The sequence below is a fragment of the Paenibacillus sp. J31R30 genome (genome assembly GCF_059692115.1).
In genome coordinates this window covers 1-57,671 of sequence record NZ_JCAUAV010000019.1, presented here as the reverse complement: position 1 = coordinate 57,671, position 57,671 = coordinate 1, and the positions used below count along the sequence as shown (strand labels likewise).

The 57,671-nt window shown below is 40.8% G+C and carries 39 protein-coding genes and 2 pseudogenes (1 of these 41 running past the window's edge); 37 read left to right on the top strand and 4 right to left on the bottom strand.

Annotated elements, in window-relative coordinates:
- Positions 1 to 409, top strand: partial view of a hypothetical protein gene (locus AC58QO_RS31500; protein WP_497272592.1) — the 3' portion only. The gene continues 251 nt to the left of window position 1, outside the view; 409 of the gene's 660 nt are visible here — the last part of the coding sequence; its start codon lies beyond the left edge, outside the window; it ends in the stop codon at positions 407 to 409.
- 512 nt (positions 410 to 921) lie between these two features.
- The gene (locus tag AC58QO_RS31495; protein ID WP_497272590.1) at positions 922 to 1,080 is read left to right on the top strand and encodes a hypothetical protein; all 159 of its coding nucleotides are present in this window, start codon (positions 922 to 924) and stop codon (positions 1,078 to 1,080) included.
- 31 nt (positions 1,081 to 1,111) lie between these two features.
- Here AC58QO_RS31495 and AC58QO_RS31490 read toward each other — a convergent pair whose 3' ends face one another.
- Positions 1,112 to 1,345, bottom strand: coding sequence for a cold-shock protein (locus AC58QO_RS31490; RefSeq protein WP_497272588.1), 234 nt, complete (start codon positions 1,343 to 1,345; stop codon positions 1,112 to 1,114).
- A gap of 581 nt (positions 1,346 to 1,926) precedes the next feature.
- Between AC58QO_RS31490 and cas6 the strand changes: the two genes are divergently transcribed.
- The 19 genes and pseudogenes from cas6 to AC58QO_RS31395 all read left to right on the top strand — a co-directional run.
- Positions 1,927 to 2,901, top strand: a complete 975-nt coding sequence (cas6, locus tag AC58QO_RS31485; RefSeq protein WP_497272586.1) for a CRISPR system precrRNA processing endoribonuclease RAMP protein Cas6 — start codon at positions 1,927 to 1,929, stop codon at positions 2,899 to 2,901.
- A 438-nt stretch (positions 2,902 to 3,339) separates the two neighbouring features.
- Positions 3,340 to 3,501, top strand: coding sequence for a hypothetical protein (locus AC58QO_RS31480; RefSeq protein WP_497272584.1), 162 nt, complete (start codon positions 3,340 to 3,342; stop codon positions 3,499 to 3,501).
- 264 nt (positions 3,502 to 3,765) lie between these two features.
- Positions 3,766 to 5,103 (top strand): helix-turn-helix transcriptional regulator, encoded by a 1,338-nt coding sequence (locus AC58QO_RS31475; protein ID WP_497272582.1) that lies wholly within the window; start codon positions 3,766 to 3,768, stop codon positions 5,101 to 5,103.
- Positions 5,078 to 5,905, top strand: coding sequence for a hypothetical protein (locus tag AC58QO_RS31470; protein WP_497272580.1), 828 nt, complete (start codon positions 5,078 to 5,080; stop codon positions 5,903 to 5,905). Before AC58QO_RS31475 ends, AC58QO_RS31470 begins: the two co-directional genes overlap by 26 nt.
- Positions 5,906 to 5,973: 68 nt before the next feature.
- Complete coding sequence (locus AC58QO_RS31465) at positions 5,974 to 7,191, top strand: putative CRISPR-associated protein (RefSeq protein WP_497272579.1); 1,218 nt, start codon at positions 5,974 to 5,976, stop codon at positions 7,189 to 7,191.
- A gap of 173 nt (positions 7,192 to 7,364) precedes the next feature.
- Positions 7,365 to 7,982 (top strand): hypothetical protein, encoded by a 618-nt coding sequence (locus AC58QO_RS31460; RefSeq protein WP_497272577.1) that lies wholly within the window; start codon positions 7,365 to 7,367, stop codon positions 7,980 to 7,982.
- 37 nt (positions 7,983 to 8,019) lie between these two features.
- Entirely contained in the window at positions 8,020 to 9,753 is a 1,734-nt protein-coding gene (locus AC58QO_RS31455) for a histidine phosphatase family protein (protein ID WP_497272575.1), read from the top strand.
- Positions 9,750 to 10,811: a GTP pyrophosphokinase gene (locus tag AC58QO_RS31450; protein ID WP_497272573.1), complete on the top strand. Its 1,062-nt coding sequence runs from the start codon at positions 9,750 to 9,752 to the stop codon at positions 10,809 to 10,811. The genes AC58QO_RS31455 and AC58QO_RS31450 overlap by 4 nt, the downstream gene beginning before the upstream one ends.
- A gap of 53 nt (positions 10,812 to 10,864) precedes the next feature.
- Positions 10,865 to 11,641, top strand: coding sequence for a class I SAM-dependent methyltransferase (locus tag AC58QO_RS31445; RefSeq protein WP_497272571.1), 777 nt, complete (start codon positions 10,865 to 10,867; stop codon positions 11,639 to 11,641).
- A gap of 245 nt (positions 11,642 to 11,886) precedes the next feature.
- Positions 11,887 to 13,668, top strand: a complete 1,782-nt coding sequence (locus AC58QO_RS31440) for a Cas10/Cmr2 second palm domain-containing protein (protein ID WP_497272569.1) — start codon at positions 11,887 to 11,889, stop codon at positions 13,666 to 13,668.
- Positions 13,665 to 14,315: an RAMP superfamily CRISPR-associated protein gene (locus tag AC58QO_RS31435; protein WP_497272567.1), complete on the top strand. Its 651-nt coding sequence runs from the start codon at positions 13,665 to 13,667 to the stop codon at positions 14,313 to 14,315. The genes AC58QO_RS31440 and AC58QO_RS31435 overlap by 4 nt, the downstream gene beginning before the upstream one ends.
- A complete protein-coding gene (locus AC58QO_RS31430) occupies positions 14,312 to 15,979 on the top strand; it encodes a hypothetical protein (protein WP_497272565.1) in 1,668 nt (555 codons plus the stop codon). Before AC58QO_RS31435 ends, AC58QO_RS31430 begins: the two co-directional genes overlap by 4 nt.
- On the top strand, positions 15,976 to 17,346 hold the full coding sequence (locus AC58QO_RS31425) for an RAMP superfamily CRISPR-associated protein (RefSeq protein ID WP_497272563.1): 1,371 nt from the start codon (positions 15,976 to 15,978) through the stop codon (positions 17,344 to 17,346). The genes AC58QO_RS31430 and AC58QO_RS31425 overlap by 4 nt, the downstream gene beginning before the upstream one ends.
- On the top strand, positions 17,343 to 17,768 hold the full coding sequence (locus AC58QO_RS31420; RefSeq protein ID WP_497272561.1) for a hypothetical protein: 426 nt from the start codon (positions 17,343 to 17,345) through the stop codon (positions 17,766 to 17,768). Before AC58QO_RS31425 ends, AC58QO_RS31420 begins: the two co-directional genes overlap by 4 nt.
- Positions 17,765 to 19,945 (top strand): TIGR03986 family type III CRISPR-associated RAMP protein, encoded by a 2,181-nt coding sequence (locus AC58QO_RS31415; protein WP_497272559.1) that lies wholly within the window; start codon positions 17,765 to 17,767, stop codon positions 19,943 to 19,945. Before AC58QO_RS31420 ends, AC58QO_RS31415 begins: the two co-directional genes overlap by 4 nt.
- Entirely contained in the window at positions 19,935 to 21,197 is a 1,263-nt protein-coding gene (locus AC58QO_RS31410; protein WP_497272557.1) for a Card1-like endonuclease domain-containing protein, read from the top strand. The genes AC58QO_RS31415 and AC58QO_RS31410 overlap by 11 nt, the downstream gene beginning before the upstream one ends.
- Positions 21,198 to 21,218: 21 nt before the next feature.
- Positions 21,219 to 22,637: a TIGR02221 family CRISPR-associated protein gene (gene csx2, locus AC58QO_RS31405; protein ID WP_497272555.1), complete on the top strand. Its 1,419-nt coding sequence runs from the start codon at positions 21,219 to 21,221 to the stop codon at positions 22,635 to 22,637.
- A gap of 646 nt (positions 22,638 to 23,283) precedes the next feature.
- Positions 23,284 to 24,069 (top strand): CRISPR-associated endonuclease Cas1, encoded by a 786-nt coding sequence (gene cas1, locus AC58QO_RS31400; RefSeq protein ID WP_497272632.1) that lies wholly within the window; start codon positions 23,284 to 23,286, stop codon positions 24,067 to 24,069.
- A gap of 19 nt (positions 24,070 to 24,088) precedes the next feature.
- A pseudogene (locus AC58QO_RS31395) lies at positions 24,089 to 24,172 on the top strand (hypothetical protein); the annotation flags it as partial.
- Between the two features lie 784 nt (positions 24,173 to 24,956).
- Here AC58QO_RS31395 and AC58QO_RS31390 read toward each other — a convergent pair.
- Together AC58QO_RS31390 and AC58QO_RS31385 are read right to left on the bottom strand one after the other, a co-directional pair.
- Complete coding sequence (locus AC58QO_RS31390; RefSeq protein ID WP_497272553.1) at positions 24,957 to 25,295, bottom strand: hypothetical protein; 339 nt, start codon at positions 25,293 to 25,295, stop codon at positions 24,957 to 24,959.
- A gap of 3 nt (positions 25,296 to 25,298) precedes the next feature.
- Positions 25,299 to 25,484 (bottom strand): annotated as a pseudogene (locus tag AC58QO_RS31385) (IS4 family transposase); the annotation flags it as partial.
- Here AC58QO_RS31385 and cas2 point away from each other — a divergent pair.
- The 11 genes from cas2 to AC58QO_RS31330 all read left to right on the top strand — a co-directional run bounded on the left by cas2 (position 25,483) and on the right by AC58QO_RS31330 (position 49,000).
- Positions 25,483 to 25,731, top strand: coding sequence for a CRISPR-associated endonuclease Cas2 (gene cas2 / locus AC58QO_RS31380; RefSeq protein WP_497272551.1), 249 nt, complete (start codon positions 25,483 to 25,485; stop codon positions 25,729 to 25,731). The pseudogene AC58QO_RS31385 and the gene cas2 overlap by 2 nt on opposite strands.
- 590 nt (positions 25,732 to 26,321) lie before the next feature.
- Complete coding sequence (locus tag AC58QO_RS31375) at positions 26,322 to 27,704, top strand: competence protein CoiA family protein (RefSeq protein WP_497272549.1); 1,383 nt, start codon at positions 26,322 to 26,324, stop codon at positions 27,702 to 27,704.
- A 578-nt stretch (positions 27,705 to 28,282) separates the two neighbouring features.
- Complete coding sequence (locus tag AC58QO_RS31370) at positions 28,283 to 28,912, top strand: hypothetical protein (protein WP_497272547.1); 630 nt, start codon at positions 28,283 to 28,285, stop codon at positions 28,910 to 28,912.
- Between the two features lie 923 nt (positions 28,913 to 29,835).
- A complete protein-coding gene (locus AC58QO_RS31365) occupies positions 29,836 to 37,329 on the top strand; it encodes a SpvB/TcaC N-terminal domain-containing protein (RefSeq protein ID WP_497272545.1) in 7,494 nt (2,497 codons plus the stop codon).
- 68 nt (positions 37,330 to 37,397) lie between these two features.
- Positions 37,398 to 37,895, top strand: coding sequence for an SUKH-4 family immunity protein (locus tag AC58QO_RS31360; protein ID WP_497272543.1), 498 nt, complete (start codon positions 37,398 to 37,400; stop codon positions 37,893 to 37,895).
- A gap of 28 nt (positions 37,896 to 37,923) precedes the next feature.
- On the top strand, positions 37,924 to 46,707 hold the full coding sequence (locus AC58QO_RS31355; RefSeq protein WP_497272541.1) for a Tc toxin subunit A-related protein: 8,784 nt from the start codon (positions 37,924 to 37,926) through the stop codon (positions 46,705 to 46,707).
- 36 nt (positions 46,708 to 46,743) lie between these two features.
- Positions 46,744 to 47,067, top strand: a complete 324-nt coding sequence (locus tag AC58QO_RS31350; RefSeq protein WP_497272539.1) for a nucleotidyltransferase domain-containing protein — start codon at positions 46,744 to 46,746, stop codon at positions 47,065 to 47,067.
- 418 nt (positions 47,068 to 47,485) lie between these two features.
- Positions 47,486 to 47,662, top strand: a complete 177-nt coding sequence (locus AC58QO_RS31345; RefSeq protein WP_497272537.1) for a hypothetical protein — start codon at positions 47,486 to 47,488, stop codon at positions 47,660 to 47,662.
- A 143-nt stretch (positions 47,663 to 47,805) separates the two neighbouring features.
- Positions 47,806 to 48,021 (top strand): hypothetical protein, encoded by a 216-nt coding sequence (locus tag AC58QO_RS31340; protein WP_497272638.1) that lies wholly within the window; start codon positions 47,806 to 47,808, stop codon positions 48,019 to 48,021.
- Positions 47,979 to 48,149, top strand: a complete 171-nt coding sequence (locus tag AC58QO_RS31335; protein ID WP_497272535.1) for a GNAT family N-acetyltransferase — start codon at positions 47,979 to 47,981, stop codon at positions 48,147 to 48,149. Before AC58QO_RS31340 ends, AC58QO_RS31335 begins: the two co-directional genes overlap by 43 nt.
- A 284-nt stretch (positions 48,150 to 48,433) precedes the next feature.
- The gene (locus tag AC58QO_RS31330) at positions 48,434 to 49,000 is read left to right on the top strand and encodes a ribonuclease FAU-1 family protein (protein WP_497272533.1); all 567 of its coding nucleotides are present in this window, start codon (positions 48,434 to 48,436) and stop codon (positions 48,998 to 49,000) included.
- Positions 49,001 to 49,814: 814 nt separating this feature from the next.
- Here the strand turns inward: AC58QO_RS31330 and AC58QO_RS31325 are convergent.
- On the bottom strand, positions 49,815 to 50,567 hold the full coding sequence (locus AC58QO_RS31325; RefSeq protein WP_497272531.1) for a hypothetical protein: 753 nt from the start codon (positions 50,565 to 50,567) through the stop codon (positions 49,815 to 49,817).
- 203 nt (positions 50,568 to 50,770) lie between these two features.
- Between AC58QO_RS31325 and AC58QO_RS31320 the strand changes: the two genes are divergently transcribed.
- The 5 genes from AC58QO_RS31320 to AC58QO_RS31300 all read left to right on the top strand — a co-directional run bounded on the left by AC58QO_RS31320 (position 50,771) and on the right by AC58QO_RS31300 (position 57,176).
- Positions 50,771 to 53,923 (top strand): Helicase associated domain protein, encoded by a 3,153-nt coding sequence (locus tag AC58QO_RS31320; protein WP_497272530.1) that lies wholly within the window; start codon positions 50,771 to 50,773, stop codon positions 53,921 to 53,923.
- 298 nt (positions 53,924 to 54,221) lie between these two features.
- Complete coding sequence (locus AC58QO_RS31315; protein WP_497272528.1) at positions 54,222 to 54,689, top strand: DUF2691 family protein; 468 nt, start codon at positions 54,222 to 54,224, stop codon at positions 54,687 to 54,689.
- Positions 54,690 to 54,853: 164 nt separating this feature from the next.
- Complete coding sequence (locus AC58QO_RS31310) at positions 54,854 to 55,177, top strand: hypothetical protein (RefSeq protein ID WP_497272526.1); 324 nt, start codon at positions 54,854 to 54,856, stop codon at positions 55,175 to 55,177.
- Between the two features lie 79 nt (positions 55,178 to 55,256).
- Positions 55,257 to 55,781, top strand: coding sequence for a GNAT family N-acetyltransferase (locus AC58QO_RS31305; protein WP_497272524.1), 525 nt, complete (start codon positions 55,257 to 55,259; stop codon positions 55,779 to 55,781).
- Between the two features lie 108 nt (positions 55,782 to 55,889).
- Entirely contained in the window at positions 55,890 to 57,176 is a 1,287-nt protein-coding gene (locus AC58QO_RS31300; RefSeq protein ID WP_497272522.1) for an IS110 family RNA-guided transposase, read from the top strand.
- Positions 57,177 to 57,671: the final 495 nt, after the last annotated feature.

Below are 57,671 nucleotides of genomic sequence, written 5' to 3'. Positions count from 1 at the left end.
TGCGAACGAAGCAGTCGAGGTCATGTTGGACGAAAATATGAACAAATATCTCTCATGGCTGTATGAAATCAGTGATAAAAATTATTACATAAATAACTTATACGATAGTTCATTTTACTTGTGGCGGCGGGACTTTTCGTGCTATTGCGTTGTCGGATTCGTTAGACCGGGTAAAGTGCATTTCGACCACATCGGAACCAAAAAAGTCGTAGAATTAAAGACTATTCAATCAGCAAAGAAGGGCGAGGGGCGGAAAATAATGAAGGCACTTACAGCGTTTTCAGAAAAATCCGGCATTGCTTTGATACTTTACACTGAAAGTGAAATGAACGTCGGATACTTCGAGAAGTACGGATTTAAAAATTGCGGAAAAATCGGCGACAACCAAGAGTGGTTCATGATTTACTAGGCAAAACAAGAGATGTAGACCCCTGGAAATGATGCTGTATCTATACCTTTCATATACTAAGCCAGCCACCACAGTATGGACTGACGATGCAACTAATGGGACACGATAGTCCAACTGACCACCTCTTAACGGGGTGTTTTTGTTTTGCTCGAAAATCAGAGGATCCGATCACATAGGCGCAGGGGGATTCCGAAACAAGAAATCAAATACGGCGGCTACTACGACTTTTTTTTAGAACCAACAACACAAGATTACGTCCGCGCGTTTCCTGCCCCTAGACGCTCCCGCTTGGGCTTCACTCCCTAACCATCATTGAAGGGGATCAGCTGCATCATTCACTCGATCTCTTGGATCTTATCGTAGTACCTCTAACTGCTACGGTAGTCTTTTGAATTAAGTTCTTGACGTTCAAGGATTTACGGTTTATCAAGAATAAACAAGTTTTCAATGTTGGTGAGATAAGAAGTTACACCCATCCGGAGTTGCCCGCGGAAGAACAAGATGATTCGGGAATGCCGGTGGATGACTTCTTCGAGCGTTTCGGCTCGGATCGTACGAACAAATATCAATTGCGCAAGATCATTGCAACAATCCAGAAGGAGCAGAATGAGGCGATCCGGCTTGGAATACAGGAGCCTGTTCTTATTCAAGGGGTCGCAGGTAGCGTATAGTAAGTGTAGATGGAACAAAAAAGAGTGCTACTCACTGATGAGCACCCTCTGGCAAAAATTCAATATTAACCGCATACGAATTATTGCTCTTGCTCTTCTCCTCGAACGATATCCGATCTCCGACAGCTAATGATTCGATATGACCTAGAGCCTTCTCGTGGACGAAAATCTCAGCGCCTTCATCTTTAAAAATGAATCCGAATCCGCGGTCATTTAACCAATGTTTAACTGTGCCAGTTTTCCTCAGTGTTACTGGCTGGATCAATTCGAAACCTGCCACCTCAGAAAATCAAAAAAGATCCGAGACCATAAGTGGCTGCTCGGATCTTTTTTGTAATTAACAAAATATTAAATGAAGGTAGCGGTTAATGTCTCAATCCGAACCATCCATGCACGTATGCATAAACTCCGAAAATAGCTCCCAGAACAAAGCACATTCGATTCACCTCCATATAAACATTTTGAAATTTTTTTTAGTCTTCGTCCCGTTCGTACCGCGGTTTACCATATTCGCGCTGCTCTCGTTCCAGATCGCGCTGCCATTCAGGTTTTCCGAAATCCTTTATTTCGTTATCTAGATCTCCATAGCAATTCCTGCCTTTCATTTGTTTTTAACTACTGAGTATGTTGGATATTTGGATAGCTGTTTCTTATATTGAGTATACAAAAGTAATATTTGGTGAAACAGGGTAAAAGGTATACAAAGAAAAATTTAGGATTAACAATCACTTGTGTACCAAGAAAAATGAATACATGAAGGGGAAAGTTTGGTTAAATCTATGTTATATTTATTAGAAAATTAAGTGACTCTATAAATCAACCCATGCTTCAATGGGGCGCAGCAAAATGGGGGTATTATCAAAAAGTATGCTAAATAACATTCAATTGACGAGATTAAGTATAAGTCTGATCGCCTTATCCGACATGCCATTGCCTGCTTTTACAGCTTCCTTGTTTAGAGGAGGACTCGGTTTTATGCTTAAGCAGTTGATGTGCCCTAACATCGGAGTTTGCGGGGAATGCGAGAGATCGGCTAATTGTAGCTATCCGCAGTTATATGAAGAAATGCCTTCATTGACAGTTCAAGGTGAATATATGCCTTATGTACGGCCCTTCATTTTGCGTAGTGGCATCACGGAACGAACGGAACGAAAGCAAGGAGAATGTTTTGAACTGGAATTGATCTTGTTCGGAGATGCGATTCAACAATATCAGAAATTTATTTACGCTGTGGAGCAACTGGGGAAATTAGGCCTGGGCAAAAATAAGTATACGTACCGAGTTGAAAGAATCTCATCTACAGCCTTAAATGGTTTGGTAAGCATTGTCTATGATGGTAGAGCTGGACGAATATCTAATCCGCCTTTGGTAATAACTGGAGAGATGATTATAAAAGCCTGCCAAGAAGCGGATTTGAATGCTACCGAAGCTGAACTGAGATTCATCACGCCAACGCGCATACAAGTTAATCATCAATATCAATTAGAAGTCAGTTTCCATGAGGTCATATTGAACTTATATCGACGTGTTCGGTCTTTGTTATTCTATCACCACGGTCGATTCACAAGTGCAACTGAAGGAGCCGATTGGCTGCAAGCAGCTGAACAGACCGAAATGGTTTATTCGACACTCCAGTGGTCAGAAATGCATCGTTATTCGATGAGGCAGAAACAATCGATTACAATGAAAGGCATGTTGGGAATGGTACGTTACCAAGGGGAGTTAGCGCCGTTCATATCACTTTTATATTTAGGTCAATGGATTCATGTAGGGAAACAATCCGTATTCGGATTCGGGCACTATGATTTGGCGATCATTTAAAACGCTAATGGATGCCCCTTGCATACGATAAAATCGCATAGAAACTAAATCCGCATGTTAGAGAATTATGTGGATTACCTAATTTGCCCTTCACTCCCGTAAGAAAAGTCGGAAGGGCCATTTATTTTGCATCCAAACGTAACTTGAGTTATATTATATACCTTTTGCCCTGTATGCTAGATTTCTCAATATTTACAATGAGTTTTAATTAATTTGTTAAATTGTAAAATAAAAGCGACATAATAGATTAATGCAAGCAGGAATATACCTGCATTGAAAGAAGTTTTTACATGGAAATAATGAGGTTGCAATGGAGGTAGGTTGTTTTTCTACTAAAGCACTGGTTATGTATGAAACCTCTCAAAAGCAACAGATGACGATATTCAAGTTCGGGGATTGAAGCAGTATTGGATTCAATCATTACCGAAATCGGGAAACATGTCGATCAAATTTGCCACCAATCTGCGTTTATTGAGAACGGGAATATCCTTTCGAGGAGTTATTCGCTTTGATCAGCTGCCAGAGGATGAACTAGGTCTATTGCTTTGGACACTGACAAGACAAGCACATCACCAGATCGGTATGGCGATGGCGTTTTGATATTATTCAAAAAGCTATTGTCGTCGTACAAGGGAAGGCCGCAGCAACCTTTCAAATTGTCAATTGGCTGTAAAAGCAAAATGGTCGCTTCTTATTACTCTACTTCGGAACGCAAAGTTCAGGAGCATGAGGAAATGACGGTATAGTCAAAACAGAACGGGTCTTCCAGTATGTGCAATTTCATCAATACCCTTTTTAGAAGAATGAACGGATTCACTCTTTTATTTTTGAAAGCTACCGATTTTCTTGCATGAGGGAGGAACCATGAAGCATCATATGAAGAAGAGGCAGGAATTGCTTCGCATGATGTATATTGACAGCGGCGTACATACACGAGAACAAATTACTAAACGTCTAGGCGTTTCAAAGGAAACATATGATAAAGCTCGCTCTAAACTATTAGAAGTAATCGAATTCGAACTGGAACATCTTAAGGAAAGCGAATATGATCAGAAGCTCATTCGTAAGCAACTTTCTCAATTCAATCCCTTTCAGATTGCGGCTCGATTATTAGTTTTGCTTTATCGTATGAGCCCCATGAAGTCTAGTGAAATTGATCGCTATGTCTTCATCCTGCGGAGCTTGCAAAGACAGAAGCGAGTATTGGATAAGCCTTATCTAACCCGGAATGAATTCAAGGAATTGTATTCTATCCACAAGGATCAAACTTCGGGAGAGGAAGGCTATCTGGATGATAAGCGGTTGAAGGAATACTTGCAATATTTAAATAAAATGGGTTGGATTTCGGAGTACAAACAGGAAAGGGAATACCACTATGAGTTAAATACGGCATTATTTGATGATTTTACTTTTGAAGAATTGCGGGATCTGCATGATTTTGTCGATGTTTGTGCCCATACTAGTGATTTCTCTGCATTCGGCTTTATTTTGAGAGATACTCTCCTTATGCATTTGCAATCCCATGTACCGAATGAAACAATTGGCGATAGTATTGAATTTAGGTATCATTGGTATGGGAAAATCTTGGATGAATATGTAGCTCTTGAGTTATTACAATATATTGAACAAGGGAAGAAGACGTTAATCTATTATTTTCCTGTAAAAAGTGGACAGAAATATTCCGGCCAATCGGAGCCGGATTCTGAGGCAAAGCCGTTATTGGTTATACCGGTAAAAATCGTCCTTGACCAACGCTTTGGCAGATGGTACTTGTTAGCAAAGCCGGAGATGCACCCGACATTGCAGCGTTTTCGGATCGATTATATTATGAGAGTCGAGACTGGTCCTGTCTTTGATCCAAAAGAATGGGAAGAGCTGGAGTCAAAATCCATGTATGAGCTTCGACACAGCTGGACGATTGACAGAGGCGATGATCATTTAGTGATTATCCGGTTTTATCGTGGTGAGCTTAAGCAAGCGTGTTATGTACATCAACGTGTGCAATTGCAAGGACAATGGGGAGAAATTATACGAGAAAATGAGGATACTTTCGACTTTTGCATCAATGTAAGCAACTTTCTGGAAATCAAGGCATGGATTCGAAGCTTTGGCTCCAACGCAGTGGTTATGGCACCTGAGAGACTTCGCGTTGATTTGATGAAAGAATGGAGGCAAATTGCAGATTATTATGAATCTATTTGAGAAAATCTTTAATCATGAGATTCAGAATCGTCTTCGAGTAGCCGATTCAACAGATATACATAATGGTCCACATCTCCCGAGCAGAAACGAGCTGAACTGGCTTGTTTCACAGCTTCAGGTTCCGTGGATATCCGACTTTTTGAAACATTCGACTCTAGAGAAGCTCATGAAATACACTGTCTCACATTCATGGAACGAAAATCGTCATGTCGTTGTTAAAGGAAGATCAAAAGAGTTCGTTCAAAGCAATCGTTGGATGTATACGCTTAGGGGCTTGATCAGTAACCGTCGTTCGATGGTTATCAGCTATGAAACAAGAAAAGGGTTGAACTACAAGGCAGAGTACGGCATCCCGATCAAATTAATACTTCATGTCCATTCACATCGTTGGTACCTGAGATGGAGAAGAGGCCGTAAGGGAAATGATGTTCGGATTACTCCGCTACACTTGATTTCGCAAGTAGAACCAAGAGAGACGGTTGATCCATGGGAGCGTTCCAAAGCCATTCCATTGCAACGCTGTCTTGAGTTTGAAATTATTCCGGACTTTGACCATGAAATACAGCGGATTTTCTCCTTTTTTTCAAGCTATTATAAGGAAATAACCGAACTTTCCACCCCTCAAGGGGCGACATATGTAATCAAACTCTACTATGAACCAGATGAAGAAAAATATGTGATGACTCAAATTCGTGCGATGGGGAGACATGTTAAACTTATTGGACCGGATCGATTGAGGGAGAAAATGAAAACAACAGCGCAACTAGCCATTGCTCGATACAACATGGTGTTTGAAACCTAGTAAGAACTGTCAGAAAAATTAAAGCAGGTTTTAATGCGCAAAGAAAAACTCATCGAAAGGGGCTTCAAATGTATCATTCCATAGTCATGACTTGTGGCATATCCATATTTAATGAAAACAATCAGTTTGGAAGCTGGAGCCGTTCGTTAGACTTCTTCCGATTTAATCAACAGAGTCCACTTCCTCGAGAGGATGATGGCGACGAAGACGAACTTATTGAGACCTGGTTGTCCCAAGTACGATCCAACCTATCCCATCTCATCCTGAATCCGAAAACAATTAGTGCGGAGTTCTCGATGCTATATGCCTTGCAATCAATGGGGAAATTGGATCAGAGGCCCCAAATCACGCTCTTTCATACTCGCTCGTTCGGCGGTAAGGCAGCGACTCGTTTATTGGAATTTTTGTTTGAACGAACCTTTCACGCAAGGGTAAACTTGCACCCGATTGATACATTGGATATTACAGATCGGTTGAAGCTGAATCAGTCACTGGGCTCCTACATGAGAGAACTGGGGAAATGTCTGGAACAAGGGGAGAAACAAACAACCTGTTTTGCTCCCATTGGCGGATATAAAGTTATGACCTCATTTGGTTATATTGTTGGTGCCTTTTTTGGATATCCAACCGCCTATCTGCACGAAGATATGCAAATCCTACATGTGATACCACCTGTCCCGCTTGATTTCAAAGATGAATTTATCAAAAAGCATGAATCGTTTCTCCGCACGTTGTTTATTGAAGGCACGATCGCTGTTGGACAATTCTCTACATTCGAAATGCAAATTGTGAATGACAACCCAGCGATCTTTACAATTGAAGAAGATTATGTTTTTTTATCACCCTTCGGCATGTTTATTTTGAATAGAGAAGAGTGGGCTTCAAAGTTCAAAACTAAGGTATATCTGTCGAAGGATGCACATAAAGTGTTGTTGCATAATCCATCTCAGGACAGCTTTATTTACCAACAACTAAATGTAATTATCCAAAAGATCAAACATCATGCCCCCGGGACGCAACGCGAGCTATACCATGAATCGGATTTTTCAAGTTTGAAGGGGCGAATATTACAATTTCATCTATACAAAGGAGCCAGCAACGGGAATGGCGGCGTATTCCGCTGTACTTGGCGATATGATTCATCCAAGGATTTTTTGTTCATTAACGCAATATGGTTGGATCATGAATTGTATGAGAAAGAAGCGCCGCTTGGAAATGGATTTTATGAAAAGGTAAATTCGTTGGTCGAGATAACGGAAAAAATTTATGCTTCACATGGCATTTAACATATAGTTGAAATAAACATGTGACAACCATTTTATTATTTTACAGATGGTTGTTATTAATTTCGGAAATGCCTTGATATTGTATACCTTCTGCCCTGCTGCATGAGCCGATATTCATGTAGACTCGTAAGTAATTCAATTACTTACTTGGAAGTGGGAGTGGAGGGATGAATTTGTATAAAAAAGTTATGAATACGAGTGACCTTCAGATTTTTAATGAATTATGGATTGAGTGTTGGAAAGAAAAAGGATATGAACTTGAATTCAATGCAACTTCAGATCGGTATATTATTCTAGATAACCATGGCTTTCATATAGGTACTGTCGAATTTATTCCGTATGTACACGGCGAAAATAATGCAGACTACGTTTTCCCATATCATGAATTAACTGCAGTAAAAGAAAATCCGGGAAATGTAATAGAGGTTGATAAAATCTCCTTGCATAAAGCAGCCAGAGGGAAAAATATAGAGCATTTATTGTTTTTGATATATAAATATGTGATGTCGAATAATAAAAAATTTATAATAGGTCTAATGGAGCCTATATTTTATAAAGCTATGAAGTTTTATGGACTTCCGATAAAGAAACTATCTGACAAAGTGTACTATAAAGGAGATTGGGTTTTTCCAGTTATATTCGATTGTTCACTCTTCAATAAAAACCGAACTAGATACGATTGGATTCAAAAAGGTGAGAATTACTTAGGCATTACTCGTGAAAATATGAATCTCGAAAAGGGTATTTCTGGAAGATGTAGAATCATTACTAACGAAGCTGAAATACTTTAAAAATTGTGCTATAGACGTTTACATAGGGGGCCTATCGATGAATACTTGCTTGATTTGTACTGTGGGGATTTCTTTGCTTTTCGGTTTGAATCGAAAAATAGAACTACAGGCTTTGGCCGATCAGCCTCCAAAGGATATCGCAAATGCGTTATTATCCATGTCTGATGGCTACGAAGTATCGGCTGAAACTAATACTGTTTATCATTTGCTGAAAAAAGAAAATGTCTTAGATGAACGAAAAAGTTTATACCTGCTTATATCAGATTCCGAAAAAGGGCAAAGAGTCGGAAGTATTCTGGAACACTATTTCAAGGGCATGTTTAAGCAAGTGAGCGTTATTCCTATTCAAGGACTTGATACACAGGATCCTCAGTTGTTCAGAGACGAGGGTTTGAGAAATTTGGTTAAATATATGTCTCAAATTATTCTGACGAAGCGAGAAGCCGGCGAAGAATGTATTATAAATGCAACAGGAGGATATAAAGCGCAAGTCTCCTTCTGCGCGATTATTGGGCAAGTGTTGCAAATCCCTGTTTATTACCAATTCGAGAGCTTTCCCGATGTCGTAAAATTACCGAGTCTCCCAGTCACATTAGATGTAAATGCTTGGCTGCTACATTATCCGATTCTTAACAAGCTCTATCAATTTGGCTCCTTGCCCAGCCATCAACTTGAAGCGCAAATTTCTGTCTCTCCTAATATCAGCGATTATATAGAAGAATCGAACAAACAATATCGACTCTCATCTGTGGGCTTATTGATTCACGAAGTCCTGATGCAGAAGTTTCCCAAAATAGGTCAATCGTATCTGCCACAGCCTGCGGAAAAGCATACTGTAATTATTGATGAATCGCAGTCATCCAAGTATCCGCTTTCTTTACAAACCATTCTGGAAAGCATTAGTCGGTTGAGCTATGTGAAGGATATAAAGCACTTGAGTTGGAAAGAAAAAATGGTTGGTAGGACCTTTTTTAAGCCAGGACCTTTAAACAGTGACACCATATCGGGGAGTTTTACAGAAGGACGCCATACATGGATCTTTGAATTGCATACGACAGCAAGTAACCAATGTGAATTGCACGCGGCATGCGTAGATTTAAATCTTCGTTTCGGCCATCCGTTCGAAGCACCTAAACCAGGGACTGTCGAATTTATTCTGATCCGTCATGGTCAACACACAGGTGAAGCCGAAAAACGCATTGAGGGATGGGCGGATTTTGAACTGACAGAAACCGGCAAGATCCAAAGTGAGTTGTTGGCGCAGAAAATAAAGAACCAATTCTCAATCGATGCTCTTTATTCGAGCTCATTGAAAAGAGCCAGACAAACAGCACAAATCTTGGGAGATGAGATTGGATTACAACCCACTTGCTTAGATGACCTACGTGCAATGAACTATGGGTTGTCCGGAGGGCTCACCAAAGACGATGCCAGAATACGTTATCCATTGCCTCGTGACGGGCATTTGTATCATAATCGTTCATGGGGAAGAGAGACGGAATGGGAGTTTAGCCGACGCATTCTTGAAACCTTTTATGAAATCTATTACACTCATCCTGGTCAAACGGTTGCCTTGGTGACACATGGCCGCGCGATTTCAACGATAATTAGAGAATTGGCGCAATTGCCCATAAGTAAAGATTTTCGTATCGAGACAGCAGATACGTCAATCCATCAATTTACGATGGGGTCAGATAAAACGGAACTCAAACGATTGAATGATGCCGATCATCTTAATCAGGTCACATTTGAAATGAGACATTTAAAATGACAACTCCAATTATACAAGACCAGTTGATGGAGAGATTTGATGAGATATATCCCCAGTATGAAGCCTATATGGAGCATCTTACTAATGAGATCGAGGAATCGTTGGTTCGTCAAAAAATAGCTTATCATTCCATCAATGCACGGGTTAAGGATCGAGAGAGTTTACAGAGGAAGATCGTTTCCAAAAGAGGCCGATATACCGAATTAGGAGATATCACAGATCTGGTTGGCATTCGCATCATCACTTACTTTTCCGAAGATGTAGATGAAGTGGCCAAGTTAATCGAGAAACAATTCAATATTGACGCAACAAATTCTATAGATAAGCGAAAGACGCTTGATCCGGACCGATTCGGCTATTTATCCTTGCATTATGTGATCCAGGGCCATGGTCCTCAATCATTCGCCGGTTTAAATGCGGAACTTCAAATACGATCGATTTTGCAGCATACCTGGGCAGAAATTGAACATGATCTGGGATACAAAAGCGAAAGTACGATTCCGGTGGACATTCGTCGCCGATTCTCTAGACTGGCCGGTTTGTTAGAAATTGCTGACATCGAGTTTTCCGCCATTCGGCAACAATTGACTCGATTCGAAGAAAAGCTATTAAAAGACATGCTCGACAAACCGGATACTGTTCGACTTGACGCACAAACGCTGAACGTATATCTTGACTGTATGCCCCTTGTGAAGGAACTAGATGGGCGTATCCTTGCCGCCCAGAATCAGTCAAATGCGTCTGAAATCTACAATGTCTCGGTATTACTTGAGCAGTTATATTACTTTAATATCGATTTTGTCAATAAACTTAATCTACAGCTTCATACATTTACTGAACTTATCCCGTTATTTGGAGAAATCATAATGAAGAAGGAAGGGCTGAATTGGATGACCGGTAGCGGAATCTCAATCCAAATTATGCTCTGCGTAATGGTAGCTAGCACGGAATCCATAGATCAGATAGATGACTTCTTAAAGCGCTTTTCATACGTTCCGCCTGAGCAATTGGAAGCAAGAGGGCGTGAACTGATCGCGTTGTATCGGCAAATGGAATAAGTTATGTCCAAAAAAGTCCTTAATATTAAGGAATAAGGTAGAGGGGATTATAGTTGGTTATTTCAGCGGGAAAATGGGACTCAACTGTATACGATAAACAGCTTTCTTTTGTTTCATCTTATGGACTAGACGTTGTAGATTTGCTGAACATTGTGCCTGGGGATCGTATATTGGATTTAGGTTGTGGAACGGGTGATTTGGCTAATGAAATGACAAACAGAGGCGCTTTGGTTACGGGCGTTGACTCATCGAAAGAAATGATTGAACGGGCATGTGTGAAGTTTCCTCAGATCAATTTCGAATATGGTGATGGAGAAAAAATATCCAGTTCCTCAGAGTATGATGCAGTATTCTCAAATGCAGCCATACATTGGATGAAGAATCATCGTGCTGTCATCCATTCTGTGCGAAATGCTTTAAAACCAAACGGGAAGTTTGTTGCTGAGCTCGGCGTAAAGGGAAATATGGACGCAATCATAAATGCTATTATTACGACACTTAAAGAAAGACATTCTATTGATGCTATCGAAAGAAATCCGTGGAATTTCCCCGTATATGTAGACTTTATTGACTTATTAGATAGCGGTGGTTTCGAGACCGACACTGCCTATGAATTCATGAGACCTACACCCTTAGATAGTGAAGAGCTGGGTTTGCGTAATTGGCTACATAGTTTTTCTGATATCTTCTTTCATGGATTTTCTAGTGAAGAAAAAAAAATCATGTATAGTGACATTATGAAACTCACGAAGCACGAGCTTTATGTCAAAGGCGTTTGGCACGTAGATTACAAACGGATTCGCTTTCGTGCATCACTTCGAGGTGAATAATCGGAGGGAACGATCGTTTTAGCAGTAGATAAGGCAGATAGTAAACCAAATGATTTTATGAGCAATGATAATAAAGGAGCAAGTCCAGTGATGAACTTGCTCTTTTTTACGTTGTAACCAATATGTATGTACGGATAGATTAATAAAAATAAAAATAACAATAAAAATACTAATAATCTTAGCGTTATTGTGTGCTTGGCACCACAACAAGCTTAGCTGCATCACGGGAGGCGAATTCGACTCCCGTGAATGTAACAATCGATGGGGTAGCACAAAAGACTAGATCAATGGTTGGAGGTATTTTGCACTACTTAAAGAATATTATTACAGAGATGACAATGACGATTTTCGAGGAGGATAGTATGACAGCATACATATTAATGGAAGTATCCAAGAAGCAAGATTACATTTTTAGAACGAATAAACTTAAAGAAAATATCGGAGCATCATATATCATTCAGTTTGTATCCGAAAAATTACCAGAGGAGCTATTAGAAAAACAGGCTGTTCCTCAATTTGAAATTATTATGGCTGGTGGTGGAACTACTATGCTGAAGTTTGTCACTCGTGAAGAAGCCATTCTGTTTAACCGTGAAATCACACGAAAAGTCCTTAAAGATTTTCCGGGATTAGAACTATTTGTCACTGTTACTAATGAGGGAATTGATCTCGATCAAGAAGAAATTTCAGATACAATTCAAAGACTTTATTCGCAGCTTGAAGGAAAGAAAAATGCACGCGAACATGCAGTAGGCCAAATTAGCTACGGAATTCACCATGTGTGTATCTCAACGCAATTGCCGGCTGCTCATGTTGATCACAGTCATGCCCGTGAGTTGATCTCCGATGAGGTTAAAATAAAGCGCGAATTCGCTGAAAAACTTACGGGGACTTGGAATAAAGTATTGGAGTGTGATTACACTTTCCCAAAAGTGCTTGAGGATCTTTGCCAAGAAGATGGCAAGAAGAGCTATATAGCAGTCGTGCATCTAGATGGAAATAAAATGGGGGTTAAAATAAAAAAATTTAAAGAACACTGTACGAAACTAGAATCTGAATCGATGAAGGAGTTTAATGAACGTTACTGCAGGGAATTTAAGGCATTTAGTAAACGTATTGATGCTATTTACAAAAAAGCCTTCAAAAAAGCATGTGAAGAACTTAACAAACACATTTTGTCTGCTCCATCGGACAGTCCACTTGCTCCATACCGTGAAAAATTGAAAGACGAGAACAATAAGGTTCTACCGATTAGGCCATTAATATTAGCAGGCGATGACGTTTCCTTTATTACAAACGGCTATGTGGGAATCGATCTAGCTCGAATTATGCTTCAAGAGATTCAACTACAGAAGCTAACCGTGCTGGAAGATACTAAATCAGAGGCGCTTCAGATGCATGCTTGCGCCGGTGTAGCACTTGTTAAGAAAAAGTTCCCGTTCAGCCGAGCTCATCACCTTGCTGAGGAGTTATGTAAGAAGGCGAAGGCATTAGTTGTTAATGAGGCTAAAGAGGATCGAAATGGCGGAACGGAAGAAGTTGAATATGACGCATCAATATTAGACTTCCATATTGTTTCTGGAGAGCCTGTTACAGATTTAGAGGACATTCGTGATCAGTACAAGACGTCCGATAAGCATGGTAATTCTGTATCTTTGACGATGAAGCCATTCCATGTTTCAGCTGAAAAACCGTCCCATATAACATCAAAAGAATCCATACTTACCAATAAAGTATGGAATGATTTTATGTGGTGGCGCAAATCTTTCATTACGATGAATGGCCCGAAAATCCCAAGATCTAAGATCAAAACCCTTCGTGATATTTTCTTCGAAGGCCCTGAAGCGACTGAAAAGTTTGTTCAAGATTCAGGACTTTCGAAAATATTTAATGGAATCTATTACAAATACGTTCCTCAAGGTAGTACGTTTGCACAGTATGGTAACCGTACGACGTGTGTATATTTAGATGCAATCGAAGCAATAGACCTATATGACCCAATGAAAGATGAGGGGATTACAGAATGAGCTGGAAAATTCGTATTGAATTATTGTCAGAAGCGATTTTAGGCAGCGGTCATGCTGTCCCTGGCGAGGTAGACTTAGAAGTTGTTAAAGATGAATATGGCTTTCCTTACTATAGAGGACGCACGCTAAAGGGGAAATTGCGTGAACATATGGAGGAAATTGAAAAAAGATTAAACAATGAAACTATGGTAGGACGATTATTTGGTGAGAGCGGTCAGCACTACAAACCGGATTCTACGGAAGGAATAGTTCGAATCGGGGACGCAGTTATTGATCCTGCTATTCACCAAGCTTTAGTTCATGCTATTCAGAATAAAAAAGTGACGAAGCGAGAGCTTCAGTCTTGCTTCACAGCTACTCGAACATTTACGGAAATTTCAAATGAAACAGGTACTGTAAAGACTGGATCATTAAGACGTATTCGTGTTATAAGAAGGGGCACTGTTCTAGAGTCTGATTTAAATGGACTTGAGAGCGTAACTTCGGACAATATTGGACTTCTTGCGGCAGGTATAAAAACACTTCGACATATTGGAACCATGCAGTCTCGCGGAAAGGGCGAGGTAGCTTGTTCACTTTGGAACAATGGTGCGGATGTCACGAATTTTTATATTAAACAATTACGAGAGAAGGTAATTGCACAATGATGACCTATGTTACATATCGAATCTATACAGAGCAGCGAGTGAAAATGGGCAGCCAAGGCTCGCAGTCTGATAATGAACGGGCACTTGATTATCTAGCCGGCTCTACATTACGAGGAGCTTGGATTTCAGCATATCTTAAAAAAAATCCAGGAATTGATCTAAGTGAAGTTCCTGCAGAAAGAGAACGGTGGCTGGCTGGAGGCATTAAGTTTCTTAACGGCTATCCAATGGAAGACAATAGTCGCGGCTTGCCGTTTCCTACTTGCTTGTTCACTTCTAAGGATGAGTGGAAACTGTTTGAAGAGACGAAGATTCTGAGTAATTTAAGTATTGGTTCAGACAATCAGGAGAGAACCAAACGACTTGTTCAAACCGATTTCATAAAATTTAACGAAAATAAAAGTGCACAGCTGATTAAAGCCAAACGTGCTCAACAATTACATATTACGGTTCGTGACAACCAATCCAATATGTATCGTTATGAGACTTTAGAAGCGAGGCAATCATTTGGTGCAGTACTGGCAATTCAAAATCTAGATGATTCGTTAAAAGAATTCATTCATTCATTAGAAGGGCAAGTCGTGTATTTAGGGGGAGCAAGAAGCGGAGGATATGGAAGGTGCAGAGTATCTGACATTCAACTTATTGAAACTAAGAATCCGGAATTATTGGCATTCCCTTCAACAGCTGATAATCATGTTTCAAGAACTTTATATGTTTATGCTCTGTCAGATCTTATGCTTAAAGATAGCTATGGACGGGTATTGTCTAAACCTGATGCATCAGATTGGGCGCAAAAGCTCGGAAACAATGTAGAACTTGAACTGCAAGATTCCTATATTAGCACGCAATTAGCAGCTGGATTTAATAATAAGTGGGGTGCTCGATTACCTCAAGTAAACGTAATTGCGAAGGGTAGCGTTTTCAAATATAAAGTTAAAGGTATGCTGGATGAACAAAAAATTATTCAGATGATGAATAATGGGGTAGGCTTGCGAAGGGAAGAGGGTTTTGGTCGCATTGCGCTGTTAAATGAACTGAATATCAAAGAAATTCGTAAAGGTAGTCAAGATGTTTCTGATAATTCGAGTTCAGACAACAATGAAACCGAACAATCAAAACAAGCAGAAATTCTCGGAAATCTTTCTGATAATCAAAAATTACAATTGAATCAAATTGTACAATCTGTCTTTATACAGAGATTGAATCAGCAAGTAAGTGCAAAAATTCTCGAAGATAGTGAACAAATCAACAAAGCATTCCTAAACTCTTCAGTAATTGGAAAGTTAATGGAGTTGTTTTATGATTTACAATCTCGAACTCCATCTGATGGACTTGCAAAGTTTTCAGAGTTTGATAGGTCACTTAGTACACGAGCAGATGGAAAGAGCAGGTCACATTCCCCATTGTACGATAAGCTAACCAAAGTTAAATGGGGTAAAACAAATACAACAATGTTAGATTATTTAAGATTAGTCGTAGAGAAATCGCAAGATGTGGCAGATTTCAAACAAGTGTGGAACACAACGAATTGGGAAATCAGCGGGATTAGTCCGAAATGGGATGGGACGTTCGTATATCGATTTAACATGCAATATTTTGGACAATTATTTCAACATGTCCTTCGGAATAAGAAGAACGAGCGAGAGGAGGCAGCAAGATGACAAAACAAAAATTTAAAGTTTCAAAACAATGGAATTTTGTATTGAAATCTATAGGGCCAATTCATGTTGGTGATACAGATGATGAATTGATGATTGATGATCACTCAGGCAAGGCGCTTATTCCAGGCTCATCATTTGCTGGAGCAATTCGTTCGTATGTGATTGCAGTACTTGGTAAGGCTGTTGCTGAGGAGCTTCTAGGCAGCTCTAATTCTAGTATGCAAACTGGGAGGAATATTTCCAAATTATTCGTATATGAGGCTCAATCTATTGAACCTGCAAAATTAGAAGTCAGGCATGCCGTAAGCATGCATCATAAGTATGGTTCGGCTAAGGACGGTGGGAAATTTGAGCGTACGTATGTTGCCTCACAGACTAAATATTTATGGAAGTTAAGGCTTGAAGGAAGCGATGAAGATGAATTTCAAAACCATTGTGAATTCGTCACACAAATTCTACAAGCCATTCATGCTGGAATTATTCGGATTGGGAAGTATAAAACATCCGGTGCTGGACATCTGAACCTTGTGAAGGTTGAAGAATTTGTTCATGATCAAACCAATCCACTTGACTTGTTAGATGGCTTGCTTGAGTTTAAAGGTAATGAAATCTCTGTAGAACAATTACTTAAAACAGAAAATGACTACAAGCATTATACCTACATTTTTGAGTGGAGCGGTAAGCCGGTTCAATCCATTCTTGTTGGCGGACCTTCATCGATCTATAGCGGCGGCCCAGACCGCAAACATGTTCAAAATGTACACGATGAGTATTTTATTCCAGGCAGTAGCTTTAAAGGATCCCTCAAACAACAGTGTGAACGAATAGCAGACTTCCTCGGTTGCAACACCTTGATTGAGAAGATGTTTGGAAGATCTGGTGATAAATCATTGGATGGTCAAATAAGCAAAATATATGTATCCGACGGGCATTATGAGCCAGATTTAGAACCGCTCGAAACAACGATGATTCGTATTGATGCATGGACGGGTGGTGTCCATAACGGCGCTATGTTACATGAACAATCTGTTCATGGAAGTTTAAAGCTTAACATTTTCTATAGACCTCATGCTCAAAGCCTAAATAATGAATTAGAGAACAACGCTATTGCAGGCTTATTAACTCTTGCTCTTCGTGATTTGAGCTTGCAGTCTTATGCGCTTGGAAGCGGTCAGCGCAGCGGTCGAGGTTATGTTGTAGGTAAAGAACTTTCAATTCAAGCGCCTGAAATTCAACCGGTGAAGATTCATTTTAATCATCAAAAGAACGAATCCATTGAAATTGACTCACAAGATGCGTCAAAAATTCAACATTGGATTGATCAGTTGCATCAACACGCCCAATCTGAGAAGGAGGATAAACGGTGAGCATACAAACGATAAACGAGATACAAAAACTGCTTCCATCAGACAGTGCCGAGATTGATGAGGCCGTACGATATATAAAATCATTTGGCATTCAACATATTCTTACCTATTATTATGATAGTGTTCAATTGACTGATTCGGATGCATGGAGAGAAGCCATTCAACACCAAGATAAGTTAATTGAAGCTCATCTGATTGGTAAGGAACAAGGAATTCACGTATATCGATATGAGGATCAATGGCACGCCACATTGATGAGTGAGTCTGAGGATGACAATGTGTTGACACGTCAACAGCTTTTAATAGATCGTTACGGCAAGTCAATGACTGTCCTTCATAAATTGTCCTATGACCTAGAAGGTCAAGCGTTTGTTGATTATATTCGGATCAGCGATGTTCAGAAGAATGGAGGGCGAGCATGAGTTATCAAAATAATAACAAGCCATCCAGTTATAGTGGGGATAAAGGCGGCGGTAATTCGAAAGACAGTGATACCTATGTTGGAGCGCCCTATAACTTTGTTTCATTCCCTGCAAATCCAATTGCACGATATGAGAATGAAGAACTGCTGCCTTCACATGCTAAATATGAAGAAGAAACGTATACTGGGGTTATCAATTATACACTAGAAGCAGTCACACCTGTTTTTATTTCAGACGGTAAAAGTAAGAGTCCTGAAGAAGAAAAAAATTTCTATCAGAATAATTATGGATATGCTCTTCCAGGAAATTCCGTTCGAGGCATGATTCGAAGTCTTGTAAAAATTTTAGGATGCGGGAATTATATTTCAGACATAGCAGACGGGCGTTTGACATATCGTGATTTAGCAAGTAAGAATCCTAAGCTTAGGAAAGAATACGCAGCACGAATTGGTGTTAGCAATGATAATCAGAGAAATAAAGAACAAGGTAAAACTGAACGCGCTTTACCAGAGAATTTAAGAGCAGGGTACATCTATTGTGATCAAGAAAATAACTATTATATACAACCTGCGATAAAGTTCCCTAATGATAAGACATATTTAAGTATTTCGGAATTTGCATTACGTAAAATAGCTAAGCACGACATCACAAAATCTATTAATTTTATGTACCATGAATCTGTTATGAATGAGTTAAATAAAGCTCCAAAAACAGACGGGAAAATTCAGAAAAAAGTAAAAGAAGATATATTGAAGAAGAATAAAAACGGGAAATACAAACCGTACTCAGTACAAGTGAAGTATTCCTTAAACGAACATAACAAGTTAACTGAAGTGTTTGCTTGTACTAAGAATGAAATTCTTGCGAATGGAAAACATCAAGGTGTTCTCCTTAACTCGAACTATATTCAAAATAAGGCATCTCATTATTTAATTGGCAACGAAAATAATGATTTACAGGCAATAAAAATTTCAGATGAGCGAATTAGAGCTTTTGAGAAGGATCTAACGATTACTAAAAAAAATAGTGACAGTTATGAATACTACCATTTACCTAAGTTTGGAAAAAGAAGACCATGCTTTTATGTTGAAGATCAGCAGGAAAGAATCATATATTTCGGATATACCCCATATCTTCGGATCCAGTATGACGGAACAATTCATGATGGTGTAGCTAGTACAATAAGAGATTTTCATGGAATCGATTATGCTGTTGCACTATTTGGATTTACTAATGATGATAATCGTAAGTTGAGTTATCGATCAAGATTATCATTCTTTGACGCTCAATTGGAAGAAGCAACTGTTTTCTCGGATAAACTGAGTGAAATTGTTTTAAGTTCACCTAAGCCAACAAGTTATACGCACTATCTTGTACAATCAGGTAATTCACTTATGACATTCAACAATAACGGCTTTCAATTAAGAGGGATTAAACAATATTGGCCTAGATTAAATCCAGAATTCTCAGCAATGGGAAATGGAAATGTAAATATAATTTCAAAGTTTAAACCTCTTGCAGAAGGTTCTAAGTTTATCGGTACGATATCATACAAGAATGTAACAAAGGATGAACTTGGATTACTATTGTGGGCATTGCAATTGAATGGAAAAGGTTATCACCAAATAGGTATGGGAAAACCTTATGGCTTTGGTTTAATGAAGCTTGCAGATATTGAATTAAAAGTAGAAAATCTACAAATAAAGTATCAGGCTTTAACAACTAATTATCTAGAGAAAAAGGATATTGATGAATTTATCTCTGATTATAAACAATATGTAATGCAAAAATATAAATTCGATATCGATAATCAAAGTCATGTAAAAGAATTATTGTTATTGCGTTCAAGTCGAATCGCTTATGATAAAGTTAAATATATGAGTTTAGTTGAGTTCAAGGCATTAAAACAATTGCCGACTATTGAAGACACACTCGGACTAAAATCTGATAAACCGGTCGAACTTAAAAAACAAGCGAGTTCTAGCCAACAAAAAAACTGGAACTCTAACAATTCCCATAGCAACGAACCAAAAAATAAAGACCGGCATCATCAAGATCGTACTGTAAATCAAAAAAACAAAAAACAGCAAAATGCTCCAACTCACAAAGAAGAATTTAATAATAATCCTTTTGCGGCTCTATTTAAAGACAAGAACGGCCTTCTGAATGATGACTAACACAACTCTAAGCAGTACTGCTTCAAATTCAATAATGTATATTTTAGTGGGGGAGCAACCGCTCCCTCTTGTTACGCCTATCCTTAGTGAACAGCCTTCACATGTTGTTTTCATTCATTCTGAATCACAGCATATGAACAAATTCGTGAATACATTAAAGAAATTTGTTCTTAAGAAATTGCCCAACACGATTGTGTTCAATTGGAATATATATCCATTTGAATTCCAAAGCTCGTATCAACAATTGGAAGAGGCTTATCGAGGGTTACCCAAACAGCTGGGTAGCCTTCAAGCATATTTAAATGTAACAGGCGGTACTAAGATGATGGCGTTATCCGCTTATGAAATAGCGAAGCAGCATGCCTGGAAAATTGTATATGTTGATGGTCAAAGCAATAATCTTGTTGATTTGCAAACAAGTCAAACAACTCCCCTGCCTGTCTTAACAGTAGATGACATCATTCAGCTGCAAGGCCTCCAAATTTTTAGTGAGCAAAATGATTTTTTTAATAAGCACAAGGCAATGCTTCGAAAAATGGTAAATTTCTTAGTGGAAATTCCCGAAAGAATTACATATTTCGAAAGATCTATAGCTTATTTTCATCAAGCCTATAAAAGATTCAAAATTGCTAAAGAATTTACGTCTGAAACTACACCTCTTGAATTTAATTGCGATAATCGTTCTGTTTTGCTCTCAAGTAATGATCTTAGTATTCTGCAAAAATTAAAAACAATTGGCTTGTTCGAAACTTGTGATATCCAGAATGGCAATCTGGAATGGAAATTTATGAATAAGACATTCAAAGACTTGTTCCTCAATCAGGGCATTTGGCTAGAGTTTTATGTATACGACACATTGCTTGAACTCATTGAAGAAGGTCTAGTAACAGATGTGCGAAGTGGTGTTCGTGTGCAGATGGATCCAGATCTTGAGCATGGAGAAACCATTGTCATGAATGAACTAGATATACTGTTTGTGGACAATCGCAATCGATTGCTTGGAATTTCCTGTAAAACTGGTAAGCAGACAGAAGGCAGCAACGGAACTAAAGCACTGACTGAAATCAAACAGCTTACGTCAAAGCTCGGAGGGGCGTATCATCGAACGGCAATCGCGTATTCTAGTGATTCTCCGAAATCAAACAAAGATGGATTTAAACATCGCGCTTCAACAGAACGTATTCAGTTATTGTTTGCTAAAAAAACGCAGGCCAATTTAATCCATGATTTAAGATCTTGGATAAATTCTTAATAAACTAATAGAGGTGTACAAATGGCTAAGAAGCTCTTCATGTTTCTAGGTACAAACTTTTATGAAGCAGTGTACTATCAATTGGGTAATCGATGTGCGTCGTATTCGAGGTTCGTGCAAATCGCACTGACTGAATTAATTTGTTGTCAGCCTGAGACCAGATGGACGAGTGAGGATCGAATTTATGTGTTTGGTACGAATAACTCCAAGGAAAACAATTGGAATTCCAGCATAATATCTAGAAAAAAATATGTTCGAAATGAGGAAATAGAAGCCGAATATTCAGGTCTTGAAGCAGAACTGACGAACCTAAATTTAGAAGCACAGGTTCATTGGGTGCATCTTCAAAGTGAACAAATGCTTTCCGAATCAGCGAACTGGAGTATATTTAATCAGCTTTCTGAACTTATTCAAGATAATGATGAGTTGTATTTTGATATTACTCATGGCTTTCGTACCTATCCTATTGTCTCAGGTGTAATTTGGAGCTTCCTCCGTACGCTGCGTCCTAATGTAAAGCTTGGTGGTGTATATTACGGGGCATTCGAGCAACTTGGAACAGCTAGTAAGGTGTCACAAATGCCAAAGGAAGAACGAATTGTTGAAGTAACAGACTTATCCTCCTTTTATAGATTATTGGAGTGGTCGAATGCTGCAAGTCAGTTTATCGAAACAGGCAGCTCGAAGAAGCTAACTGAAATTGCAAAAGATCATGTTCGCTCAATACGAGGAAGAGTAGATCAAGAATATATGACGCAATTCAATATTATTAATAATATTGTATCGAAGCAATTAGAAGAGTTGTATCAAACCTTGCTAACGTGCAGGATGTATAACTACAGTACCAAAACAAATGTGATTGACGATACCGTATCAAAAATAAAAGAAAACTATCACAAATTGCATGGCCTTCAACAACAAGCAAAGATTAGTGATCACATGCATCAGCTTGGTCCAATAGTTGAACTAATGCATAATATTGAAGACGTCATCAACCGCTTTCATGCGAACAAGCCTATTCTAAATTACTGGGAAGCAGCAGACTGGTGCATTCGTCACAGTCATACTCAAGCTGCTTACACCTACTTGCTCGAAGGCGCAATATCTAAAATTTGTCTTGAGGTTACCGGTTATGAATTGCCCGAAGGCGATGTGGGTATCCGCTTGGCCGTTGGAGCATCGATTAAATCAGGAAAAATCTTATTAAGGGACCAAAGTGGGGTAGCAGAGACAGGCAACGGTATTCAAAAATTCAAGGATGACTTTGAAAAATACTACTCGTTAATGGATCCGACTCATAGGACTACTATTGTCGAACTTAAGGATTTACGTAATGATATTATGCATGGTGGAATTAACAATTCAACAGCTAAAATATCTACATTGATAAGTAATATTAATGAGAAAAAGGATATATTAAAGCATTGGTTCTCAAAATAATCTATGACTTCACTGGATGAGGCGAGCAACATGAATATCTCCCAAATACCTACACTAAGTTTTACACGAAAAGGCTCAGGAGCTTGCTCCTGAGCCTTTATTTCAATAAAATGTGAATAAATTAAGATAATTCATGCTGTTATGTTTTACATGCGATTCAAAGTGCTCTAAAAGTACAATCGCATGTATAAAAAGCTCAAAATTGGGGGACGAGAAAAGTGGGGGAAATTAGAGGAAATAAAAGAAATACGAAGTTCGTTATTTGTAAACCATGGAATTATCCCAATCTAGTTTACATAATTTTCTCGAAAAAATTTCAATTTCAATCGCATGTAAAAAAGGACTTGCAAACCCGAGTCCTATAAGGGTAAAATAAGGGTCATCTGAAACACTAGCCCCGACTTTCAGGGGATTATCACATCTTTGCTTTGAGTGCAGCGAGTTCGTCTTCAACGTCAGTTGAAACACTAGCCCCGACTTTCAGGGGATTATCACATGTTGCCTAGGTTTACCCCTGTCATATCTTCCACTACGTTTGAAACACCAGCCCCGACTTTCAGGGTATTAAACTAATAAAAGTCTGTATGGTCTTTGTTTTTGAAAACAAACGACATGCAGACTTTTTTAGTTTGTTCAATCTCTCACAATTAGTAGCTTATTTAAGATTCTAATTTATTCATCACAAACCATGGCTTTAGTTTTGAAGGAAGGCATCGATGTTTCATTTTTCTCACTTCGCGGCAATAATCGAGGGAGATTAGTCAGCACACATAGCAAGAATGTGTATGTGAAGCAAGCGCAAGTTGCTTGGCATCAGGATCAGGTATTTCAGCTTCAGCTTGCTCGTATCCTTGTTGACGCGAAGATAGACAACACGCTGAATGTTGTAAATCAACGCAGATCCGGTAAGTCTGAAGCGCCTGTAGAATTGATTAGAAGAATTGAACAAGCCAAAAAGGAAGTAGGATCTGCCCAATCATTTGATCAACTTCGAGGAATAGAAGAAAGTGCCGCACGATATTACTTTCAATGCTTGGACTTATTTCTGCCGGAAGAGTTGAAATTTGTACGCATGACAACAAGACTTGATCCGATGCTTGGTTTCTTTCATCCCTTAAGAAATGGAAGGGTTAGCTTAGCACTGGATCACTTGGAGCCTTTTCGAGCATTATTTGTAGATAGATGGCTCATTAATGTTGTTCGACGAAGAGAAATCCGCAAGGAATTTTTTCATGGTGATCGTGCTAATGCGGTGTTGCTGACTGATGAAGGGCTCAAGAAATTTCTCGAGCTGTATCATTTGAGTTCCAGTAACAGAAAATATCAGAGCGAGTTAGAAAGACTTGTTTCAAGCTATGAAGATACTTTGATGGAGGGAAGACCAGATGTCTTCAAACGAGGGATTAAAGCGGTATTAACTAATTTGCTATGACATCTAGGATGACGATAGACGGCGTAAATTTGTTCGGGAGCTAGAGGATTTCGCATTCCGAGTTCAAAAGAGCGTCTTTGAGGCGTTACTTGACATGCAATGATTTGAACAAATGGCAGAACACATTACTCCGTTCATTCAAGAACGAGATTCACTTCGAATATATCATTAAGCAACAGATCATATAATAGCGCAATACTATTCGACAGCAACATTAAGATTGAAACGGATTCTGTTATCATTATTTGACCTTGGCTGCATGTGATAGAAAAGGCATAAAACCGCCAATCGCATGCAGCAAATTTATTGAAAATGGCATGTGAGAAATCGAAGGAATTAGACGATTAATTGAGAATTAGAGAGTTCATTATTTTTAGGGGTGGATATAACTGGATTTAGTTTACATAACTTTTTTGGGAAATTTTCAATTTCAATCGCATGTAAAAAAGGGCTTGCCAACCCGCGTCCTACAAGGGTAAAATAAGGATACTCTTGTAACACCTACCCCGACTTTTAGGGGATTGAAACATTAATTCATTACTTAGACAGTGCGGACATTGCAGATTATTGCAGTACTTACCCCGACTTTCAGGGGATTATCACTACCCGTGCACGTCACCAATGAAATCGAGCCTATCACTTTGGAACACCAGCCCCGACTTTCAGGGGATTATCACGCTGGAAGTGGTTGCTCCCCACACGGGTTTGTTGCAACTAGTTGAAACACCAACCCCGACGGACTTTCAGGGGATTAACAAATAAAAAGTCTGCATGGTCTTTGTTTTTGAAAACAAACGACATGCAGACTTTTTCGGTTGTTCAATCTCTCACGATTAGCAGCTTATTTAACATTCAAATTTATTCAATAAGTTACATGCTCAACTTTCTCACCCTGAAATTCCTAATAAACACTTGTAGAACTTGGATAAACTGGCTGTAAACCTATCAAATATCTCCTGAAATTGTTCTTCAGTGAGCAAAAGAGCTTCTTGAATGGCTTGTTTTAACAGGGCAACTAAGAGCATTAGAGCTGTGGCTAGTTTGATATCCTCAAGTTCGTCACAGCACACATAGAATAAATGACCTAAAGTGTATTGATCTTTGTTCTCTCGGGTTTCCATCGCAAGAAAAAGATAACGTGTAAAAACAAGGGGCGTATGAGCAAACATCATATCGTAGGAATGCCCTTGAAATTCTTTAGCCAGTCGCAAATAAGATTTGTTCATCTTGAAGAAAACCTCGATATCCCAGCGTTTACCGTAGATACGAATAATTTCTTCATTAGTTAGGTCTAAGTCGGTGGAGAGCAGGGCCAGCCATTGTTTCGACCGATTTCGATCTCGAACAAATACGATCCTAGCTACGACGGAGGCTATAGCTATAATCTTTGCTTTCCCACGGGGGAAAGGCCAGATGTCTTCAAACGAGGGATTGAAGAGGTATTATCTAATTTGCTATGACATTGAGGATGACGATAGACGGCGTAAATTTGTTCGGGAGCTAGAGGATTTCGCAATCCGAGTCCAAAAGAGCGTCTTCGAGACGTTACTAGACATGCAACGATTTGAACAAATGGTAGAACACATTACTCCGTTCATTCAAGAACGAGATTCACTTCGAATATATCCATTAAGTAACAGATCATCGGTGGGTAGAACGTGAATTTAGTTTACATAATTTTTTTTGGAAAATTTTCAATTTCTATCGCATGTAATAAAGAGCTTGCCAACCCGCGTCCTACAAGAGTAAAATAAGGGTACTCTGTAACACTTACCCCGACTTTTAGGGGATTGAAACACATATGAACCATTCCCTTCTATCATCGTATTATTCTTGCAACACTTACCCCGACTTTTAGGGGATTGAAACGATTTGAGGATACTTACTTCTTTGTTGGCGTTAGAGGTGTTTGCAACACTTGCCCCGACTTTTATGGGATTGAAACATAATTTCCTCATCTTCAAGATGTGTGATGTGTTCGATCCTGCAACATTTACCCCGACTTTTAGGGCACAAGCGACAGGGAGAAGCCCTTGTTGCTTGTGCGTTTTTTGTTTGTAACCAATAACTTTCACCTCGAGCTACGGCCAAGGCTTTCAAGATTCCCTAATAAATTAAGATTTACATATTTAATGAAACTAATTGAAAGGATTTGGCGTATCAATCAACGGAGGAATTATTTAAAAACTTCCATCACACACCAAAAAGACGGAGTAAAAGTGGGGGTCGTACTAAGGGGGGAGTAATTGCTTATGGAGATAGCAAAACTTCACGATAATTTAGTTGATATTGAGCAAGAACGTAATAAACTTGTTAACAAAAGCCTTTCATGGAAAGAGATCTACGATTCACTTAGTGAAAAATATCGCAAGCACTCTCAAAAAGGTGCATTCCGTTGTGTTTGTTGTAACTCGACATTAAAAATGGTATTAAACGAAGATAGAACATGTTTTTTTTCGCATAATGATTTAAAGGCTTGCACAGAATCCAAAAACTACGAAAATTACACGAATGGCAAAAAAGGTATCGAAAAAAGTGGGAAACATAACTATGGAAAAACTGTCTTAATGACTTATTTAGATGGTCAGCTGAAGATTCATGGGGCCGAAGTGAAGTACGGCTATTTTTATAAGGAAGAATTGAAAATGGTGCCTGATATTATCATCCAATTTCTTAATGGAGAAGTTTGGGCGGTTGATTATATCACTGGTACAAGAAGCGATAACCTATACCACCAAATCATAAGTAAACGAAACGAGTGTTACACAGCGGCAGGAATTAAGCCTTACTTTTTTATTGACTATGAGTGGTATGCTCCGCATCCGAAAGGACATACGCTTTCTTTATATACCGCGGAGAGGATTATGGGTAAAACAACGCGGTATGATCATGAATGGGGTGTTCTGATCGAGGAATGTGTGGCTGATTTCACGGCTGAGTCGATCATTGATTTCAATAATTTTAAGTTAGTTCATCCGATCCGGGTAGGGACATTGGTTTATGTACAGATGGACACTTTTACCGCTCATATTACAAGGTTCTTTCCTATTGTTAGCCTCAATGGGGAGATGGAGCGTTTTGGATATATGCCTCATGATCCAGTTCCGATTTCCCTGGAAGCAGCTGTATCCCTAAATGATGTAAAAACGGAATTTAACTGGACGAATCATAATGAGGAAAGTTTACAACGGATTTTTCAAGGTCGATGCCAATTGGCATATAAGGAAATTCAGGAAGCTGAAAAACAGAAGGAACTTGAAAGAATCGAACGTGAACGTGAGTTACATCGTAGTCAACAAGAAGAGATGAATAATAGTAATGAGGATAAAATGTCACCTGGCGGGAGCACTTCTAAACAAGAAGAGGGAAACAGCTGGCAACGAATAAACGAAATTAATCAGCCTAGAACATATAGTCCGTATCGTCAAATGACTTTTGAAGAAAAAACTTACTATTATCATGACTTAATCGAGCGGTGTAAGTCCTCAGAACGCTTACAAGAGTTTCCTTCCTTCCAAAGTAAGATTGAAAGAGCAGAATTATTACTTGCAGAATGGAGTCAGTTCAACAACCCAGAAAATGATCCGCTGTATGCGGTGATGGAAAATATGAAACATGCATTGCTTCAAGAATAGCGTAATTTATTCTAGTATTTCTTTCCTTGACACATTGAAACACTGCGCTCGTCAGGAAGGCTGCTTTCCAGCGTTCTCAGCAATCGGGCAGATAGTGATGCGGACGATCCAGCAGAATTCTTTGATATGAAGGGGGATTTTGGTCAGCTAATTTACATAAGGATCTTCGGAATGTGATTGCATAAGTACAAGTCCTTCTTATGTTGTAAATATAAAAGGCACGTCAAAAAATCTCGTATGCACTGCTCATGATCGGGCTCAGGTATAACGGGATTTTTCCGTTTACGGGATCCCGGTTTATTTCCATACTTCATTCTTCTCTGATTCGTTTAGCAGGGATTAGAAACCGTTTTGTCGAACTGAAATCAGAAGAAGGACGGACGGCGGAAGACTGAGAACAACGGAAGTACGGGTGCCGATTGGTAGACAGAATTTCATATGTACATTCCTACCGGATGCTAGTAAAACTAAGCAGCTGATAATGCGAAGTCGAACTACTACGTCAGCATTTAGAACATCGCTCCCTTGTTTGGTTAAGAGCTCAGTTGCCCAGGTCGTAACGAAAGGGGAAAAAAGTTTTGTCAAAAATTAACCTTAGATGGGGAATAACAGCAGGGGTTTTATTAGTCGTGGTCGCCGCTTCTTTGTGGATTATCAATGACTCTAAAAATTCCTTAGCTAGTAAGGAAATCGAACTGCAACAAGCAGACCAGAAGATTAAAGAAGTTGCCGAGCAATCAGACCAGAAAATTATGGGGATACAAGAACAGAAAAAAGTAATTGCAGAGTTATTTGAGTTTCTAAGCGATACGCAAGATGCTCTGGCTTCGGGACAAAAGATGGAGGACGATTTCGAAGGTTACGCACGCGAAACGAACAAAATCAAAACCGTTTTGGAGGAAGAATTATATCCAACTAAAAAAAGAATTGAACTTGTCGATAAATTCATTAACTACCAAAAGAAATACACAAAGGAAAAGTTGGAGGCAATTTACGCTAAAATCGACTCCAAAGATGAAGTTGACAGGCATCATGTAACCATTGAATACTACCTTAACTACGCAGCTGAAATTCGAGATCGGAAAGAACCTCAATTTAAAGGATCTAAACACATTGATGATCTAGTTAGGATCATGGGTTCAGAAAGTCAAATAAAGTTTGCAATTACAGCAACCCAGAAAAAAATAGCTAGCCTACTGCAATCATAAATCAGTTCTCAAATATTAAAGTAAACGAAGGATGAGATGGATATCAGCTGGTAACTTACAATACAACTTTCGCCCAAGCTGTGGCCCCTGCCAAGGCTTCTTTTTTACACCATACACTTCTTTTCAATATACTAGTTTACACCCATAATTTAATCTTCTCTGCCAACTGCCATGTTCACTCTGCAACTTTTGCGCCTCTGTGCACAACGTCTTTTCGGCCGTTCGTCTGCCGCGCCCCAGCTCAACTTTTTGCGATCCTGCCGCTGTCAGGTTCCTTAGTTTCGCCCTCGCGTAACCCGCTTCTTCATTTATATCCTATTTATATTCATTTTGTTTATTCTACTTCTGAGCCGCATATCTTGTCACCGACGACCCGTCGGAACCTGCACCCTATGATGCATTTCGACTAACATTTCTGTTGACTTCCCCTTAGGTTTTTGGTCTTCCCTGTGAAACAAGGTTTTCGCGCAGCGCGCGGTGCGGCCCCCCACGTCATTCGAAAATTGCATCTTGGTAAGTATGAAGATGCAGGGAGGACGTCTGCTACTGGCTCCGAAAAGAGCAAAAGAATAAACTCGGAAATAGTGGCAGAAGTATAGTTCTGCTGCTTGGTTCGGTTTTAGCTACAGTTTCTCAGTCATAATGGATTATTCAAAACCGAAAAAATATATACACTTTACATTAAAAATTGGACATATCACTCGGTATATACTGATTAATTTGCCAAATCACATCAAAAAAGCAGAAGTCCTATGATTTCTTCCTTCACATCCAACGAAAGATGTGATTTCAAGCAGTAAAAGAAATTTATCTGCCCCCCTATTTCGACATACTCCAGTAATAAATTGGTATATAATGGCTTTTGTGATAATAAAAGTTGAATTCGGCTCTGCGAAAATGATCACATGCTGTGGAGGTGGACAATGCCCCAAACTAATGAGTTTCGCGGGAAAGACCAAGACCAGATGAACGTGAACAATGCGATGGCTAAAAGTGCACCCCGACAAGAAGGAAGCGATTCCCGAAAACGACAGCAAATCCCTAAGATTGATCTGCCGAAGGGCGGCGGAGCGATCAAGGGGATAGACGAAAAGTTTGCCGTTAACGCATTGAACGGTTCTACCACTTTCAGCATCCCGCTTCCGTTATCCAAAAGTAGAAGCGAATATATGCCGCAGCTAGCGCTTAGTTATAACTCCGGAGCTGGGAATAGTGCTTTCGGATTAGGGTGGGACCTCGAATTGCCATTTATCCAGCGCAAAACGGACAAGCAGTTACCCCAATATGACGATGAGAATGAAAGCGACGTCTTTCTTTTATCTGGAACTGAAGATTTGGTTCCTGAATGGAGTAAAGATGCTTTCGGACAATGGTTCAAAGAGACGCTGACATTAGACGGCTTGATAATCACCAGATTCAAACCGAGAGTGGTAAGCAGTTTCTCCCGAATTGAGAAAATTAAGAAGCACAATGATGTGTACTGGAAAGTAACGACACAAGAAAACATCGTCATGTATTTCGGAACATCTCCTTCATCAAGAATAACGAACCCTTCCAACCCACTTCACATATTCAAATGGTTACCCGACTTCAGTTTTGACGGTAAAGGAAATTGTATAGAATACAAATATACAGATGAGAATTTGGACAATGTTCCTTATGTGTTGCATGAAAAATACAGACATTCTAAGTTAGCTCCAATTACCAACAAGTATTTGACTCGTGTAAGATACGGGAATAAAATCCCATATTATGCCGATGCGGATAAACCTTTTACTCCGATTATGCCACAGCAAGCAGACTACTTCTTTGACGTTGTCTTTGACTATGGTAATCATGACCCATTATCACCTCTGCCAGCACCACAGCAAAAGTGGAATGTACGTCACGATCCTTTCTCAGACTACCGTTCAGGTTTTGAAATCCGTAGCTATAGACTATGTCAAAGAATATTGATGTTTCACCATTTTAAAGAACTCAGCGGCAATAGTCAGATCGTGGAGCCGTATTTAGTTCGATCGCTAGATTTGAATTATAAATTTCTCAATCCCAATGATCTGCCTGAAGCGAAAGATGACCACCTTTACGTGGAGGCAGATTATATAGTATCCATTCAGCAGAACGGTTATAGGAAAATGGAAGATGGCAGTTACTCTAAGAAAGGGTTTCCAAAAACTGAATTTCAATATCACGAATTGAAGTGGAATAAAATAATCCATACCGCGAACAACAAAGATTTAGCCGATTTCCCGATCGGAGCCTCCGATTATATGCAATGGACAGATTTATATCATGAAGGGATTGTTGGTATTTTGGCCGAGCAAGCAGATGCTTGGTACTATAAGCGCAATCTCGGTAATGGTCGATTTTCAGCGGCTGAAACTGTAACAGTCAAGCCGTCGCTGCTCGGTCTTTCGAACGGATCTATCCAAATTCAGGATTTGGAGGCAAACGGCAAGAAATATGTAGTCAGCTATGAGGAAACGCTTCAAGGCTACTATGAATTAACAGACGATGAGGAATGGCGCCCTTTTCAACATTTTGAACAGATGCCGAATATTAATTTTCGCGATCCCAACTTGAGGTTCATTGATGTGAACGGTGACGGGATGGGGGATATACTCATATCTGAGGATGAGGTGTTCACTTGGTATCCCTCGATCGGCACGCAAGGTTACGGACATTCTGAGGCAGTTCGAAAGTCAATAGACGAGGAACAAGGGCCTCGCATTGTATTCGCAGATCGCTCACAGAACATATATCTCGCGGATATGAACGGCGACGGGCTTGTGGACATTGTACGTATTCGTAATGGGGAAATTTGTTATTGGCCGAATCTTGGATACGGTAAATTCGGAGCGAAAGTGACGATGAGCTATGCACCTGTCTTAGACGCGTCAGATTCATTTCACCCAGGGCGGGTGCAATTGGCTGACATTAGTGGTACGGGTGCCGTGGACCTTATTTATTTGGGGCAAAACAAATGGAAAGCATGGATGAATTTAGGGGGAAATGCATGGAGTAGTCCGGAGGAGATCGAGCCGTTCTTCTCCGTCGAATTGCCTAACCAAGTGTCGGTCATAGACCTACTGGGTAACGGTACCTCTTGTATCGTATGGACTTCTCCGCTGCCGCTGAATGCTTCGGCTCCCTTGCGTTATATGGACTTGATGGGCGGGAACAAGCCGTATCTCTTATGCGGAATCAAAAACAATATGGGTAAGGAGACATCAATTGCGTATAAAAGCTCGACCTATTACTATTTGCAAGACGAACAGGAAGGGAAACCTTGGGTAACGAAGCTTCCTTTTCCCGTACATTGCGTCAGTAAAGTACAGGTTAAAGAAATAGTTACCGGCGCCATATATTCGAATGAATACAGGTATCATCACGGATATTACGACCATAATGAGCGGGAATTCCGAGGCTTTGGTATGCTTGAGCAGACGGATACGGAATCGTTCGAACATTTCATCAAGAATAACTCCTCTCATATTGTGAACGAACCTCTTCAACAAGCTCCGACGCTAACAAAGACGTGGTATCATACCGGAGCATTCACGGATAATATCAGGCTGCTGAAACAGTATGCCGGCGAATATTATCGGAACGCTGACTTCGCGTCCTATTCACTGCCGGATGTGATCATACAAACGGGAATAGCTGGTGGCTTATCTGCAACTGAATTGCGGGAAGCGCATCGAAGCTGCAAAGCGATGATGCTCCGGCAGGAAGTCTACGCATTGGACGTAACCGATAAATCGAAGCACCCTTACTCTGTGTCTGAGCACAATTGCCAAATTACGTTGCTGCAACCGAAACATAGCAATAAAAATGCCGTTTTCCTCGTGCAGGAAAGCGAATCTATTAGCTATCATTATGACCGGAACCCGAAAGATCCGAGAATAACCCATACGTTGCATCTGAAGACAAACGAATATGGGCAAATCGAACAGACGGCCGCTGTTGTATATCCGAGATCATCCCAGATGATTCCGAATACATTGCCTCAAGAGGTTCGAGATGAACAAAAGAAGCTAAGGATCATTATTACGGAGAATGACTATAGCAACGATATCGTAACACAGATGGCCTACCGCCTACGCATGCCGTATGCCATGCGCAAATACGAACTGACAGGTGTGCAGACGATAGATCCGTATTTGAATGTTTCCGAACTTAAGGCAGCGCTTTCGCTAGCGAGTAATCTCTCATTTCATGAAAAACCAACGAACGGACTGCAAAAGAGATTATTTTCGCACGAACGAGCTCTGTATTATAAAGACGATCTAAGCGGACCGCTTTCCTTAGGCCAAATGCAATCGAGGGCTATTCCTTACGAATCTTATCAACTTGCGATGAATACTGCTCTGGTCAATGAGATTTTCGCCGCGAAAGTCAATGACAGCATGCTGCTAGAAGGGCAATATCGATCGTCAATGCATATGAAGAATCAAGGTTTATTTCCAGAGATGGATGCTGATGATGAATGGTGGGTTCCATCTGGCAGAGCAGCGTATCCCATAGACGCATACCAGCATTTCTATTTGCCAGATCGATTCTACGATCCTTTTCTGCATGTCACGAAGATCGCGTACTATGCTGATTATCACCTTGTTGTAAGCGAGACTGAAGACGCGATTGGAAACAAAACCAGCGTGGAACGGTTTGATTTTCGAGTTATCGCTCCTGAGCTTGTTAAAGATATCAACGATAATTACACGGAAGTGCGTTATGACAGCCTTGGTTTTGTGGCAGGGACTTCATTAAGAGGAAAAGGGGCGGATGCGGATGATTTTGACGGTTTCCAGTCAGATCTAACGCCAGAACAAGTACAGCAATTTTTTGATAATCCGTCATCCGTTGGGCCGGGGATCATTCAACATGCGACAAGCCGCTATGTGTATGATTTATCCCAATCCCCGATTTGGGCTGCTTCAATTGTCCGAGAGACGCATTATCAGGATGAACTCTTGAGCGGCATCGCTGCCAAGTACCAGTACAGCTTCGAGTATTGCGACGGCTTAGGCCAAATTGTAATGAAAAAGATACAGGCGGAGCCGGGAATTGCCAAAATGTATGACGATTCGGATCGCATTGTGGAAGCAGATACTACTCCCAATTTACGCTGGGTCGGTACTGGCCGAACAGTATTGAATAATAAAGGAAATCCGGTAAAGCAATACCAACCCTACTTTAGCGTAACGCATCGATATGAGAATGCCAAAGTGCTAGTAGAGATCGGATATTCTCCCTGTATGTTTTACGATCCGATAGGCCGCTTACTCAAGACGGAACAGCCAGACGGTACATACAGTACACTGGAATATGATCCGTGGGTTCAGAAGACATTTGATGAAAACGATAATGTACTGGAAAGTCACTGGTATAACGAACGGGTCTATGGCGATCTAGCTTCAAATCCTTATCAACATGAAGCTGCTCTTAAGGCTGCGCTTCATGATCAAACACCGCTTGTTGTTCACTTGGATACACTTGGAAGAAGTATCTATTATGTCACTCATAACAGATGGAAGGACCGTAACGGGAATATTAAGATTAACAAATTTGCCACATGGATGGAGTTCGATATTGCGGGCAATCCGCAATTGATTCGGAACGCCCGCGGAAACATTACTATAACCTATAAATACGATATGCTGAATCGGGTCAGGTACCAGAATACTCCCGAATCCGGCGAACATTGGTCGCTTGAGGATGCTGCGGGTAAGACGCATGGTAAATGGGACAGTCTCAACCGCGAGTATTCCTATACGTATGACGCTTTAAATCGGCCGTTGGAGTTATATGTGACCGAAAACGGCGGAACGGCAAAACTATTTGAAAAATTCATATACGGGGAATCGATCCATTTAGTGAATCCTTTCGCTGACGCTAAATCGGCCAATGGTCTAGGTAAACTGTATCAACATTATGACACGTCTGGTGTTGTCACTTATGAACGCTATGATGTGACGGGCAACATGGTGAACAGCAAGTATACGTTATTGAAAAATTACAAGGAGGATACGAATTGGTCTGAATCCCCTGAGCTCGAGGCGGAGACATACGTCAGCCAAACCATCTATGATGCACTCAACAGGCCGGTCGAAATTACGACTCCGCATATTGTTGGCAAAGCACCCAACACAATACGTCCGGTTTATAATGAGGCGAATCTATTAAACAAAGTTCAGGTTCAGGTTCGCGGCTCCGCACAGACCGAGTATGTCTCAAACATCTACTATAATGCGAAAGGCGTACGCGAGTCGATTTCATATGGCAACGGTACAATAACTACTTATACGTACGACCTTTTTCAGTATAGGCTTATTCGGCTAAACACGACCAGAACCGGATTTGGACCCGGAGAAAGCACAGTACAGGATTTGTCCTATACCTATGATCCGGTTGGCAACATCATGTCTATCCGCGATGACGCCCAGCAGACGATCTACTATAACAATCAGAGAATTCAACCCCATGCGAAATATGAATACGATGCGTTGTATCGATTGATAAAGGCGGAAGGCAGGGAGCATATCGGACAGAACAAGGCCATCAACGAGTGGGATCAGTTCCGAACCAAGCTTCCGCATCGAGGCGATGGCAATGCGATGCAAAATTACTGTCAGTGGTACACTTATGATGAGGTCGGCAATATACTGGCAATGATTCATCAAGCGGGGAGCGGGAGTTTGACCGACCAATGGACCCGCAATTTCACATACGATCCGCATAATAACCGATTGCTGACGTCAGTAGCGGGATCTTCGCTAAACCCTTCTTCATTTGGCTACAATTTACACGGCTGTATGACGGAAATGCCGCATCTGCAGCATATGGATTGGGACTTTAAAGACCAATTGAAAAGCGTGGGGCGGCAAGGCGGCGGAACGGCTTATTATGTGTACAATGGTGCTGGGCAGCGGGTCCGAAAGGTTCTCGAGAATCAAGATTCGACCGTTCAAGAGGAACGGATCTATTTGGGGATATTTGAAATATACCGCCGATACGAGACAAACGGGATTAAATTGGAACGGGAAACGCTCCAGGTTATGGACGATAAGCGACGAATTGCTCTAATTGAAACTAAGACAAAAGGAATAGACAATTCTCCTGCTCAAGCGATTCGATACCAACTGGAAAATCATCTCGGTTCATCCTGTGTAGAACTGGACGAGACAGGAAAAGTAATCACCTACGAGGAATACTATCCTTTTGGAAGCACCTCTTATCAAGCTATGGACGGCATAATTGAAGTAAATAGTAAGCGGTATCGATACATAGGTAAGGAACGAGACGACGAGAGCGGATTGTATCATCAAGGCGCAAGATATTACGCGCCGTGGCTCGGTCGCTGGATTAGTTGCGATCCGATTGGGATTGAAGGCAGTCTCAATCTATATGAGTACTGCAATAACAATCCGATTACTAGAAGCGATCCATCGGGTACGGAAGCAATAGATTGCTCGTTTCAGGATGTTCTCGTATGCGCCAATCCAGACTCAGCGAGATGCAAAGAGGCCTCTGACGAATTGGAGCGAAAAAAGGAATTCTGCGAAGAGGAACAGTCCGAGTCCCCGTCCGATGGCGACTCGCCTTCTTCAGAGAGCAGTCCTTCCGAAGAAGATGAGGGCGTTGGGATGCCCGGGTTCGCGGAAAGCATGATCCCGATATGGGGGTCGGGCCGAGAATCGATCTACCATTTTCAAAAAGGCAATTACGGCCGTGGGGTTCTATATGGTGCATTAGCGATCTCCGACGTATTCTTGGTTAAGAGTCTGGTCACAGCGGCCGGCAAGTTGGTCGTTAAAGGCGGAGCTAAGATCATTGCCAAGGAAGCGGCAGATGTGGCTGCCAAAGAAGCCGGTGAGCTAGCCGCCAGGGAGTTAGCCGCGCGAGAAGCAGCAGAACTGGCAGCTAAGGAGACAGCTGCTATAGAGGTGGAGAGACAAGCCGCTGAGCTGGCAGCCAGGGAAGCTGCAGCTAGGGAAGCAGCGCAAATCGCATTAAAAGTGACCGGTAAGGTGGCTTATGGAGCAACCGATTTAAGTAAAGTGGCAATCGCTTTTAGAAAGGCGAATCAGATATTCAGCGGTCGAAACGTTGCCGTGTTTGAATATATTGAAAATGGCGTGAAGAAGACGTTAGCCATGGCTAGCGAGCGTGGAGCGGGTCACGCGGAGCGGTTGATCGCCAAGGAATTAGAAAAATTAGGCATCAAACCTTCGCAAGTAACAAGAATTTATTCGGAACTACAGCCTTGCGTTGCACCAGGCGGATACTGTTTGACGATGATCGGCAAAAAATTCGCGCAAGCCACTGTAACATTCAGCTTTGAATACGGCGCTACCCAAGCTTCCAGATCCGAAGGTGTCAGATTATTGAAAGAAGCGATTAAAATGATTATGTAATTAAGAAGCAGGTTACTAATAGTCGGAAATATCAGAGATCAGTGCCACTGAGAGGAGATTAAAATTATATGCAGAATATGACAGAACTTTGGGGAAAATCGCTTCATCGCATGGATTTGAAGGAGTTGGACAACATTTCGTTATCGGATGTTACCAAACAAGTATTAAGCACCACTGGATTACCGGTTCGAGACGACTTGCTGATTGAATTTTATCAAGAGCGAGATGTAAAACAACTGATGTACAAGCAGGAAGCTCATCTCGTTATTGGCGATGATTTCGGCACACAAATTGCGATCAAAGCCAGTACGGACGAGGTATTCTCCATCGATCCAGAGGGAGAGCTTCCTGTCCGCTTTGTGAATGACAGTGTGAGGAACTTATTGTTGTTCTTGCATATTTACGTCACTATGCAGCCCGCCCTGCAGGAAGCCAGCGATGAAGAGGCTGAGGATCTTGTTCATGATCTAAGAGATCAATTTCTTGCTATAGATGAGAAGGCGCTCGAGCACGAAGAGCATTGGTGGTCCGTCATTTTGGAACAGACAGTTGATGGGCTTATGTAACCAACATTTTCTATGAAAGGGGTTAACTATGAACCAAATTCCATTCCCTCTAAAGCTGCAGATGCAGAATGCTTCGGTTGGTCTATTACAGCAGTTTTTGCTGAAACTGAATTACTCGATCAAAGAGAATGAAATGCAAAAAGGATATTTCGGAGTAAGTACGCGGGATGCCGTAATGGCATTCCAAAAGGAAAATAAGCTCGAGCCAAGCGGGATCGTGGATGAGTCGACTGCGAAAAGTATCAATGAACTGCTGTTGGACAAGTATGTTGATAAACCGAAAACAACGCTAAAATTGAAAGGTATGGTTCGTAATAAACAAGGGGAGGGTGTGTCTCACCTTCTAGTCAAGCTTTTCTTAAAAGAACTGAGGGAGGGAATCTTACTTGCTGAAAAACGCTCCTACGAGAATGGTTTTTACGAAATCGAATATTCGCTTCCGGAGCGGCATGTAGACTCTCCTAACCTGTACATTCAAGTTTTCGATTCTAACAACAATCTGTGGCTAAGCTCCCCAGTTCTCTATCATGCGAAAAAAGACGAATGGCTGAATGTGATGGAAGGGGGCGAGTACTATGCAGGTCATCCTGAATTCGAGCTCTTGCTCCAACAAATACTGCCTTTCCTCAAGGGAATCTCAATCGCTCAGCTTTCTGAAGATAAGGAGCATAAGGACGTCACTTACTTGTCGCGGGCGGCGAAATTGAAACCGCAGCAACTGATGTATGTTATCGCAGCATATCGCTTATCGCAAACATCAGACATAGAACCGGATGTATTTTATGCGTTTTTCCGAGCAAATCTACCATCTGAATTGCCAAAGCTCGCAAAAGTGACAACGGATTTTACAAACATTGATTTCGTTATTCACAGTCTGCTGGAGGGTATTGTTTACCTCCCTGAAACCGTTCAAAAAAATACGCTTACCCAAGCGCTGGGGAAGAATCTGATTTCGGTTCGCTTTCGCGAGCTGATCGATCCCATCATGAACAAATTGGCCCAATTGAAATTACAAATGTCATTGGAAATGCCAGTAACGGCTGGTAAAATACCGATCAAGTCTGTACTCCATATCGCCATCCCTGATCACGGCCATCAACAGAAATTCATGAAGTCATACCTGGATAATAACGGGCAATTAAGAAAAGCTCTAAATCAACTGAAAAAGAATGAGCCGGAATTTACGCCAGAGTTGGTAGAAGAATTGAAGATGACGTTTAATCTGAGTTCTCTGACGAAAAGTCAGATTCCAGTCATTCAATTCTTGAAAGAAAAGGTTAACAACAATGATGTAAAGTCCATTAGGGAATTTGCGAAATATACGGCTAAAGATTGGGAAAAAGTCATAAAGCAATCTGCGCAAAACGGTCCCGACATTTATCCGGACAATATTGACGGGGATAGCGTAGAGGAGAAGATCAGTGTATTTGCTGAGATTTTACTAAATAATTTCGAAAAGGCATATCCAACTACAGCATTTGTCGCGCGCGTTGAACAAGACCCTGAAAGTCGATTAGCAAATAAAAAAGACGTGGTTCGGTTTTTTGATAATGCCGAAGAATTTCGGCTCAGATCTACCAATATCGATCGGCTGGTAAAAGAGAAGAACGAAAAATTATTTGAAGGAATTGAAAATAAGGAACAGGTTGTTCAAGACGTAAAGATGATGCAAAGAGTCATGCGCTTGTCACGAAATGTTAAAACCTCCAAAGTGCTGATGGATCGCGGTTTACATACTTCAAGTCAAATTTATTTTATGGGCAAGAACCAGTTTGTCGAAGAATTTGCCAGTCTTGAGATTACCAAAAGTGAAGCGCGCTATGTATATAAGAAAGCAGCAAAAAATTATGCGATTCTGATTAACAAATATACAAGATTTAATGAAGCGTTAAACCAGCCGACGCCTTCAGTCATCCTTTCTATGTATCCGTCCGATGAGCAATTAAAAGCACTGGAGGATTATCCAGATTTGAAAGTGCTTTTCGGGTCTATGGATTATTGTGCGTGCGAACACTGCAACTCGGTCTACAGTCCTGCCGCTTATTTGGTAGATATACTGCAATTTCTTTCAATGCGCAAAACGAAAGGTGGCCGAATGGCCAAAGATGTATTATTTGATCGAAGGCCTGATATCGGCACGATCTTGTTGCATTGCGCCAATACGAATACAGCCGTTCCTTATATTGATCTCGTATGCGAGATTTTAGAAAATGCGATTAACCATGAGGCTGTGTCGCATCAGACGGAAGGGACGGAGGCCGAATTAAGAGCAAGTCCGGCCTATGTCAGCGCAGCGGCTTACCAAACTCTTAAAGACGCGGTATATCCGCTACAAATGCCATTTGATCTTTGGACTGAAGAAGGCAGAGCTTATCTGGAGCATCTGGGCATGAAACGTGATGTGCTGATGCGGGATTTTCAAGTGGTGAAGGATTCGCCCTCGGATTATAAGCCACTAGATGTCGATATTGCCGCAGAGGTTTTCAAAATTAACGCGAAGCAACGACTATTGATTTGCAAGGAAGATTTGGCGGGTCAAGCAGACTATTGGGGCTGCGCTGATCCGGCAAATGAATTGGCTGTCGTTTCGACTTTTCTAAATCGCTCAAGTCTTGAATACTCAGACTTATTGGATTTGCTGGCATGTCCTTTTGTCAATTTCGGTGATCCCATATGCGAGATTGATCATCGAGAGGTATGCAATACCGATCTGCAATCGATAACAAATTTGGATCTTTCCCGTTTGGACAAGATGCATAGGTTTATCAGGCTATGGAAACAGACAGGATGGAAGATGTGGGAACTCGACAAGTTCATTCGCAATCCACTGATTGGCAACGGCAAGCTTGACGAAAGCTGTTTGATCCGATTACAAGACTGCAAACAGCTACAGGAGCGATTTAAGCTAACTGCTGAACAATTGCTGTCATTTTATGGCGTGATGTTGACAGAGAGCAACCTATACAAGGGTGAAGTCGAAAAATCACTATATGCGAGCTTATTTCTCAATCCGATTATTATTAAACCTCTCGACCCTGCTTTCGACATTTCGCAAATTACGAACCCTCTCACCGCACATAAGATCATGGATCACAAAAATACGATACTGGCAGCTTTAACGATGCAAGAATCAGAACTGGATCTATTGATTCCTCTCACCAAAGAACCTGCAGATTCCGATCTACATTATAACAACTTTGCTTTGCTGACATTAACTAAATTAAGTGTCATACACCGATACAACGCGCTTGCCAATGCGATGAAGTTGTCCTTGTCAGAGCTGCTGCTGCTTATTGAGGTCACGGAGACGACAGACCCGTTTGAAAGTCCCGATGCGACAACGCAATTTTTAAATAAATACGACGATTTCCGTGAATCGGTTTTTTCGCTGGAAATGATCGACTATCTGCTGCGTTTTCGGCCTGATTCTTCTATTGCGGTAGGACAGGGTACGATTAAACAGAAGATAGAACAGCTGCGTGAAGAATTGGCCAAATCAACGCCAGAACGTGTGGAAAGCGTTATTCTCGAACAAACCAGCAAAGGGTTCGGTTTGGATCCTTCAACGATGAAGCTGCTGCTGGCAAATATTAAATTGGAGACTGAAGCCAGTCCGCTAATGGCACACTTTAAGGATGTTAAATTAGTGGAGAAGAAAGCTGGCGGCGAGTTTAATTTTGAAGTATTAGAGGTTCAGTTCCCACAAATATATGCGGGTTATGAGCTGTTAAACAAAATTGCGGTTTTTATGAAAAGTTTGAAGATATTGGACGAGGAGTTAACATGGCTGCTGAGCAAGTCTCAGCAATTTGGACTACTGGATCTCGCAACATTTCCAGTAAAAGCAGGACAAGCTAACGTGCCGTTTCCTATTTTGCAGAATCTGTTGAAGGTGTATGGATTGCATCGGAAATTTCCGGCTCATAGTGGAGTTTCGATCTTCTCCATATTGGAGCAAATTGAGCAGAACGCAGATTTGGCCGAAGTGAGAAACGCGATTTCGTTATGGACATCGTGGCATGCAGATCAAATCGAATGGTTTGAAACGGCATGGAGCATTGGTGAAGCAAAAGATTATTCTTGTGACGTCTTGGCTCGCTATGACACATGCTTCTCCTGGATGAAGCGTGCTGATGTCCAAGCTGCAGCGCTGTTCGATTGGTCTCAAGCAAGTTTAAACGCATCGGATGCAAATGCTATTAAGCAAGCGGTGAAATCAAAATATGCGAATGATCAATGGCTGGCTGTGACGTCGAAGCTGCAAGATAGTTTGCGAGAGAAAAAGCGTGAAGCATTGGTAATGTATCTGGTGAATCATCCCTTGGAGATCGCCGGTATCGCTCAGTGGAATGACGTTCAAAGTTTGTTCAGCTATTACTTAGTCGATGTGGAAATGTCAGCATGTCAACAGACAACCCGTATTTTACAAGCTGTCGGTTCGATTCAGCTGTTTATTCAACGCTGCCTGATGAATCTGGAAAGTCCGAAAGTGGTCGTTGACGGTAATGATTCGGCATGGAAACAGTGGCAATGGATGAAGAATTACCGAGTATGGGAAGCCAACCGTAAAGTGTTTCTATATCCGGAAAATTGGATTGCGCCAGAACTGCGTGACGATAAATCACCTTTCTTTAAAGAACTTGAGAACGAGCTGATGCAAAATGAAATTACGAACGACTACGTGGAATCGGCTTTTCTGAGTTATTTAGACAAGTTAGATCAGGTGGCTCGCCTGGAAGTATGTGGTACGTATCACTACACCGATATTAACGAGGATGTCCTTCATGTAATCGCACGGACTCATGGCAATCCACCTATTTATTATTATAGACAATATATTCAAATGGACGGAAGCGGGCATTGGACGCCATGGGAGAAAGTCGATGTGGATATTCACGCCGATCAAGTCGTTCCGGTTATATATAACCGCAAATTGCATTTGTTCTGGCCGGTATTTACGGAAAAGCCGAATGCGAATCAGAAAATACCCGCCGCCCAAGCCAACATCATACCAGCACCGCCTAAAAAATATTGGGAGATTCAATTGGCATGGAGCGTATATCTGAAAGGTAAATGGTCTCCGAAAAAAGTATCTGAGCAGAAGCTGATTCATCCATGGTTCAGACCGAAGCATGCATATCATTTTAAAGCTATGGAAACAGAACAGAACGAACTGCTGATCAATCTGTTTATCAACTACAGTGTAAAAAACTTTTCGAATCGCAGGGATCCAGCTGATCATTCGGATAACCTCATATACTCGGAGGACAATCTTCAAGCGGATTTGCCTTGGCACTCGTCGCAATTTGTATACAACGGGCGCATGGCTGATATCCGCATATCAGAAATATCCAACCAATCGTTCGGAGATTTAACCGAGTTCGGTAAGGAAGCAGAGGCTATTCACCGATTACAGTACGTTCAGGGTCCGATATTATTGCCTGCGGAATCTCATTATGAATACAATCAAATCGTGCATAACAAAGATAATTCCAATATAATGTATACCTTAAAAGAAAGCGCGAAAAGACTGGATAACGGGCTGGTTCTTAATCATGCATTGAAACCTTACTCGTTAGTCATTCCGCATCAAGACGTTCAATTCGATTCATCCAGTCCTTTTTTCTATCAAGATCCTGCAAGAGTGTTTTTCATTTTGTCGAAAAGGTTGTACCAGCAGGGCTCCCAATTCACGGAAACACCGATTGCCTATTCGACGCCTTACAAACCGATGTATACGTTCTATCCGTTTTATCATCCATATACATGGCTGTTTATCCGAGAGCTCAATCGCGTTGGCGTCGAGGGCGTTTTCAACTTGGATATTCAAATAAAACCGGAATCGTACTATCCTTACAACACCTTCCATTTTGGAAATGTCTATCAGCCGAATGGCAGCGTTGCTACCGTGCCTTACGATCCGAAAGAAGACTATAACAAGGAGATTGTCGATTTCTCATTCAGCGGTTCGTATGCCTTGTACAACTGGGAATTGTTCTTTCATACGCCGTTTCTGATAGCGAACAAGTTAAGTAGCAATCAGCGCTTTGAAGAGGCAATGAAATGGTACCATTATATATTCGACCCGACTGTCGTCTCTGATGAGAAGTCCCGAAGGAAATATTGGAAAACAAAGCCGTTCTATAATACCAATGATGATGACTATAAAAATCAGGAAATCCGAAAGCTGATGGACCTTATCACCAAGCGCAACAAGACGACGGAAGGCGAAGTAAACGCTTGGCGGCAAAATCCGTTTCAACCGCACTTGATAGCACGTACTCGTACGGTTGCATATCAGAAAACGATCGTAATGAAATATATCGACAATTTAATTGCATGGGGTGACAAATTATTCAGACGAGATACGTATGAATCGGTTAATGAAGCTACTCAACTATACATTCTTGCCGCAGAAATATTAGGTGAGCGTCCGAAACTGATTCCAAGAAATAAGCGGGAGTCTGTTGCCTATAATGACATCAACTGGGATCAATTCGGCAATGCACTTGCTAACGTGGAAAATACCATTGAAGCAAGCGAGACAAAACTTATATCCGAGAGCAACGCGATGGACTTACCTAATCTGGATACGCTATATTTCTGCATTCCGCCTAATGAACTATTAATGGAGTATTGGGACAAGGTTGCCAATCGCCTGTATAAAATCCGCCATTGTATGAATTTTGATGGCTTGGTGAGATCACTGCGCTTATTTGACCCGGAGATCGATCCTGGGAAGCTGGTTCTAGCAGTCGCTTCAGGTCGTGATATGAATAGTGCCTTGAGCGAACTTGCCGTCATGAGGCCTGGTTATCGCTTTGCGTCTGTGGTACAAAAGGCAAATGAGCTATGCAACGAATTGAAGTCGCTGGGTTCGGCATTATTGGTAGCACTTGAAAAGCGGGATGCGGAAGCGTTCGCGCTACTGCGGTCAAGTCAAGAGTTTAGTCTCTTGAATAAAGTTAAGGCAGTCAAACAAGAACAGATTAATGAAAGCAATTTTGCCGTGGAGGCGTTGCAAAAATCCTATGAAACCTTGCAAGCTAGACGGGATTATTACCGGGATATTCAGCGAGTTAGTAATGAGGAACAATTGCAAAAAGATAAGCTCGGCGCAGCATTAGATTGGCAACAGACAGCTCAAATCATCAATATAGGGGCGTCGCTGGCTCATCTTGTTCCTGATGTGAAAGTAGGGGTTGCGGGATTCGGCGGAACGCCAACCGCTGAGTTCTCTTTTGGCGGCACTCAGTTGGGAAGTTCATTGCAAGCCGTTGCAGGGGCCGCTTCATTCATGGCGAACATCGCCAATTATGATGCGAACATGGCCTCCATCAATAGCAGCCATGAAAGGCGATGGGCGGATTGGAAGCTACAGGAACTATTGGCGAATAAGGAACTGCTCCAATTGGAGCAGCAGATTGAGGCAGCTAAGGAAAGAAAGAGCATAGCTGTAATGGAGTTGGCCAATCATGAACAACAGATCGAAAATGCAGTAGTGATTGACGAGTATATGCATAGCAAGTACACGAATCAGGAGCTGTACGACTGGATGGTCGGTCAAATCTCGACGGTGTATTTCCAGAGTTATCAACTGGCTTTCGATGTAGCGAAAAAAGCGGAGTTATGTTATCAATTTGAACTGGGCATCCAGGAAGCTTCTTTCATTAGGTTCGGTTATTGGGACAGCCTGAAGAAAGGCTTATTGTCAGGCGATCAATTGTTCCAGGACATTAAGCGCATGGAAGTGGCTTATATGGACAACAACAAACGGGAATTTGAGCTTCAAAAGAATATTTCGTTAGCTATGCTAGATCCGGTTGCCTTATTGAAATTGAAGGAGAATGGGGAATGTTTCGTTGATTTGCCCGAAGCACTTTTCGATATGGATTATCCGGGGCATTATACTCGAAGAATTAAATCTATGAGCATATCTATACCGGTAATTGCCGGCCCTTATACGACGATTAATTGTACAGTGACGCTAACGAATAACAGCTATAGGAAAACCACGGATCCTGGTACGCAGTATACCCGAAATGCGAATGCAGACGGCTTATTCTTGGATGATGACCGATTCATGGATAATCCCGGTATGGATCAATCCATAGCCATTAGCCATGGGCAATACGACAGCGGATTGTTTGAGCTGAATTTCAATGACGAACGATATTTGCCGTTTGAAAGAGCGGGAGTGATCAGTTCATGGCATATTCGTTTGAATAAAGACTTCAAACAATTCGATTTCCAGACCATCACGGATGTGATTCTCCATCTAAAATACACAGCCCGAGATGGTGGTACGAACTTGAAAGATCGGGCTGTCACTTCATTAAATAGCCAGCTGAATCGTATCGCGCTGGCGGAAAGCAGACGGGGTTTGTTCCGAGTTTTCAACGTGAAGCAGGAATTCCCGAACGAATGGTACGCATTCTTACTTGCTGTCAATCCGGGTGATGAGCAAATCTTGCAACTGGAAATCAGCAAGGAACGTTTCCCTTTGTTTACGAAAAACTTCAATGTGAAGGCGGGCAAAATTGAATTAGCCGCAAAGTTGAAACACGCGGATTCATATAAAGTCGTCCTGTCACCGCCGCTGCTTGCATCAAATGAACTAACTTTGCAAAAAGACAATATTTTTGGCGATTTGCATCATGCTGCTACTGCTAGTTTAGGCGAGTCTGGTGTAGATATAGGTTCATGGAAGTTACGAATGAAAAAAGAAGGAGTGGCTAGTTTCAACGCTTTGGAGGCGGCCGAAGTTCAGGACTTGTTTATCATCGTCAATTATTCGTTGGTACCGAAATGATCACAGGGCAGAAGTACTGTGGAGGGATTATGTGGAATGGATGAAGAGATACATCAATTAATTCGAAAAATTGTATACATTTATCAACCGGAAAAAATAATACTGTTCGGTTCGCGTGCCAAGGGTACGGCCAAGTTGAGCAGCGATGTTGATCTGCTAATCATCAAAGATACGCTAGAACCAATGGACACAAGAGGACGTAAAATAAAGCCACTGTTATACGACTGTATATACCATGTGGACTTACTTATTTATACTCAGGAAGAGATAGAGGAGCAGCGTAGAAATCCTTACACTTTTATCAGTTCTGTGCTTAAGACGGGTGTTGAGGTTTATAATGCGGGATTAACGAACATTTAGGTGATTTAAGTTAAAGTGATGGGGCGGTTCTCACTTTACGCGTGAATTCGATCCCTTAGTTTGCAGAAATGAATATAGTTTATTAACATTCAGGGGTACTCGAAAAGAGCACCCCTGAATGCGTGTACGCTATTAAGGAAGGGGCGAGTTTCGGTTGCACAGGATCTTTGTGGTCAGACTATCGGTTGGACTCGCGGCACCATAGTTAAACGACCTTCTCGCCAGCTGTAATATCATTATTGTGGCAAACCATAACAAATTTTCATCATTACGTGGTGCTCTGTTAGGGGCATGTATCACTAACGGAGAACGCTAGCATAACAATAAGAGCATTAAGATTAAACCCTGCCAATTCTAGCAAAGCTAGAGATAACTTATACTTGGGAGGGGTTTTATTAAGACATTGAAGGAGTTATGGATGCTGTATGAAGCTGACAAACGTATCCTGGGGTTCAGCACGCATACAATGAAAGCAATGGCAAAAAGCATCGGCATAGAGACGAGTGTAGAGCCTGTTCAAATTCGGCCCATCGAACTCAGGTATTACGTGCTTCGGGAAGTCGCCGGTATTACGTTTTTTGATATAACTCATTAAAAGGTATAGTTAGATTGGTGCTTACGCAATTCACAACCATCACTTAACTAACGAGAAACGAGAGCTCAATAAAAAATCATATGAAGCTGCCGCGAAAGAAACGGCAGCTTCATTACGTTAACGGGCAGGAGGAGGGATTTTTAATGGATATAGAAATCATACCTCTAGTTGAATCTCATGTACCTAATGTTACAGGTTTGATAGCTGGCTACATAAATTCTTCTTCCAATGGAGTAGACGAAGTTGTTTCATTACCAGAGCAACTCGAACAATGCGAACAAATCTTAAATAGGTTTATTAGGGACAGTTTAGCGTATTGTTATTTAGCAAAGCAGGGTCAAGAATACCTGGGGTTATAGTTCTTTCGTGGAGCTTCTCAATAAGCAAAGGTTACCCAATCTTACGTATCGAGGCTTTATACTCATCTTCGAAGCATAGAAAGAAAGGCGTAGGCAGGAAACTGATGCAGCATGCTATTGACTTCTAAAAAAGTCACACGATTACAGCTCGAAACAGCAACAGCTGATGATAATGTTCCAGCTCGAAATTTGTACAAGCAATTCGGATTTAAGTTAGTACAGGGAAAAGGTGTTTATATGTCATTTCAATAAACTGATATGGTGTTGAACCAACGGCGAACGATAGAGAAGGAGCTTGCCTCGCGGCAGTCCTTTTTTGTTCATTCAAGTAACGAGAAGGTTAAATCGAATAAGTCGTTTTCCTTAAAGTGGGAAAATGTTAAGCTGAAGGAAAGTTTGAGGGGGAGTATTGGTGCTAAAAAGGAAGTTCGGGGATCGTTCAGATTGGAAGCGTGTATTAGTTAGGGAATATGCTCAGTCTTTTATCGAATCGGATAGCTTCAATGGTTATGTGACCCTCTTGCGAATTGTCAAAGTATCAAACCCTCTTTACGTTGAATATAACGGAGAAAAAATTTGCATTGTTGATGATGGCTTTCTATGGCTTCAACAATTCCCTTCAGCTCGTAACCATTCCGTAACAACAATGTTTGATGCAAAGGGTAATATCGTGCAGTGGTACATAGATATATGTTTCCAAAATGGAGTCAGTGAGAACATTGTACCGTGGATGGACGATTTGTTTCTGGATTTAATTTTTTTACCATCTGGTGAACTAATTAATAAGGACACGGATGAACTGGAAGGAGCTTATATCAGCGGAATAATAAATAAGACACTATATGATTTAGCCAAGGCAGAGTCAACTAAGCTTAGCGAATTAATTAAGTGTGATGAGTTCGCGTTATTAAAGCTTTCTGAAGAACATAAAGAATTTCTATCTCAAAAGCTAGAAACAAAGGGTGGTTCATTAAACTAACGTGAGAACGATAGTTCGATCACTACATGACGGCAGCTGGTATATGATCGTCTGCCGTTTTCCATTAAAGTAACGGGCAGTAATGCGGAATAACGAGTATCGAATTCTGAAACAAAGTGTAGTACAAAGATAATGAGTTTTACTGAACTGGATGGTGGTTTTTCTGGATTTGGAGAAGGTTGGAGAATATGAAACGCAACAATTGGTAAAACAATTTGGCGTATTAGCAATACATGAAGAAGAATCCTCAAATCTTCTTTATAAACGTATAGGAGTCTTAGATGTATTTGACCACTGCCTAACGGAACACCCATACTTTCAATGAATTTTTGAGTCTCAAATCTACCCTATATAAAATACATGATATTAAAACGCTTTCTTTCTTAGTGATGCTCTCTATAAGGGAATTGTGTTTTTCAAATTTCTTTTTCTCCAATCTTGATGCAGTGTTTAAATTAAAGTTCCCAGGAATAGGTTTATGCTGCGACGCGCATTTAGAGAAAATTATCTTTCTATGACGTGGACTGTTGTGGACAACAGGTTCTTTCGACTCTTCTTTTTATCTTCAAGCCAAGAAGTTGTTGCGCATCTAGAGAGAGTTTTCGAGGACTTTGAAACCAAACTTCTTGGCAAAAGACCTTCGCAACTGGAAAGATGAATGGTTTTGGGAGAGGGTATCAGAAAGTGCGTTAAGCGACTATTTTTACGCAGCGTTTGTTAGACATTTAAAGGTTTGGTCCATACAACAAAGTTGACCTCGGTGAAACTCCAACCTTTCAATGCAACCGATTTATGTAAAAATTGGAACGGTTGTTCATTTAAAATCAATTTCAGTGCCTACCGTATGCCCTGCATCCATTACAGCTGCCGTACCTGTAAGTACATATTCATTTGCCAAATTGAATTTATCTTTTGCTTTCTGAAATGAACTTGGTTTGTTATCATCTAAAAATTCCATTGTAGCCTCGTAAGCATCTTCTCTGTTAGAGTGTGCTTGAAAAAAACTATCTTTTGCGGAAGTCATAAGTTTCTTTACGTTATCTGGCAAAATAGCGGGTACTTTCATTGCTAAAATCTGTAACTTCAGTTTCCCTTCTGTTTCTTTTAATGTTTTTGCTGCCTGATATGCTTTGAAGATGTCGCCACTTTGAAGTGCTTGTTGGTAAGCATTATCGGACGATTTGGTAGTCGCCTCTAACTGTAAAATGGTATCCATAAACCGCTGGATTTCTTTAGCGTACTCACTTTTATCACTGGCAGCTTTCGCCGCCGTTTGTTCTGGTTGTGGTGTTTTATGGTTTTGGTCAGCAACTGCTGTTGATTCCTGCTTTGAAGTTTCATCACTTGCCTTTTCTAACTGTTGACTTTGTGGTGAAGTTGCAGCAATTGAAACCGTGCTTTCTTGTGTTGCATTACTATAGTTATCATAAAACCAAAAACCGCCTAAATATAAAAGAAACAATCCAGCAAGTATGCCTTTAACTTTGTCCTCCCCCTTGGGTGTCGCGAACCCCCCTAAAAAACAAAAGAGACCAATGATAAAAACAATAGACCCGAGAGCAACCATCTAACCCATCCCTTTCTTCCTTAATATTCCTCTAATTAAATCTTATCACGCTCGTTTCCAAAGGTCACGAGTTAAATTGGTACAGAATGTATCAGTGTTGGTAAAGTGTTGCGAAAAAAGTCAGTTAAACCTTGGGTGTTGAGCTTGTTTAGTTTCATATGTTTATCTACACTTAATATGAATTACAAGATGAGGTGGCTATTATGAACGATTATGAGGATGGTAGTAATCTAGTTGAGTCAGTAACTGGTAAGTGGCGCAGGGGCATTATGTTAAAGACCTTAGATCAACTAAAAGAGCGGCTCATAATGCTAGTTTTCAATAATGAAGTAGAATCGATAAAGCAGCTGTTTCGTGAGAGTGCTTATTTATCAAATGATGAAAAGGAGAAATTAAGTCTTTATTTTATAGAACATCTGTTGCAAGGAAATGGATGGCTAGTTAGCGTGGTGGGAGGAAGAGGAGATGGCGGTGCTGATATTCTCATGATGCATCCTTCAAGTCCGTCATTGACATGGATGGTCGTTCAAGTTAAACACCAGGCCCGGCCATTGACATCGCATGATGTGTTAGCAGAAGTTAAGAAATTTGAATTTGAAGCCGCGCCCAAATACGCCTGTCATCAATATATGATTATTTCTTTAAGCGGCTTTGTGAAGAACGCATACCGCTACAAGGAATGCAATGTTCAACTAGAAGATTGGACGCACATTAAACGTCTTATTCAATCGTACAAAGAAGGAAAACAAACACCAGAAATGGAGTTTGAACTATTTAGTCATAACAAAGTGACGTTTGAAACTATTAAGAAAATATGGAACGAAAATGAGCGAGTGGCGGCTGTACAAGCTACTGGTACAGGAAAAACCTATCTGATTGCGAATTGCCTAGCTCAATTTGCAAATGAACGCAAGCTGGTTGTGGCTCCAAGCCAATACATCTTAGACAACATCCGAAAAGTAGCTCGGTGGGCATCGGATACTACGGAATTTGTGACTTATCAAAAAGTCATAGGCTGGACGAAGCAAGCACTGCCAACCAATCGCTACGGTTTAATTGTATTGGATGAGTTTCATAGAGCAGGAGCGGAACGTTGGGGGGAAGGGGTTAAGCATATTTTCTATCAACATGAGGGAACGAAAATACTTGGCACAAGTGCGACACCAATCCGCTATTTGGACGGCGGACGGGATATGGTGGAAGAGCTATTTCAGGGAAATCTCGCGGTTAATGTTTCCCTCAGCGACGCAATTGTCCGAAATCTTCTACCTATGCCCAAGATTATTACTTCGCTGTACACTATCGATAATGAAGCCACTGCAATGGCTCAAAAGATTAATAATAGTGAAGAGGAGCAAGCAGAAAAAGAAAAAGCGCTTCGTAAGTTACAAGAATATCAAATGAATTGGGAAAAGGTGCATGGTGTACCTGGCCTATTCCAAAAGCACCTTTCGCCGAACTCGACTAAATTTATCGTTTTTTGCGAAAATACAATGCACCTTAGTGAAATGGAAGGTCTTGTTTATGGTTGGTTTAAAAAGTCAGGAGTAACGAAAGTGATTCGAACCTATCGAGTAACTAGTGACTACGTGGGTTCGGACGACGAGTTTACGGAGTTTTCAAGTAGTACTCGTACCGATGTGCTACATATTCTTTTTTGCATAAATAAGCTTAATGAAGGGATTCATATTTCTTCTGTTGATGGTGTGATCTTACTGCGCCCTACAAGGTCGCCAACGTTGTTTTACCAACAGATTGGACGCGCCTTACAAGTAGATTCGGAACACACTCCATTGGTGTTTGACTTGGTAAACAACATTACAAATGTTGAAGGTACATATTTTGCTCGCGAACTGGAAGTTTCGTTGGCCTCTTATAATAAGTTGCGCACTTCACTTGGGTTAGATCCACTAACACCATCGATTACCATTTATGATGAATCGATCGAAGATGTTGCTTTTTTGAAAGAGTTAGAACGTAGTTTGCTTTCGACGTGGGATGTTTCTTATGAGCGATTACGTCAGTTCAATGAGCAACATGGTCACATGGAAGTGCCAAAGGATACTAAATCATTAAAGGCCTTAGCTGCATGGTGCGTCACGCAACGAATGAATTATCGGAGTGGGTCCCTATCCACAGAACAGATCGTGCGTCTCAATGAAATCGATTTTGTTTGGGAGCCTCAGGACATCCGTTTTGAGGAACGATTTATGGAGTTAAAAGCATATCAACATCTACATGGACATTGTAACGTGACCAAAAGCCAAAACAGTGTCCTTGCCACCTGGTGTGGCACACAGCGCGAGTTTTTTAAGAATGGAGACCTGTCGGAAGATCGTATAAAAAAACTAGAGCATATCGGTTTTGAGTGGAATGTGAACGATTGCAAATTTGATAAAATGTATGGGCTACTGTTTGCGTTCAAAATTCAAACCGGCCATTGTGAAGCAGGCCAGAATGATGGGATATTAGGTCGCTGGTGTGTTCTTATGAGGAGTACCCATAAAAACAAACAATTGAGTGAATATAGAATTAGAATGCTTACCGAACTTGGATTTACCTGGGATACCCTTGATGAGAAATTTCAAAAGTCATTTATTGAACTAGAACAGTTCAAACAAATGAATGGACATGTTAATGTGCCATATGGCTATGGTCCCCTTCGGAAAAGGTGTGATGGATGGAGGAGTCGTAAAAGGGATAATCGACTTTCTCCAATGCAAATCAAACAACTAGATAATATTGGATTCATTTGGGATCCAAATGAGTCCAATTTTGCAGATATGCTTAATCAGTTAGAAACCTTTAAAGTTGAACATGGTCATTGTAATGTGCCCCAGAGCAAAGGAAAGTTAGGAAATTGGTGTAATACCCAAAGGCAGTGGCTGCGCAGTGGTAAACTAACTGATGAACGAAAGCGGAAATTGGATGATCTGGGTTTTGTGTGGGATGCTGTTAAGGACCAGTACAACAAGCAGTTCCAAGCCCTTCAAGATTATTATGTACTGCATGGGAATTGTAAAGTAAGCCAACAAGAATCCAAGCAGTTATATAACTTTTGCGTGAATTTAAGAGATTCGTATCGCAATGAAAAGCTTTCATCTAAGCGTATTGAGGCTTTAAATCTATTACACTTTGAATGGGATCCGGATGCCATTCAATTCGAGACGATGTTCAATAAATTGCTTGACTTCCGTAAAAAGAATGGGAATTGTAATGTGCCATACCGAAACGGCTATTTGGGAATTTGGGTCGGTTCTCTACGGAAAAGCTACAAAAATAAGTCTTTAAACGATGAAAAAATCATGCGGTTAAATGAGATCGGTTTTGAGTGGTCAAGATACAAAAATAAATAAGTTAATATGTCGCAGTTAATTAAAGGGGCATCGTGGGATGTTGATGGACTCGCACATTACTGGGAGATGTGCAAACGTAGAATTTTTATGATTATAGGTTGAGGAGTCTATGAAAAAAAACGTGGTTTTTGATGATCCATTCCTCTATCGCAGAATGAGTTAAACAGTGAAGGAGTGCCGCGTGGCAGCACTTCACCCCGCTAACGATTCATTACAATTGAAGGCTGCCGAAGTTTATTGTTCGGTAGCCTTCTCAGCTAAGGTGCAGGATAATTGAATAATGCTGGAGGGGATAAAAATGAAAAGAGGAATTAGTTTCGAGATTCCAAATGAGTACGGAAGTTTTCTTGGAGATATATTGAAGCCCATCGATACAACATCATTCAACTGGTATATTGGGGGTGAGGAGTCATATTTCGTGAATGAAGGTACTTTAGGGGAGCCACTTTTCCCTGAAGAAGTGTACAGTATGGATGGCGAAATTCATAAAGGAATCATAGAAAATAACGAGCATTATCTAATTTTTGTAAATATAAAAGCTTACCCAAAAGAGAAAATCGTAAAAGATATTAAAACATACGTAGAGTTCTTAAATAGCGATTGTCAGCTCGTTCTCTTAATCGTTGATAGTACTTACGTCACGATCTATTGCAAAGAAAAAGATTTAATTGAAAGTCTGTATCATAACGCAAAATTAAATGGATACGAAAATGTTCATTTCGTTACAGATGAAAATGACGGACGAACAAAACTTACTGTATGGTAATAACGTTACGCTAACGGGAGAACTATAGTTTAAATGAAGAGATAACGGCAGCCGGCACACGATTGGCTGCCGTTGTCTGTTAAATAAAGGGCAGGATAGTTTGGTTATAGAGCTACTTTACCTTCAATGACATGGTAAAATAAACCATGAAAGGGAGGGTCTAAATGAGTATTGAAATAGTGATGATCCCATATGAAGAAAAGTCAGTTCTTTACAATCTTATTCAGTTATATCGTTACGATAGTAGTGATTTTTTTATTATGAGAAAGTACCGTCGAAAAGGAGTTGGTAGTAAGGTTGCGTACTCACTTCTTGAGCGGTTCATTGGTACATGGGAAATAAGGCAAACAGTTGCCAACCAACCTGCGTATACGTTTTGGAAGCAGAAAATCTCTAAGTATAAACAAAACAACATTTATCAAGAGAGTTTTCTACAAAATGAGAAATGGAATGGTCCTGTTTTTGTTTTTGAGTCAGGTATAGTTTGAACTAGCCGTAGAATATAGTTGAACGTCGAAGCTGCCGGAACGATTGACGAAAAAATCACGTTAATGGAGGCAATAAGAATTGATTAATTCAAACCTTAAATTTCCTGAATTTGAGACTGATAGGCTGAAGCTAGCACTTTTGACGTTGGATGATACTGAAGCTGTATTTAAGCATTTTTCAGACGAGAATGTTACAAGATTTATGGATATAAGTCCATGTAAAGATAGAGAAGAAGCTGAGGAAATCATAAAATTTCACATAGAAGATACCGGTTGCCGCTGGTCAATTGTTAGTAAGAGTGATGCTGAAATTATTGGGACTTGTGGTTTCCATTGCTGGATTCAGGGAGAACAATCTAGAGCTGAAATCGGATTTGATTTAGCAAAAGGATATTGGGGAAAAGGAATTATGCAAGAAGCACTGAAGCCTATAATAGATTTTGGCTTCAAACAGATGCACTTAGATAAAATCGAAGCTACTGTTGACCAAGAAAACAAAAGATCTATAACTTTACTCCAAAAACTTAGTTTTGGAAAAGAATCAGAACTAAGAGATAAGTTGATATATTTTTTCCTACTAAGAGAACATTGGGAATTGCGCTAAACATTCCTGTATAGCCTAAGAAATGAGCTTTGTCAAAAAAGGAGCGCCTCGGTATGATGGGTTTGTCGACGGGTAGATACCCAACACCATCAAGGGGGCGCTCTTATTATGAAGTTTAAGCAATCAGACGGACAAAATCAACGTATTGAACGAATTACCACTTCACATCTTGTTGTGGGTATAGATATGGCAAAGGAAACTCAAGTAGCTCAAGCTACAAATTTTAGAGGTATTGTCCTTACAAACCAGCACCTTTCCTTCAAAAACACACTCTTAGGATTTGAAAAGTTACTTCGTTGGATGGAAGGCTTGCAACAAAAACATCGATTAAAGAGCATCATAATTGGCATGGAGCCGACGGGACACTACTGGTACAGTTTGGCTAACTGGCTTGTGGAAAAAGGCCTAAACGTTGTTCTAGTCAATCCTGCAACGACGAAACGAAACAAAGAAAACCGAGATAATTGCCCTTCCAAGAGTGATCCGAAGGATGCCCTTGTTATTGCAGATGTTGTTAGCCGTGGCTATTACTATGAATACATCCGACAAGCAACTCATTTTCAGAGGTTACGGACCCTAATGAATGATCGGGAATTTTGGGTCACAAATAGTGTTCGGATGCAAAATCGGATCGTTCGCTGGTTGGATATACGCTTCCCTGAGTATACTTCGGTGTTTAAAGATTGGACATGTCCACGATCCCTAGCAACACTCAAAGAGTTCCCATCCCCGCTGGATTTAAAAGGTCAATCTACTTCAGAAGTTATTACAGGTTGGAGAAAATATATGAAGCGAGCTGGAGGCTCCACGGGTATTCAGAAAGCAGCTGAACTACTCTCTAAAGCAGTTCAGAGCGTGGGGGAAACTGTAGCGCTGAATGAGGCCAAACAGGATATACATCGCTTATTAGAAGAATACGAGCGCATCGAAAGCATTTTGAACCAAATAGAACAAGAAATCGCAGCTTTGCTTGGTGAGATCCCAATTTCTAAACAGTTTCGCTCCGTTAAAGGTCGAGGCACAATCTATATCGCAGCAATTCTGGCAGGTGCGGGTGATCTGAAGCAGTATGCTCACGGGCGTCAGTTGCTACGGAAAGCTGGTTTGAACCTGGCAGAGAGCATGTCTGGAAAGCGCAAGGGCCAAATCGTACTCTCCAAACGAGGAGATTCCACACTTCGAAAATATTTGTATCTGGCTACCTTAACATTAGTGGGAACAAACCCTGTATTTAAGCAATTACATGAGAATAATGTGCAAGTTAAACATATAAGTAAACAGAAGTCCATATTTAAATTGCTTGGAAAACTGGCACGAATCTTAGTCGGCATGGTGCATTCCGAGGAGTCATTTACTCCTGAAAAAACGGTCGTTCAGTATACTCAGGCTGCCTAACATCTTCGAACTAACGTAAATTGATTCATTCGCAGGACTTCAAACAAAGAAAGCACGGAGGACCGAGTTCGTTATCCATAAGGGCACAGACCCATCCGCTAAACGCTATCGGTCTCCACACCTTGGAAAGGTGTAACGAAGGAATGTTAGGGTGTCGACCCGTAGAGCCTTGGGATGGTCAATCTCCAGGGGATTGTGGAGAATGCGTGCAGTAGAGTATGATGTGGGGAAATATTCCATCTGTTCCTCTGTTCCCGTATGCCTAAAAAGAGTAACTAATGGTCGTGATAACTTAATATCCTTACGGCCGCTATATTCCAAAGTGATGAAATCCTGCGAATGAATGAGTATTCGTTAGATAAAACCTTAATACTGAGGGACGGAAAACGATAGTTGAGGGGCTTGCTTTGCGGCAGCTCCTCTTTTGTTTATGAAAGTAACGGGCAGATTACTTGTAGAATACGTCCTCTAAATTGAATTTAGTAAATTCCACTA

Excerpts from the sequence above, each read along its gene's own strand:
- cas6 (WP_497272586.1), top strand. The coding sequence starts at position 1,927 with ATGGGGGTATTATCAAAAAGTATGCTAAATAACATTCAATTGACGAGA.
- AC58QO_RS31435 (WP_497272567.1), top strand. The coding sequence starts at position 13,665 with ATGAGCTGGAAAATTCGTATTGAATTATTGTCAGAAGCGATTTTAGGC.
- AC58QO_RS31300 (WP_497272522.1), top strand. The coding sequence starts at position 55,890 with ATGAAGTTTAAGCAATCAGACGGACAAAATCAACGTATTGAACGAATT.
- AC58QO_RS31325 (WP_497272531.1), bottom strand. The coding sequence starts at position 50,567 with ATGGTTGCTCTCGGGTCTATTGTTTTTATCATTGGTCTCTTTTGTTTT.
- AC58QO_RS31410 (WP_497272557.1), top strand. The coding sequence starts at position 19,935 with ATGATGACTAACACAACTCTAAGCAGTACTGCTTCAAATTCAATAATG.
- AC58QO_RS31480 (WP_497272584.1), top strand. The coding sequence starts at position 3,340 with ATGTCGATCAAATTTGCCACCAATCTGCGTTTATTGAGAACGGGAATA.
- AC58QO_RS31360 (WP_497272543.1), top strand. The coding sequence starts at position 37,398 with ATGCAGAATATGACAGAACTTTGGGGAAAATCGCTTCATCGCATGGAT.
- cas2 (WP_497272551.1), top strand. The coding sequence starts at position 25,483 with ATGTCTTCAAACGAGGGATTGAAGAGGTATTATCTAATTTGCTATGAC.
- AC58QO_RS31495 (WP_497272590.1), top strand. The coding sequence starts at position 922 with ATGCCGGTGGATGACTTCTTCGAGCGTTTCGGCTCGGATCGTACGAAC.
- csx2 (WP_497272555.1), top strand. The coding sequence starts at position 21,219 with ATGGCTAAGAAGCTCTTCATGTTTCTAGGTACAAACTTTTATGAAGCA.
- AC58QO_RS31375 (WP_497272549.1), top strand. The coding sequence starts at position 26,322 with ATGGAGATAGCAAAACTTCACGATAATTTAGTTGATATTGAGCAAGAA.
- AC58QO_RS31465 (WP_497272579.1), top strand. The coding sequence starts at position 5,974 with ATGTATCATTCCATAGTCATGACTTGTGGCATATCCATATTTAATGAA.
- AC58QO_RS31415 (WP_497272559.1), top strand. The coding sequence starts at position 17,765 with ATGAGTTATCAAAATAATAACAAGCCATCCAGTTATAGTGGGGATAAA.
- AC58QO_RS31340 (WP_497272638.1), top strand. The coding sequence starts at position 47,806 with ATGGATATAGAAATCATACCTCTAGTTGAATCTCATGTACCTAATGTT.
- AC58QO_RS31315 (WP_497272528.1), top strand. The coding sequence starts at position 54,222 with ATGAAAAGAGGAATTAGTTTCGAGATTCCAAATGAGTACGGAAGTTTT.
- AC58QO_RS31320 (WP_497272530.1), top strand. The coding sequence starts at position 50,771 with ATGAACGATTATGAGGATGGTAGTAATCTAGTTGAGTCAGTAACTGGT.
- AC58QO_RS31390 (WP_497272553.1), bottom strand. The coding sequence starts at position 25,295 with ATGAACAAATCTTATTTGCGACTGGCTAAAGAATTTCAAGGGCATTCC.
- AC58QO_RS31365 (WP_497272545.1), top strand. The coding sequence starts at position 29,836 with ATGCCCCAAACTAATGAGTTTCGCGGGAAAGACCAAGACCAGATGAAC.
- AC58QO_RS31430 (WP_497272565.1), top strand. The coding sequence starts at position 14,312 with ATGATGACCTATGTTACATATCGAATCTATACAGAGCAGCGAGTGAAA.
- AC58QO_RS31475 (WP_497272582.1), top strand. The coding sequence starts at position 3,766 with ATGAAGCATCATATGAAGAAGAGGCAGGAATTGCTTCGCATGATGTAT.
- AC58QO_RS31355 (WP_497272541.1), top strand. The coding sequence starts at position 37,924 with ATGAACCAAATTCCATTCCCTCTAAAGCTGCAGATGCAGAATGCTTCG.
- AC58QO_RS31345 (WP_497272537.1), top strand. The coding sequence starts at position 47,486 with ATGCTGTATGAAGCTGACAAACGTATCCTGGGGTTCAGCACGCATACA.
- AC58QO_RS31425 (WP_497272563.1), top strand. The coding sequence starts at position 15,976 with ATGACAAAACAAAAATTTAAAGTTTCAAAACAATGGAATTTTGTATTG.
- AC58QO_RS31310 (WP_497272526.1), top strand. The coding sequence starts at position 54,854 with ATGAGTATTGAAATAGTGATGATCCCATATGAAGAAAAGTCAGTTCTT.
- AC58QO_RS31455 (WP_497272575.1), top strand. The coding sequence starts at position 8,020 with ATGAATACTTGCTTGATTTGTACTGTGGGGATTTCTTTGCTTTTCGGT.
- AC58QO_RS31350 (WP_497272539.1), top strand. The coding sequence starts at position 46,744 with ATGGATGAAGAGATACATCAATTAATTCGAAAAATTGTATACATTTAT.
- AC58QO_RS31450 (WP_497272573.1), top strand. The coding sequence starts at position 9,750 with ATGACAACTCCAATTATACAAGACCAGTTGATGGAGAGATTTGATGAG.